Source organism: Pseudomonas sp. fls2-241-R2A-110 (assembly GCF_030209165.1).
GTDB lineage: Bacteria > Pseudomonadota > Gammaproteobacteria > Pseudomonadales > Pseudomonadaceae > Aquipseudomonas.
Genome location: NZ_JARVSN010000039.1, coordinates 1 through 56,615 on the forward strand (window position 1 = coordinate 1; position 56,615 = coordinate 56,615).

The following is a 56,615-nucleotide window of genomic DNA, read 5'->3' on the forward strand; positions in this document are numbered from 1 at the left end:
CCGAACGTCAGGGGCAAAAGCGCTTGGTTACTTGGCGCTTCTCCAAGTGACCCGCCGTCAGGGCGGAACCCTAAGCCGCCGTTACCGCAGCAACGGATATGTACCCAAAGCCAACCCCAACCTCAAAACTTTCTAACGTAAACAGCATTAGCCGCTGGGTGCTATCAAGCAGACAAACAATTGTCAGACACCCGCCGAAAACCGGTCACGGCTGTTGGTCAGGTGCAGCCACATGGCGGCGCGCGCCGCGTCCGGGTCCTGACGCTTGATGGCGTTTAGAATCGCCTCATGTTCAAGATTCGCGAGCTGCCCCAGCTTGCTCAAATCCGCCGCACCACGCTCGGCCGCATTGACCCGGGTACGCGGAATCATCGCACTGCCCAAGTGCTGCATGATTTCAGTGAAGCACACGTTACCCGTGGCTTCGGCAATCAACAGGTGAAAACGCTTGTCAGCTTCAACACAGCTGTCGTTGTTAGCGAGCAGACTCTGATAGTCATCAAGCGCTTCGCGCATTTGCGCCAGTTGCTGATCGGTGCGACGCATCGCCGCCAGCGCCGCGGCCTGGGTTTCCAGGCCCATGCGCAACTCCAGAATGCTACGCACCCCGAGGGCCGTATCGACATTCAGTCGCAACCCCTGCTCCGGTGCGCGTTCCAGCACAAAGGTGCCAATACCGTGACGGGTTTCCACCAGGCCCGAGGCCTGCAACTTCGAGATTGCCTCACGCACCACGGTACGACTGACCCCGTGCTCCTGAACAATCGTGTTCTCCGACGGCAGCTTGTCCCCCGGCAGCATCTGGCCGAGCAAGATGCTCTGGGTCAGTTTGGCCACCAGGTCGTGAGCCAGATTGTGGGTGCGCTTGCGGGCAGGCGCGTCGAGGTCTTCTTGCATGGTGATCGTCCGATGGCGGGGCTATCGGAATCGTAGCACTGAGCCCCACTGGAATCTCAAGAAAAGCTCGCTCAACTTGTATGACAACACTCAAGAAAGGCCACATTTCAAAGTCAACAACAGGCCACCCCAAAGGAAAAAAATATAGATAACTGCGCCTATAGCGCTATTTCGTTGGATCTAAGCGCTTGCGCACCGAAAAAACCTAGTTGTATGATGTCTATCAACACGCAGCACCCTAGCCTCACCCCGCATAAAAATAATCAGTGGGAGAAAACCAAGTGACTAGATCCATATCCGGGATGCACGACGGCGCCGATTCGGTCCTGAAATCCGCCATCTCGAAAGTGAAACGCCATGTCCTGCCGCTCTTCGTCATCATGTTCATCGTCAATTACATTGACCGCGTGAACATCGGCTTCGTCCGCGCCCACATGGAGCAAGACCTGGGCATAGGCGCTGCCGCCTACGGCCTCGGTGCCGGTCTGTTCTTCATCGGTTACGCGCTGTTCGAAGTCCCCTCCAACATGCTTCTGCAAAAAGTCGGCGCACGCATCTGGCTGACCCGGATCATGCTGACCTGGGGCCTGGTAGCCGCCTGCATGGCCTTCATCCAGAACGAAACCCACTTCTACATCCTGCGATTCCTGCTCGGCGTGGCCGAAGCCGGGTTCTTTCCGGGGGTGATTTATTACTTCACCCGCTGGTTGCCAGGCGTTGAGCGCGGCAAGGCGATTGCCATCTTTCTCAGCGGTTCGGCCATCGCTTCGCTGATCTCCGGCCCGCTGTCCGGGTTGCTCCTGCAAGTCAGTGGATTTGGCCTGCACGGCTGGCAGTGGATGTATTTCATCGAGGGGATGTTTTCGGTCGGGCTGTGCGTGTTCGTCTGGTTCTGGCTCGACTCCAAACCCCATGACGCCAAATGGATGACCCGCGCCGAACAAGACGCTCTGGTCAAGGCCATCGATGACGAACAACTGGCCCGCGAAGCCGCGACGCCGATCAAACCGTCGTTGGGCACGCTGCTCAAGGATCGCCAGATCATCCTGTTCTGCCTGATCTACTTCTTTATCCAGCTGACCATTTATGCCGCAACCTTCTGGCTGCCGAGCATCATCAAGAAAATGGGTGACCTGAGCGACGTTCAGGTCGGGCTGTTCAACTCGATTCCGTGGTTATTGTCGATCGTCGGCATGTACGCCTTTGCCTCGCTGTCGGCCAAATGGAAGCACCAGCAAGCCTGGGTCGCTGCCGCACTGCTGATCGCCGCCGCCGGGATGTTCATGTCCACCACGGGCGGGCCGATCTTCGCGTTTGTCGCCATCTGCTTTGCTGCGCTGGGTTTCAAATCGGCGTCCTCACTGTTCTGGCCAATACCCCAGGCCTACCTGGATGCACGGATCGCTGCCGGTGTAATCGCGTTGATCAACTCGGTGGGCAACCTCGGCGGTTTCGTCGCCCCCACCACTTTCGGCCTGCTCGAAGAACACACCGGCTCGATTCAGGGCGGGCTGTACGGCTTGGCTGCCACGTCGATCATCGCGGCAATCATCGTCTTCGCCGCACGCAACAAACCCAAAACGGCGCCCGCCGTTGCGCTGGGCAAACCAACGCCCAACCACGCCTGAATCGCGATTTACAAGGACATGACAATGAACGCACAAGACACCGCAAAAGCCCCGATCATCACCAGCATGCAAGTGGTGCCGGTGGCCGGTCATGACGGCATGCTGCTCAACCTGAGCGGCGCCCACGGGCCGTTTTTCACCCGCAACATCGTGATCCTCAAGGACAACGCCGGCCACACCGGTGTCGGCGAAGTGCCGGGGGGCGAGCGTATTCGCCAAACGCTGGAAGATGCGCGCTCGCTGGTGGTTGGCAGCCCGATTGGTACGTACCAGAAGATCCTCAATCAGGTTCGCCAGACCTTCGCCGATCGCGATGCCGGCGGGCGTGGCCTGCAAACTTTCGACCTGCGCATCACCATTCACGCGGTCACCGGCCTTGAGGCCGCCCTGCTCGACTTGCTCGGCCAGCACCTCGACGTGCCGGTCGCCGCCCTGCTCGGCGAAGGCCAGCAGCGCGATGAAGTAAAGATGCTCGGGTATCTGTTTTATGTGGGCGATCGCAACCAGACCGACCTGGCTTATCGCAGCGAACCGGATGCCGACAACGACTGGTTCCGCGTGCGTCATGAGAAAGCCATGACCGCCGACGCGGTGGTGCGCCTGGCCGAAGCCGCGCACGCTCGCTACGGCTTCAAGGACTTCAAACTCAAGGGCGGCGTACTCAGCGGCGATGAAGAAATCGAAGCCGTCACCGCGCTGGCTGAACGCTTTCCCGAGGCGCGCATTACGCTCGATCCGAATGGCGCCTGGTCACTCAAGGAAGCCATTCGCCTGTGCCGCGACCAGCATCGCGTGCTCGCTTATGCCGAGGACCCGTGCGGCGCTGAAAACGGCTATTCGGGGCGCGAAGTCATGGCTGAGTTCCGCCGCGCCACTGGCCTTAAAACCGCGACAAACATGATCGCCACCGACTGGCGGGAAATGGGCCACGCGATCCAGTTGCAATCGGTGGACATCCCGTTGGCCGACCCGCACTTCTGGACGATGCAGGGCTCGGTGCGCGTGGCGCAGATGTGCCACGAATGGGGCCTGACCTGGGGCTCGCACTCCAACAACCACTTCGACATTTCCCTGGCAATGTTCACCCACGTCGCGGCGGCCGCGCCAGGTGAAATCACCGCCATCGACACACACTGGATCTGGCAGGACGGCCAGCGCCTGACCAAGGCACCGCTGCAAATCGTCGGCGGTTGCGTGCAGGTGCCGAAAAAACCGGGGCTGGGGGTTGAACTGGACCTGGACCAATTGGCCAAGGCCCATGAGTTGTACAAAGGCATGGGCCTGGGCGCGCGCGATGACAGCGTGGCCATGCAGTTTCTGATTCCAGGATGGAAGTTCGATAACAAGCGGCCGTGCCTGGTGCGCTAGACCCTCGCAGCACCGAAACCCCCCTGTGGGAGTGAGCCTGCTCGCGATGAGGCCATAACATTCAACATCATCGTTGACTGTTACACCGCCATCGCGAGCAGGCTCACTCCTACAGGGGCAATGGTATTCGTCAGTTCGTCCTGGCCGCTTGCTGCAGCCATTCCTTGAACGCCGTCATCGCCGCTGTTTCCGCCCGCGACTGCAAGCGGGTCAGCCAGTAGCTGCCGGTGGTGATGCCAATAGCGAACGGTTGCTCGATCGCCCCTGTCGCCAATTGCCGGGCAAACATCAGCGGCGGCGCCAAGGCCACACCTGCACCCTGTAGCGCGGCCTCCATCATGGCGAGCGAGGAGTCGAAGACGATGCTCCTGGGTGGTGGCGTATGCGGCGGCAACCCGGCAGCCAGAAACCACTCGGGCCACTCGTCCGTGCGATAGGAACGCAACAGCGTCTGCTTGAGTACGTCGACCGGCTCTCGCAACTGCTCGGCGATTTGCGCAACGCAAAGCACCGACAATGGCGCTTCCATCAGCTTTGACGCCTCGATCCCGTGCCACGCTCCGGCGCCAAATCGAATCGCGTAATCCAGCCCTTCAGCCGCCACGTCCACCCGGTTGTTGTGGGTCGACAGGCGCAAATCGATGAACGGATGTTTCGCCTGAAAATCCGCCAGTCGCGGCAACAGCCACCCCACCGCGAACGTCCCAACGGCGCCTACGGTGACCACTTCCCGAAAATGCCCGCCTTCGAAACACCCAAGGGTGTCGGCAATTCTGTCGAAAGACTCGCGCAGCACCGGCAGCAAAGTCTCCCCCTCACTGGTCAGCATCAAGCCACGGGGCAAGCGCTTGAACAGTGTCACGTTAAGCTGGGCCTCAAGGCTTTTGACTTGATGGCTCACTGCCGCGGGCGTGACGTAAAGCTCCACCGCCGCCCGGGTAAAACTCAAATGGCGCGCGGAAGCCTCGAAGGCGCGTAATGCATTCAGCGGCAGATGAGGTCGAATCATGCCTACTCCCAAATTTTTCTAATGGCTAACCCGAAATATCATCGTTTGTCGATTGCGGGTCGACTGCCTAGATTTACCCCGCCCGTTAACGGTACGGTGTTGCAAAACCGTTTGCAGTGCAGCGGTTAACGTCATGACAACTCATGGAGAGTGGTTCACATCATGCTCAAAATCAATCGACCAAGACTCGCGTCCTGCAGCGTTCTCACACTATTGCTGGGGGCCGGCCACTGTATCGCCGCGACTCAGTCCGACGCTCAACTCGATGCCTTGGTGAAAGCGGCCATCGGGCCCATCATGCAGCAACAGAATATCCCCGGGGTTTCGATCGCGATTACCCAGAACGGCCAGCAGCATTACTTTAACTACGGCGTGGCCTCGAAAGAGGACGGCAAACCGGTCAGCAAAGACACCCTGTTCGAAATCGGCTCGGTGAGCAAAACCTTCGCCACCACGCTGGTTGCCTACGCCCAGGTCAGCGGCAAACTGTCCTTGTCTGACCGGGCCAGCCAGATCTGGCCCGAGTTGCGCGGCAGCGCGTTCGACACCATCAGCGTGTTGCAACTCGGCACTTACACGGCTGGCGGACTGCCGCTGCAGTTCCCTGACGAAGCCGATCATCCAGACAAAATGCTCGCCTACTTCCAACAATGGAAACCTGTTTACGCCCCGGGCACCCACCGCCTGTATTCGAACCCCAGCCTTGGGCTGTCCGGTTATCTGGCGGCCAAAGGCATGGGCAAGCCGTACGATGAATTGATGGAAAAAACCTTGCTGCCGCAACTGGGGCTCAAGCACACCTTCCTCAACGTGCCGCAAGATCAAATGGGGCTTTACGCCCAGGGTTACAGTAAGGATGACAAACCGGTGCGGGTCAGCCCGGGGGCGCTGGATTCGCAGGCGTACGGGGTGAAAACCAGCGCTGCGGACTTGCTTCGTTATGTCGAAGCAAACCTGAAACCGGCGACGCTGGAAAAACCGTTGCAGCAAGCAATCGCCCTCACTCACAGCGGTTACTACACCGTGGGCGAGATGACTCAGGGCTTGGGTTGGGAGTTCTACCCCTATCCGGCCAGCCTCGATACTTTGCTCACCGGCAACTCGACGGAAATGGCGATGCAGGCGCAAGAAGTCCAGTGGCTGAACCCGCCGCAACCTGCGCAAGACACGGCATGGTTCAACAAGACAGGGTCTACGGGTGGTTTCGGCGCTTACATCGCGTTCGTGCCGTCGAAAGACATCGGTATCGTGATTCTGGCGAACAAAAATTACCCGAACCCGGAGCGCATCAGATTGGCGCACAAAATAGTGAGCGCCCTCACTGAGTAATCAAACGCGCCCCGCCCCATTTTTCGCGCAATAAAAATGGGCGACCCTTTAAGGTCGCCCATTGTTTGTAACGACGTCAGCTCAATGCCGAGTCGGCGAATGATCGTCAGGCGTCTCGTGTCCCGGATCAAGATTGTCCCGAGCCTGATTTACCAACAACTGCGCTATCCCCGCCAACTGCTGAATCGCTCCCAACATTGCCCGGTTCGAGCCGTCCAGCTTGTGGGCAAAATTCGCAATCACGGCATTCAGTGAAGCGAGTGTTTCGCTGGCCTGATGCAAGAGCGTGAGCGTGTCGACGCCAGGGGCAATCGTGAGAATCTGGTTGATCGGGACGGAACGCCTTGGCTTGCGCACACGAATGTTGGTGTCGCGCCCGCTCGTTTCGCCGAGCCGGACGAGCTTGAGGCGACTGGCGTCGGTGGGGCGTTGCACATCATTTTTGTCGAACTTCTTCATAGACGAGGCTCCTTTCTGGCCATTGGTGTTTTCGTCCCTGGATCCCTCAGTGTTGCGGACTCCCACGTCCGACCGCGATATGTGCGGTGGCTGACGAAGGCTAACGGCGCGTTCTGACAGAATCCAGTTCACGCATTCCGACAGGACTTGCAGGAAATTTCCGAGACCAATGAAACCAATACGCCTATGCGCGCGACACCCGGTTTTTTTGTAGTCACAGTGCAAAAATGGGCGACACGTCTTGCAGGAAATCTCTGATGCCTGTGAAGGCCATGAGATTGTCGACGAATGCGACAACGGTAAGGATGCGCTCAACAAGGCGTCCGGGTTCAAGCCGGACGCCATTGTGTTCAATCATCGGGCATTTCAGGCGGCTTGGTGGGTTTGCCCGGTTTACCCGGTTTTGTACCCTTGGCGCCCTTGGCAGCCGGCTCGGCTGCAACGGGGGTCGCGACCGCTGGCGCGGCGGCTTCTTTCTCGGCCGCTGGCAAGGCGTCGATGGTGTCGAAAATCTTCTTCAAATCGACCGATTTTGAGTCTTCCCCAGAGCTCTCGAACTTCTTCTCGCCGTCCTTGCCCACCAGGATGACTTTGGGCAACGCCCCCGCACCGAGCTTCAGCGAGCGGATCAGGGCCATGGTGTCCTGTTGACCGAGATCCTTGCCATCGAGCTGGCCGAACATGTTCAACACCGTGTACACCCTGATGTTGCGCTGGGCGACACCGTCCTTGTTGGCCGGATCGTTCAGCGACTTTTTCAGCCCTACCCACACCGGGTCGACGGTGCTGGGAGCAATGACAATCAATGCCCGGGACCTGCCCTTATCAATATCCAGAGGTGAGCCATCATCGGCGGCGAGCAAGGGGCCGGCTAAAGCCAGCAGTGTAGTCAGGACCAAAGACCTGATGAGCATGCGCATCTCCTTTTGATATCCACGCTCTAATGATCGCGCATCGCGGTGATCGTTCCGGGTGACGCACCGCAAATGTGTTTCGCCTTGACCCAAGCTTAGGTCAGGCCGGTCATTGCGCAACAGGCTGGGCTAATCTCATGGTTCAAGAAGACCCGCCTGAACCGCCGTGAGGACCACGCCATGAGCGCTCAGTTGAATCACACCATCGTCTGGTGTCGTGACAAACAGACCTCCGCAAACTATCTGACGGAAATGCTTGGGCTGCCCCGCGCGCAACCGTTCGGGCCGATGCTGATCGTCAAGCTCGACAATGGCGTGTCACTGGATTTCTACAACAACGACCCGCCGATCGCGTCCCAACACTACGCTTTTTTAATCGGCGACGAGGATTTCGATGCGGCGTTCGCACGCCTGCAAGCACGCCAGCAAACCTGGTGGGCGGATCCCGGCAAACAGCGACCAAACGAAATCAATGACTACGGCGGCGGGAGACGGGTGTATTTCGATGACCCGGACGGGCATCTGCTGGAGATTTTCACCCGTGAGTGATGTAAGCAGCCTTGCTCAAGTAAAACACTGCCGCACGCGCAGAAATTCCTCCAACTCCTTGATCGGCAGTGGCCGGCTGAAAAGATAGCCTTGCACCTGATCGCAACCGTTCGCGCGCAGGAATGCCAGTTGCTCAGGGGTCTCCACCCCTTCGGCGATCACTTGCAGATTGAGACTGTGCGCCAACTCAATGATCGTCCTGGCAATAGCGGCGTCTTGGGGGTGGCTGGTCACTTCACGGATGAAGGCGATATCGATCTTAAGTTTGTCGATCGGGAATCGTCGCAGGTACGCAAGGCTTGAATAGCCGGTGCCAAAATCGTCGATCGAGACCTTCACCCCCAGATTTTGCAGGGTCTGCAAACTGGCAATGGTGTGCGAGGTGTTTTCCATCAACGAACTTTCTGTCAGCTCGATTTCAAGCCAGTGCGGATCGATCCGATGGTCGATCAGCGCCTGCCGGATGCTGTCGATCAGATCACCTTCGATGATCTGCTGGCCGGAGACGTTGACCGCTACCTGGAGAGGCCCCTTCCCTGCGCTTCGCCATTCGGCGATTTGCTTGCACACACAGGTAATCACCCAATTGCCGACCTCGCTAATCAGCCCGAGGTTTTCCAGCATCGGCACGAACACCGCCGGAGAGACATTGGATTGCCCCGGACGTGGCCAGCGCAACAAGGCCTCCAGTCCGCACACCTGGCCGTCGACCAAGCCAATCTTGGGTTGGTAAAACAGCTCAAACGCCTGCTGTTGCACGGCCTCACGCAAGGCGATTTCCATCTCTTGCCGCGCCGATGCATCCACATTCATTTGTGCCGTGTAGAAACGAAAAGTGTCCCGACCGACCTTCTTCGCCTGGTGCATGGCGGTGTTCGCGTGTTTGATCAACCCGTGTGCGTCGTCCCCATCATTTGGGTACAGCGCTATGCCGATACTGGCGGTCATCGCCGTCGACTGCCCGTCGAGCAGAAAAGGCTCGCGCAGCGTCTCGCGTATGCGCTCGACAGTTTGCAGGGGATCTGCCTGGCCCTCGCGAATCATCAGGATCAACGCAAATTCGTCACCGTCCATGCGCCCCACTGTGTCGCTGACATTAAGGCAGTTGGTCAGTCGCTGCCCCAGCTCTGCCAGCATTTGATCACCCAACAGGTGGCCCCAGGTTTCGTTCACGCTACTGAAATCGTCCAGGTCGACGGTCACCACCGCCAGCTGCCAATGACTGAGCGACGCCTGGGTAAGGCCCATTTGCAACGTGGTGAAAAACAGGTTGCGATTGGGCAGCCCGGTCAACGTATCGTAATGGGCCATTTTCAGCATGCGCTGATCGGTTTCCTTACGCGCAGTGATGTCTCGCGCAATGCCGACGATGATCCAGTCATCCCCGGTTTTGTAAGCCTGGCGGTGAACTTCTACCGGAAGGAAACTGCCGTCCTTGCAGCGGATACGCGTTTCCGTGGCTTCGCTGGGGCCTCTGCCGGCGATGATCTGATCATATAAAGCCTCCAGCTGTTCGATGGAGTCTTCGCCGAGATCGGCCGGTGTCTTGCACAAGAGCTCTTGCGGGGTGTAGCCAAACACTTGGCAGGCATGTCGGTTGAACTCGATCAGACGCATGGTGCTGCGGTTGATCAGGAAGATAGCGTCACCCGACACGTCCATGGCCGAACGAAAACGTTCAAGGTCGATGGTGCGCTGTTGCAGTTGCTCTTCCAGCATCAGGCTGTGGTTTTTCAGGTAATCGCCAAAGGTCTTGAGCCTTAAGAGGTTGCGCACCCGCAGCCACAACTCGGCACTTTCCACGGGTTTACTGAGGAAATCTTCGGCGCCTGCTTCCAGGCCGGAAATACGCGCACTGTGCTCACCGAGAGCGGACAGCATGATGATCGGGATGTTTGACGTGGCCTTGTTCGTCTTGAGCTGGCGGGCAACTTCGAAACCGTCCATGCCCGGCATCATGATATCGAGCAGGATCAAGTCCGGCGGTTGTTGCGCGACCGCCAGAAGAGCTTCTTCGCCCGAGTGGGCTGTTAACGTCTGATACCCCTGATGCTGTAATAGCACCTGCAACAATTTGCAGACATGGGGTTCATCGTCAACGATCAATAAAGTAGCGCAAGTGTCCGACATGTAGAGAGCTCAAGTAGAGGGCTGTTGAGGCAGATTGTTTTGCAGCAACGTGTCGATGACCCGGTAGAGCTCTTTGTAGCGCAGAGGTTTGATGATGTAAGCGTTACACCCCGCCAGACGGGTTTTTTCTTCATCTTCTTTCATGGCCATGGCGGTGAGCGCAATTACCGGAATTGCTGCTGTCAGCGCATCGCTCTTGAGCAATGAGGTGGCCTTGAGGCCATCAATTCCCGGTAACTGGATGTCCATGAGAATCAGCGCCGGCTGAAGCTCGCGTGCCAGCTTCAGGCCGGTTTCTGCATCCGCCGCGCATATGACGCTGTGGCCGGCACTGGTGAGCAGCAGCCGGGCCAGGCGCATGTTGGCGGCGTTGTCTTCGACGATCAGGATTTCAGCCACGGCGCCTCCACATTGATTGAACGACGGATAGGCAACCACGCCACAAATCGGGCGCCTGCTCCTTCAAGACTGGCAACCGCGACACTGCCGCCATGGAGCTCGGTCAATTGCTTGACCATCGCCAACCCCAGGCCTGTGCCCTCGAATTTACGTGCCAGACTGCTGTCGATCTGGCTGAATGCCTTGAACAACTTGTCCATATTGCTCTGGGCGATACCAATGCCGGTATCGCTGACACTCAACTCCAGAAACTGCTCGAAACCGCTGTCCGGGATCGGGAAACCCTGCACGGGCCAATCCCCTTCGAGCGTCCCGACATGTGCACGCGTCACCTGGCGCACCGCCAATGTCACCACTCCTCCTGGCGCGCTGAATTTCACGGCATTGGCCAGCAGGTTGTAGATGATCTGTTTGGTCTTGCGCAAATCAAGTTCAAAGCTGCCGAATTCGGTATCGGCGTCGAGTTTCAACTGGATGCGTTGCAGTGCGGCTTTCTCACGCACGATCAGCAGGCTGTTGCTCAGCAAACCTTGGAGTTCAACGGGCTCCAGCTCCAGCTTCATCATCCCGGCTTCGACCTTGGACAGGTCAAGGATGTCATTGATCAGCGACAGCAAGTGTTGGCCGCTGTTGAAAATGTCGCCTATGTATTCGCGCTGGGTCTCGGTCATGTCTCCGACCATGCCGTCCCTGAGTGCTTCGGAAAAGCCGATGACGGCGTTCAACGGCGTGCGCAGTTCATGGGACATGGTGGCGAGGAACTCGGACTTCATGTGGCTGGCATGTTCGAGCTCGATATTCTTTTCTTCCAGCGTACGCTCGAAACGCTTGCGCTCAGTCACATCACGGGCAGCCGCGAACACACCTTGCAACTTGCGGTCACGGTCGTGAAAGGTCGCCGCGTTATAGGACACAACGGTTTCGGTGCCGTTGTAAGCGCGCACAGTGAGTTCGTAATCGCTGACTTTGTTTTCACTGAGCACGCGTTTGATTGCCGCATCGGCGCGCGCCGGATCGGTGAAAAAGTTTTTGCAGGGTGCGCCAATCAATTCGTCCCGGGTACGGCCGGTGAGCGCCATCATTTGTTTGTTGACGTCGGAAATGATGCCCTGCGGATCCGTCATCATCAGGGCATCGATGTTCGACTCGATCAACGAGCGCGTATAAAACTGCTGATCGCGCAAACGCTGATCCAGCAGGGCCTGGGCCGCTTCCTCCTGTTTGCGCGCGGTGTTATCGGTGCCGATCAGCAAGTAACCGATAATGGTTTCCGTGCTGTCGCGCAACGAGGTGACCGACACCATCGCCGAGAGGCGACTGCCGTCCTTGCGAATGTAGGTCAACTCATAAATATCTTCGATACCGCGGGAAGCCTTGAATACCAGTGCTTCGAAGCCTGGCGTGATCGGTGTCTTCAGTTCAAGGCTCAGGGCGGCTGCGCGGGTGATCAATTCGGCAGGGTCGGAGATATCGGCCGGCGTGATCCGGTTGACCACGTCTTCAGACTGATAACCGAGCATGCGCTCGGCGCCGACATTGAAGATTTGGATAACGCCTTTTTCGTCGGTGGCGATACTGGAAAAGTAGGCACTGTTAAAGATTGCGTCTTGAAGGGCGCCGGTCTTGAGCAAGGTTTTCTGCCGGCGAAACTCGACAATCTTCTCAGCGCGAGACAGAGGCTCGGGGTGCGGATGGTCTACTGGCGGCGTGTCCAATGATTCGTTTCCCGTTAACTCGCGAACCTGACCGTGATGACGGTGCCGTAAAGCGTGCTTACGGGAATCGCCCGAATGAGCGACCAGAGGTTTTTACACGATAGCAGAGGCTCTGCAGTGAGGGTAAGCCGGGAAGCTTTCGTTAGACTTTCAGACCATCAAGATTTGATGATGGGGTGCACACTAGAACGCCAGTTTGTAGCCGATCAGCAACAGCATCGTGGCCAGGCAAGGGCGCAGTATTTCATCGGAGATTCGACCCGTGAGGTGACTACCGATATAAATCCCCGGCAGCGAACCGAGCAACAAGAAGCCCAGCACGTGCCAATCCATGTTGCCCATGCTCGCATGGCCCAGACCGGCGACCAGGGTCAGCGGCACGGCATGTGCGATCTCCGTTCCGACGAGACGTCGGGTCGGCAGCAGTGGATAGAGGATGAACAGCGCAACGGTGCCCAAGGCGCCGGCGCCGATGGAGGTCAGCGCGACCATGGTGCCCAGGACCAGGCCGGTAACGACCGTCAGTGCATTGAGGCGCTTACCGCTGGGGTTGTAGTGGCCGCCTGCACGTTTGTGGGCGAAGTCGAGCAGGCGTTTCTTGAAGAGAATCGCCAACGCCGTGGCAAACAACACAAAGCCCAGCGCCTGCTTGATGACCGCGTTCATCGCCTCGGGCGATGTCTGCAATTGGCTGAGGAACCACAGCGTCAGCGCCACCGCAGGCACACTGCCGAGCGTCAGCCAGCCAGTAATCGCCCAGTCAATGTTGTTGTTTTTGCGATGAACCAGCACGCCGCTGGATTTGGTAATGGCCGCGTACAGCAGGTCCGTGCCCACCGCCGTCGCCGGATTGATCCCGAACCACAGCAGGATCGGGGTCATCAACGAACCGCCGCCCACGCCGGTCATGCCGACGATGAAGCCCACGACCAATCCTGCAATTACCAACCCGAAGTTAACGAAATCCATTAACACGCCCACAAAAAACGCATGAGAAATCTGGCCCGCAGCATAGCGATTTTTCTTATAACCAGTTATATCGATGCGAACTATCCTTATTCCACAACACACCATGTGTCATGTGTACTCAATTCCCTGTGGGAGCGGGCTTGCTCGCGAAAGCGGACTGTCAGCCAACATTTTTGTTGAGTGTTCGACCGCATTCGCGAGCAAGCCCGCTCCCACAAGGGAATCTGTTGTGTCAGTTAGTGCGGTGGGATTGATCTACTGCACCGGCAAGAAATTCAAGAACAGCAAACTCTGGGCGTAATTCAGGCCGATCCGTCGGTAGCGCTCGTCCAGCATCTGCGTCAGCAGGTCCAGCCGCGCGACGATCTTGCCGAATTCCACGGCAAAACTGAGGTTGCTGCCCTCTTCCGAAATTTCATTGGAAAACAGCAAGGGCTCGCCGTTTTTGTTTTGTCGATGGCTCAAGATCCAGGTGGCTTTCTCGATATTGCGTGCGGCGTTGTTGACGAACATCGGGTTGATCGCATCGGTCACGTAAAACTCGACACGGTTGCCATGAGCGGTGACCAGCATGCTGCCGATGGCGTAGATGAAAGCGCCGACCCGGTCGCCGAGAAATTCCGGGCTCATGGCATAACTCAGCGCCGCCAGGTCTTTCTTGCCGCCCAGGGTTGGCAGTGGCTGCTGTTGTTCAATGGCCAGGCGCACTTGCTTGCCAGCCGTTCTGGCATCGAGAAAGCCGGACTTTTTCAACTCATCAGGGTTGCGCAAATACAACTTGCTCATCAGCAAGTAGAGGCTGTCGAGGTTGTCGCGCATCGTCAGGGTCGCCATGCGGTCGACACTGGTCTGAAGAAACTCTTGGGGGGTGCCTTCGCGGAACTGAGTGACGATGTCCCTGCCCTGCTGCTGGCTGCAACCAGTGGCAAAGAGCATCGACAGGCCCGCCAGCAGCAGGCAATGACGACGGCTCAGTGAGGCAGAAAGGGCAAAAACCTGGGCCATGGGCAGTTGGACTTGGGCATTGGCCGATGGTGGGAATCACCGCAGGCTGGCCATGGATAGAGCCGTCAATGCGCAAAAAGTGCAGTGCCGATGGTCCATAAACGTTGGTTGCCGAGAGAACCCCCGCCTAATTAGTCATACTTTATAATTGCAACATAACGTATATCAGCTATAAATCCTTCCTTGCTTGGCATTGAAAATCGAAAATTAGTATTACTACTTTGCTAAAAATAACAAAAAGGAAGATCAACCATGTTGAAATCCCGTTACCCACTCTGCGGCCTCGGACTGTCCCTGATGATTGCCACCCTCTCCACCCAGGCTGCCGGCCTGTCCAGCGAACACAAAGCCTTCGGCAAGACCCGTGACGGCAGCCCCGTCGAGCAATACATTTTGCGCAACAGCCACGGCATGCAGGCCACGGTGATTACCTACGGCGGGATTTTGCAGTCGTTGAAGGTGCCGGACAAAAACGGCAAATTCGACGATGTGGTACTGGGGTTTGACGACGTTCAGGGCTATCAGGGCGGTACGGCGTACTTTGGTGCGACCATCGGGCGCTTTGGCAATCGCCTGGCCAATGGGGCCTTCGAACTGGACGGCAAGCGCTATCAGGTGCCGCTCAACGATGGCTCAAACTCGCTGCACGGCGGCCCGCAGGGTTTCGACAAGCACGTGTGGAAAGCCCAACCGAGCAAAGGCAAGGATTCGGTGGGCGTGACCCTGACGCATGTGTCGGCGGACGGAGAAATGGGTTTTCCCGGCACCCTCAAAACCGAGGTCACTTACAGCCTCACCGAGAACAATGAGCTGCGCATCGAGTACAAGGCCTCCACCGATAAACCAACGGTGCTGAACCTGACGAACCACAGCTACTTCAACCTCGCCGGTGCCGGCAACGGTGATGTACTCAAACAACTCGTGACCCTGCACGCGACCCATTACACACCGGTCAACGGCAAGCTGATTCCCACTGGCGAACTGGCCCCGGTCAGTGGCACGCCGATGGACTTCACCCAGCCAACCGCCATTGGCAAAAACATCAAGGCCGATCACCCGCAGTTGAAGTTCGCCGAACCGAAACAGGGTGGTTTCGATTTCAACTGGGCGCTGGACGCCAAGGGTGACGTCAGCCAACTCGCCGCCGATGTCAGGGATCCGCAATCGGGCCGCCGCTTGCAGCTTTACACCTCGGAACCGGGCGTGCAGTTCTACACCAGCAACTTCCTCGACGGCACGGTCAAGGGCAAGGCTGGCAAAGTCTATGCGCATTGGGGCGCGTTTACCCTGGAGACCCAGCATTACCCGGACTCGCCGAACCAGCCGAATTTCCCGTCCACACGACTCGACCCGGGCAAGGCCTATACCCAAAATACCGTGCTGAAATTTTCGGCCAACTGACCATCCCACGACACGCAATCCTGCCGCCGCCACAAGCCTGAGGGCACCGTGATCGATCGATCCCGGCCCGAAGGCTCGGCAGCGGCTGCCTGCGTTACGGAACCACTTGAGGATTTTGCTGCCAATCAAAGAGTATGCTTCGATTCAAAATAAGGAGATTTTCATGCGTACCCTCGAATTGGCCGGCGTCAACGTACCGGTCATCGGCCAAGGCACCTGGCGCATGGGAGAAGATCCCTCGCAACACACCAAGGAAGTCGCCGCTTTGCGCCTGGGCATCGAGTTGGGCATGACCCTGATCGATACCGCTGAAATGTACGCCGAAGGTGGCGCGGAAAAAGTGGTGGGTGAAGCCATCGAGGGAATGCGCGACAAGGTCTTCCTGGTCAGCAAGGTCTACCCGCACAACGCCAGCCGTAAAGGCATCCCGCAGGCCTGCGAACGCAGCTTGCGACGCTTGAATACCGACTATATCGATCTGTACCTGCTGCACTGGCGTGGCCAGTATCCGCTTGAGGAAACCGTCGACGCCTTCGAACGCCTGCGTGAAGAAGGCAAGATCGGTCGTTGGGGCGTGTCCAATTTCGACGTGGATGACCTTCAAGAGCTGGCCTCACCCGCCTGCGCGACCAATCAAGTGCTCTACAACCTGGAAGAGCGCGGTATCGAATTTGATCTGCTGCCCTGGTGCCAGCAGCATCATCAACCATTGATGGCCTACTGCCCTATCGGTCAGGGCGGGCAACTGCTGGCCCAGCCGACACTCAAACAGATTGCCGCCCGTCACGGGGTGAGCCCCGCCCAGGTTGCACTGGCATGGATACTGCGCACGCCTGATGTGATCGCCATCCCCAAAGCGGTCAGAACCGAACATGTGCAACTGAATGCGCAGGCCGCGCAACTGCGGCTCGAAGACGAGGACTTGAAGGCGCTGGACCAAGCGTTTCACGCGCCACAACGCAAACAGCGGTTGGCCATGGTCTAAGCCATCGCGGTGTTGTCAGAGGACTTCTGCATGAGAAGCACCGATCAGCTCGATGCTTTTAATTTGCCACGGTTCGTTCAGGCTCAGGACCCCGTGTTTGATCGGGTTCAGGAGGAACTGCGTAACGGTCAAAAACGTCGTCACTGGATGTGGTTTATCTTCCCGCAGTTAGCCGGCCTGGGTGGCAGCGAGATGTCACGGCATTTCGCGATCCGCTCCCGCGAAGAGGCGCTTGCCTACCTTGAACACCCACAACTGGGAACGCGCCTGCGCACCTGCACGCAACTGGTCCTGGACATTAAAAATCGCTCGATAGCCGAGATTTTCGGTCATCCCGACAACCTGAAATTCCATTCCTCGATGACGCTGTTTGCCCAGTTTTCGCCCAAGGGCAGCGTGTTCCATCAGGCGCTGGATCAGTACTTTCATGGAGTACCGGATGCCTGGACGGTGTCGCTACTGGACCTAAAACAGGCCCATTTGCCCACCCACCAGGGTTGAGAAGTCGTCGTCGACAAAGGGCAGGATCGCATCCGCCACCGGCTGCAGTTGGCGGGTGACGTAATGGTCGTAGTCAATCGGGGCACTGCGGATCTCCAGCGGTTCGGGCCCGGCAACGGTGATCACGTAGTTGATCCAGCCGCCGTTCTGGTATTGCCGGGGGCGACCCTGCCGGTCGTTGTAGTCGTCGGCGATACGCGCCGCGCGGACGTGAGGCGGCACATTGCGCTCATAGTCATCGAGGGTGCGGCGCAGGCGTTTGCGGTAGATCAGGCGGTCGTCGAATTCGCCGGACAGGGTCTTGCGCACATAATCGCGCACGTAATCCTGATAAGGCTGGCGATGGAAGATCCTCGAGTACAACTCCTGCTGGAACTGCCGGGCCAGCGGTGACCAGTCGGTGCGTACGGTTTCCAGGCCTTTGTAGACCATTTCGTCAGTGCCATCGGCACGAATGACCAGCCCGGCATACCGCTTCTTGCTGCCCTCTTCGGCCCCACGAATGGTCGGCATCAAAAACCGCGTGTAGTGAGTCTCGAACTGCAATTCCAGAGCGCTTTGCAGCCCGTATTCCTGCTGCACATGCTCGCGCCACCATTGGTTGACATGGTCCACCAGCGCACGACCGATCTGCGCGGCCTCTTCCTGGCCGTGGGCACGACGCAGCCAGACGAACGTCGAGTCTGTATCGCCGTAGATCACCGTGTGGCCCTGGGCTTCGATCAACTGGCGGGTGCGCAGCATGATCTCGTGACCGCGCAAGGTGATGGACGACGCCAATCGCGTGTCGAAGAAACGGCAGCCGCTGGAGCCGAGTACGCCGTAGAAAGCGTTCATGATGATTTTCAAGGCTTGCGACAGCGGCGCGTTGTGTTCGCGCTTGGCGGTCTCGCGACCTTCGGCTACCCGGGCGACGATGGCGGGCAGGCAATGCCGGGTTCTGGAAAAACGCGCACCGCGAAAGCCCGGCACGGACTCACTGTCGTCAGGGTGTTGCAAACCTTCGATCAGCCCCACCGGGTCGATCAGGAAAGTGCGGATGATCGAGGGATAGAGGCTTTTGTAGTCGAGCACCAGCACCGACTCATACAGGCCCGGTTGCGAATCCATGACGAATCCACCGGGGCTGGCCTGCGCGGGCTTGGTCCCGAGGTTGGGTGCGACGAAGCCCTGACGGTGCATCAGCGGCATGTACAAGTGAGTGAACGCTGCGACCGAGCCACCGCTGCGATCGGCCGGCAAACCGGTGACGCTGGCACGCTCCAGCAGAAAGGTCAGCAGTTCGGTCTTGGCGAAAATCCGCGTCACCAGCTCGCAGTCCTTGAGGTTGTACTTGGCCAGGGCCGGTTTGTCCTCGGCGAACATGCGGTTGATTTCGTCCATGCGCTGGTACGGCGTGCTGATCGCCTTGCCCTCGCCGAGCAGGGTTTGCGCGACGTTTTCCAAGCTGAACGAGGGGAAACTCCAGGTTGCCGAACGCAGCGACTCGATGCCGTCGATGATCAGCCGTCCGGCGGCAGCGGCGAAGTAATGGTTGCGACTGCCGTGTTCGCGCCATTGCATCTCTTCGCCACCCCGCCCCAGTTTCAGCGGCACGCCCAACTGCCGGGCGTGTTGGTGCAGCACGCGCAAGTCGAACTGCACGACGTTCCAGCCGATGATCGCGTCGGGATCATGGCGGGCGAACCATTCGTTGAGTTTTTTCAGCAGCAGGGTTCGCGAGTCGCAGTATTCGAGCTGGAAATCCACTTCGCTGTCGTCGCCATTGGGCGGGCCAAGCATGTAGACCTGACGCTCGCCGCAGCCTTCCAGCGCAATGGAATACAACTCGCCCTGGGCAGTGGTTTCGATGTCCAGGGACACCAGCTTGAGAGTCGGTCGGTAGCCGGGCTCGGGCTTCATTTGTGCGTCGAGCAGCAGGCCATCGGCGTCTGGCGTGCCACCGAACAGCACAGGCGCCGTGATGAAACGCTCCATCATGTAGCGTTCCGGTGGGCGCACGTCGGCTTCGAACATCTCGACGCCTGCTTTACGCAGCGCGGTTTCCAGGCGCATCAACTGGCCGTGCTGCTGGCAATAGAGGCCGAGCACTGGACGGTGCTCGAAATCCAGAAGGGCCAACGGTTTTAGCTCGACGTTTTTTTCGCCGCGCAACACCGTTTCGGCCTGCTCGCGCTGTGCCGCCGGAATGAACGCCACCGACGGTTGATGAGGCAGGCGAATTCGCTGGGGGCCGGCATCGGTCGCCAGCCAGAACTCGACTTGCGTACCGGTCGGTGTATCGCGCCAATGCCGGGTCAGGACGAAGCCCTGCTGTAAATCCACCACTGCAACCTCAAGATTTGATTCAGGTGGCGATTCTACGCGTCATTGCGGTTGATGGCCTTCTCTGCGAGGTGGATACAGGTTCGCTCACACAGGATTGAGTTCAGCCTATGGATTCGTGAACAACGATGGAATATTCAGGTTTACCAAAGAAAAACCGCTGAATGGCGTTTTTTGAGCGTTTTCTGCCGCTTTGTGGCTTGCCCTCAGCGCTTGGGTCTACGATTCTTCAAGAACAACGACAACACCTGAGAAACCGCCATGAAAACCGTCGCCCAACTGCTGAAGTTAAAGGCTGAACAGAATCACGAAGTCCACACCATTGCGCCACATCAAATGGTCCTGGAAGCGCTGATGGTCATGGCCGCGAAAAACGTCGGCGCATTGCCCGTCGTAAAAAATGGCGAAGTCGTGGGCATCATCAGCGAGCGTGACTATGCACGCAAACTCGTGCTCAAGGGCCGCTCCTCGGTGGGTACACCGGTCGAAGACATCATGGTGTCGCCGGTGATCACGGTGGACACCCACCAAACCGTCGAAACCTGCATGGGCATCATGTCCGACAAACGCCTGCGGCACTTGCCGGTGGTGGAAAACGGCGTGTTGATCGGTTTGCTGTCGATCGGCGACCTGGTCAAGGAAGCCATTGCCGAACAGGCTGAGCTGATCCGCCAACTGGAGCAGTACATTCGCGGCGACTGATTGAAGAAACACCGTACTGGCTGTGGGAGCGAACCTGCTCGCTCCCACATTGATTGTTGATGTTCCTCAGTTCGGCCAATGCCGGGCAAAGACCGGTGCCAACGTCGGGTGCCGGTCGATTCGCGTCAGCCACGCGTAGAAGCCCGGTCGGGCATGGCGCAGATGCTCCCGACTGCCCGCCCACCGCGTCACCACCGCTGCCAGCACATCCAGTGCGCCAGGCGTCTCGTCGTCCAGATACAACTCGCCGGAAAACTGATCGGCAAATACCTCCCAACACCAGTGCAACCGCCGGCGGGCACCGGCCATGAGATTTTCCCTGGACGCCGCATCCGCCTCGATCAACCAGCGCTCGGGGTAGTCGATGATGCCGATGGCCGCGTAGCAATTGCTGACGATGTACGCCAGGCCACGGATCGCCTGATCACGCTCGGCCGGGTCGCTCGACAGCAGGTTCGATTGGGGGAACGCCAGCCCCAGGTGAATCAGGATCGCCGCGCTTTCGGTGAGAATGCTGCCGTCGGGCAGTTGCAGGGTCGGAATCTGCTTGAGCGGGTTGAGCTTCTCCAGGGCTTTGGCGGCCTCCGGTGACGACTCGACATCGATGAAGCGATAAGGGATTTCACAGAGTTCAAGTGCAGCCTCGATCGCGGCGGCGCCGGAGTTCTGGTGTCCGTAGAGCTGATACATGGTGCTGCCTCCTGGCGGGACAAGGTTACAGTCAGTAGAGGCGCGGTTTGCCGGCTCGTTCCCTGCCGTTGAGTGAATCAGGGCGTTGGCTGCCTTGGCCCGGGGTCTGGCGAAGGCATGTGCCAGCTAACCAGTGTAGAAGCGCCGCTCGCCCCTGCCGAGACGACCCGACGACTGAACCATCACGCCCGCGCAGGGACCCCGCAGGTCCTATCATTGCCGTCAATGGTCACCATCACCTCAATGAAGTTCTCATAAAAAATCCGCGGCGTAACATCGGCTCCATACAAAACAACGACCCCCTGGAGCACACCACCATGAAACGCCAACTCTTCCTCAGCATCGCTTTCTCGGTTTTTGCAGTTAACGCTTTCGCCGCTACTTCGACTCACCCGGTTGTCGCTGAAGGCGGCTCCGATCGTCTGATTGAAAGTCGCGTGGCTGAGGGTGGTTCGGATCGTCTGATCGAAAAACGCGTTGCCGAAGGTGGTTCCGACCGTCTGATCGAAAAACGCGTTGCTGAAGGTGGTTCGGATCGACTGATCGAGAATCGTGTTGCAGAAGGCGGTTCGGATCGTTTGATCGAAAAACGTGTTGCCGAAGGTGGTTCCGACCGTTTGATCGAGAATCGTGTTGCAGAAGGCGGTTCGGATCGTTTGATCGAGAACCGCGTCGCCGAAGGTGGCTCGGATCGTTTGATCGAAAGCCGCGCTGCATAAATGCGTCGTTTCACTGCAGGACTCAATGAAAACCCGGCCTCATCCGCCGGGTTTTTTATGCCTGTTTATCAGCGCTCGGTCACTTGCCCGCACGGTCCATGCAGCGCTGGTAACGCTCATCGACCCGCTTGGCAAACCACGCTGTCGTCAGCTTGCGAGTGATTTTCGGGCTTTGCAGCTCAATCCCCGGCAATACCGCACGCGGCAATGGTCGACCTTCAGCCTTTTCGGCCAGCTCGAAAACCCGCGCATAGAGTTGAGTGTCCTCAAACCCAAGGTTCTTGCCCTCCTCCAATTGATTTCGAATGGTCGTATTGCGCATACCCAATTGCTTGCCCAGGGTGCGCACCGCCAACTCCGTGGTGCCCGGCATGATCGCGTCGTAACGCACCAGATCGCCATCCAGGTCCAGTGGAATGCCAGAGGCGCGACTCACCGCGTTCTGAAACGCCGCATTGCGGCTGGCGTACCAACCGGCGTTGAAATCGGCAAAGCGATACAGCGGCTGTTTGTAGCTCACCGGATACCCGAGCAAATGGGCGATGCCGAAATACATACCGCCGCGACGAGTGAACACTTCATGACGGATCGTGCTGTTCATCGGGTACGGATACTCCTTCGCGTGTTGCTCGGCGAAGTCGATGCTGACCTGCATCGGACCTGCGGTGTGCACCGGATTGAACCCGCCGAACAGGGTCCGCCCCATGGGCACCATGCCAATGAAGTCGTCGAAGATGGCGCTGAGTTCTTGTTCGCTGCGCGCCGCATTCAGCCGCTCGCTGTAGCTTTTGCCGTTGGAGGAACGGACCTGCAGGGCACCGCTCACCAACAGGCTGGGGATGTGCGCGCTGGCGGCACGGCGGTCAATCTCGTCGCGGGCGATCTTGCCCAGGCCCGGCACAGGTGGATCGACCTGAAACGTCGACTCCTGCTCGGTGACCGCGAGCACCGAACACAGGTTCTGGGTCGATGGATAGATGTTTTGCGCGGCAAACGCTGCGTAGATATCCGTGGCCCAGCCCTGGCGATCAACCGTTTTCGCCGGCAGCAGGCGCACGATCTCGGCCTTGACCTCGGCAGGCTTGCGGGCAGGCGGTTCCTGCGGGCGCTGGGTGCCACAGCCCGCCAGCACCAGCAGAGCCGCGAGACTCATGATCAATCGATTGGCTTGCATGTTGCTCCATCAAATCCATTGAGCGGGGATCACCATACGATCAATGGCATGGTGCAGGCTATGACTCTTGCCGTTCCTCGCTGTTCCCGTTGGGTATACGCGACCTGACCAACCCACCGGGCTGAACCATACTTGAACCTCACACCGAAGAGGACAGGCTCATGAACCGTAGCGATGTACTGATCGTCGGTGCCGGCCCGACCGGGCTGGTACTGGCGCTGTGGCTGAGCAAACTGGGGATTCGGGTGCGGATTCTCGACAAGACGTCAGCGCCTGGCACCACGTCGCGGGCGCTGGCGGTGCAGGCGCGGACGCTCGAACTTTACCGTCAGCTCGACCTCAGCGATGCCGTGGTCCGTAACGGCCATCGCGTCGGCGCGGCGAATTTCTGGGTCAAGGGCGAGCCCGTGGCGCGTTTGCCGCTGACGCGCATCGGTGAGGGGCTGACGCCTTACGCCTTTCTCGAGATATTCCCTCAAGACGAGCACGAACGGTTGCTGATCGAACGCCTTGAAAAGTTCGGCGTCGAGGTCGAACGCAACACTGAACTTGAGAGTTTCGAAGACACCGGCGATGGCATCAGCGTCAGGCTGCGCTTGCCCGACGGTCAACAGGAAGTCTGCCAGGCGTGTTATCTGGCCGGGTGCGATGGCGCCCGATCAATGGTGCGCAAGACCCTCGACACTGGTTTTCCCGGCGGCACTTACCAGCAGATTTTCTACGTTGCCGATGTGCAGGCCCGTGGGCCGACGTTCAATGGCGAACTGCACGTAGACCTCGACGAAGCTGACTTTCTCGCGGTGTTTCCGCTGGCCGGTGAAGGTCGCGCCCGTTTGATCGGCACCGTGCGTGATGAACGCGCCGACCGGGTTGAAAGCCTGCAGTTTGAAGACGTCAGCAGCCGGGCCATCGAACATATGAAAGTGCAGATCGATCAGGTGAACTGGTTCTCGACCTATCGGGTGCATCATCGGGTGGCGGAGCACTTTCGCAGCGGTCGCACGTTTCTTTTGGGAGACGCCGCGCATGTCCATAGCCCGGCGGGTGGTCAGGGCATGAACACCGGAATCGGCGATGCCATCAACCTGGCCTGGAAACTGGCAGCGGTATTGAGTGGTGGCGCGACGGCCAACCTGCTCGACACTTACGAAACCGAGCGCATTGCCTTTGCCCGCAAACTGGTGACCACCACCGATCGGGTATTCACGTTCGTCACCGCCGAGGGCCGCCTGGCCGATTTGTTGCGCACACGCCTGGCACCGTTCGTGATCCCCAAAATGGCCTCGTTCGAAACGTCCCGCGAATTTCTGTTTCGCACGGTGTCGCAAATCACCCTCAATTATCGCGGGACGCCCTTGAGCACGGGCGTCGCCGGTCACGTTCATGGCGGCGATCGCCTGCCCTGGGCTCACGACGGTGAGGGCGACAATTTCGAATCATTGAAGTGTCCTACCTGGCAGGTGCATGTCTACGGCGACACCAGCGACGAGATGATTGACTGGTGCATCGAGCATCACCTGCCGCTGCACGTATTCGATTGGCGCCCGGCGTTTGAAGCCGCAGGTCTGGGGCGCAACGGGTTTTACCTGTTGCGCCCGGACACGTATGTGGCGATTGCCGAAACCTGTGCTGACCCGAAGGTGATCGAGCGGTATTTCAAGCACCACGGGATCCGGCCGTTTTTTGGCAGCGCCTGAGTCCACTCCATTACACAGTTGTTTTGCGCTGGGAATTAGATCCCGGCCAGGGCCAGGTCCATCGCAAAGTAGGTAAAGATCAGGTCCGCACCGGCCCGCTTGATTGCCCCCAGGCTTTCACGCACCACCCGAACCTCATCGATCGCCCCGGCCTGCGCGGCGAATTTGATCATCGCGTACTCGCCGCTGACCTGATACGCCGACAGCGGCAACCGCGACACTTCACGGATGTCGCGGATGATGTCCAGGTAGGCGCCAGCCGGTTTGACCATCAGCGCGTCGGCGCCTTCCTGCTCGTCCATCAGCGATTCGCGCACCGCTTCGCGGCGGTTCATCGGGTTCATCTGGTAGCTTTTGCGGTCGCCTTTAAGGGCGCTGCCGCCGGCTTCACGGAACGGGCCATAAAGCGCCGAAGCAAATTTGGTCGAATAGGCCACGATCGCGGTCTGGGTGAAACCGGCTTCATCCAGCGCCCGGCGAATCGCCTGGACCTGGCCGTCCATGGCCGCTGACGGCGCGATCACATCCGCACCGGCACGTGCCGCGGCTACCGCTTGTCTGCCGAGGTTGATCAGGGTCTGGTCGTTGTCGACCTCGTGGTTGTGCAGCACGCCACAATGGCCGTGATCGGTGTACTCGCAGAAACAGGTGTCGGACATCACGATCATCTCCGGCACAGCGTCCTTGGCAATGCGCGACATGCGTGACACCAGCCCGTTATCGTTCCAGGTGTCGCTGCCGCTGCTGTCCAGGTGATGCGACACGCCGAAGGTCATCACCGACTTGATCCCGGCCCGGGCATAGCGCTCGATCTCGCCGGCCAGTTTCGACTCGGGGATTCGCATCACCCCGGGCATGCTTTTGATCGGCACGAAATCGTCGATTTCTTCCTCGACGAAAATCGGCAACACCAGGTCGTTCAAGCTGAACTCGGTTTCCTGGAACAGGCTGCGCAGGCTCGCATTGCGGCGCAGACGGCGTGGACGTGCTTCGGGGAACTGACTGGACATGGGGTTTCCTGAACAAGACAAAAGTCGTAGGGGGCGAAGCTTATGCCTTGCGAGGTGTGGGGTACACACCTGAGGCGCGGAACAAACCATTACCGGTCCAGCAATAATCCAGCATCCACCACAGAACCTTGTGGGAGCGAGCTTGCTCGCGATAGCGGTGTTTCATCCAAAATCACTGTGGCTGATAGTCCGCTATCGCGAGCAAGCTCGCTCCCACAGGTTTAGATTCTCAGCGTGCCGGCAATACAGGTCACCACAGCACCACCGATCCAGACTTCATCGCCCACCTGCTCGACCTGAATGCGCCCGGCGCGTCCCATCGTCAGCCCCTGACTGACCACATAGGACGCCGGCGCCAGGCCCTCTGCGAGCAGCCATTGGGCAATCCCGGCATTCAGGCTTCCCGTCGCCGGGTCTTCCGGCATGCCGTCACCGGAAATGAAGGCCCGCACTTCGAACTGTGCGTCGTCGCCATCGCGTTCGGGATGCCATGGTGCAATGACGCCAACTGCGAGGCCGAGCATTTGCGAATGATCCGGCTGCAAGTCCAGCACCCGCTGGCGATCTTCGACCATCACCGCCAACCAGCCGGCACCGTTATCGACCCACTGCGCCCGGACAATCACGCCAGGCTCCAGTCGCAGCCCGCGACGCACGCGCTCGACCACATCGGCCTCCACCGGCCCGGTCCTGATCAACGGTGGCGCGAGAAAAGCCAGCTCCGCGCCCTGCCTGCGGATCCGCACCAGACCGACGCCACATTCCTGAATGATCTCCTCACCCTTGGGCACGCCACCGGCCTCAAGCCACGCGTGGCAAGTGCCCAGTGTCGGATGACCGGCGAACGGCAGCTCGTTGAGGGTGGTAAAGATCCTCACGCGATAATCCGCACGAGGGTCGCGCGGTGCGAGGATGAATGTGGTTTCGCTGAGGTTGGTCCAGCTCGCGAACGCCGCCATGCGCTCATCACTGAGCTCATCGGCACCGAACACCACCGCCAACGGATTGCCCTTGAGCGCGATACGGCTGAAGACATCTACCTGCTTGAAATCGAATGAGCTCATTGCCTGCCTTGGTCTTGAGAAAGTCGAAGCGGTTTACTTGGGGATTTCCAGCCCGCGCATCACCGCCGGCCGCGCCAGGAAGCGCTCCAGGACCCGGGTGACATTCGGGAAGTCCTTGATGCCCACCAGATCCCCCGCTTCATAGAAGCCAATCAGGTTGCGCACCCACGGAAAGGTCGCGATGTCGGCGATGGTGTAGCGTTCGCCCATGATCCAGTCGCGTCCTTGCAGGCGTTCATCGAGCACCTTCAACAGGCGTTTGCTTTCATCGACGTAACGATCACGCGGACGCTTGTCCTCGTAGTCCTTGCCGGCGAACTTGTTGAAAAAACCGAGCTGACCGAACATCGGCCCGATGCCGCCCATCTGAAACATCAGCCATTGGATCGTCTCGTACCGCGCCGCCGATTCCTGCGCCAGCAGTTGCCCGCTTTTATCGGCGAGGTAAATCAGAATGGCACCGGACTCGAACAACGGCAGGGGTTTGTCCCCCGGACCATGGGGATCGAGGATCGCCGGGATCTTGTTGTTAGGGTTCAGTGACAGGAATTCGGGGGACATCTGGTCGTTGGTGTCGAAGCCCACGCGATGGGGCTCGTAGGGCAGGCCGATCTCTTCGAGCATGATCGAGACCTTGACGCCATTGGGAGTTGGCAGGGAATAAAGCTGAATCCACTCGGGGTATTGCGCCGGCCATTTTCGGGTGATGGGGAACGAAGACAGATCGGTCATGGGGGGCCTCCATCGGCAAAGAAAGGGTTGAGCATAATCCAGGTTGATCGCCTGACGGTTGCGATCTTTTTGACCTTATCAAGTCGGCTGATGAACAAGATCGAAAGATTGCAGCTTTAATGTCGCCGCACCCCCTGTACTGTATCCAAAAATTCGCAACATCTTGTCGATAACCTACTCTGCAACCCGTTCGAGGTTACCGGTACATTGCTGCGCACCCGCCGGAATCGAACCAAACAAGCTTCAGAGGACTCTGAAGTTTGGCTTTACGGACACAGGACCGGCTCAACGACAGGGAAAACACCCGATGCTGGGAGCTCGTGTGTAAAGGTTTGTCAGCCTTAACCGAACACGTTGAAGATCACCTATTCAAATGATGAACCCTTTGAAATTCGCTGGCCGCTTCAAACAATGCGCCTACGTCGTCCTGACGGCGGTGCTGGCGGCGGGCACGTTGTTTTTTGCACTGGAGTCCAGTGAAAGCCGCGCCCAACCTGCGGCTGACGGCACCCAGACCCTTGTCTTCCTGCGTCATGCGGAAAAACCCGAAGGCGGTCTCGGCCAGCTCAACTGCCAGGGCCTGAACCGCGCAATCAATCTGGCCACCCTGCTGCCGGAAAAATTCGGCAAGGCCAATTACGTGTTTGCCGCCGACCCGACCCGCAATGTCGAGGAAGGCGAACAGGACAACTCCTACAGCTACATCCGCCCACTGTTGACCATCAGCCCCACCGCCATAAAGCTTGGCTTGCCGGTGAACATCAATTTTTCGGCCAACGACGTTAGCGATCTGGCGGGTGAATTGCTCCACGACAAGTACCACAACTCGGTGATCTACACGGCTTGGTCCCACGGCTACCTGCCCGAGCTGATCAACAAGGTCGCGGAGGAAGCCGTCGGCAAGGAACAGATAATCACCGAAGACTGGGAATCCAACGACTATGACTCGGTGGTGGTGCTTACGCTGACCTGGCACAACGGCAAGGCCAGTTTGCAGAGCCGCAGCTACAAGCAAGGCCTTGATAACGGGCCCACGTCGTGTCCGACGTGAGCTGATCGAGGTTTATAGCGTCTGCCGGGGCAAAAACACCTGTTACTTTCGGTTGATAAGCCGCGCTCGCAGGTACTCAAGCACCGCCCCCCGCTCCCCGGCAAACTCGATCCGCGCGCCCTTCTTCTCCCGCTGGAACGCATACATCGGGTCGTAATACTCACGGAGCAACCCTTCAATCCAGCCCCGGTGCAAATCAATCGCGCCGCTGCTCGCCTGCTCCGCCAGCGCGTCTTCCATCAGGATCAACATCCGCCGATGCCGTTCGCCGCCCAGGCGCTTCTGCACATTGTTCAGGCTTTCCAGCAATCGCTCGGAAAATAGCGCAAAACCTTCCTCGCCATGTACCGCGACGAACTCGGCACACAAATCCACCACGTAATCGCGCAAGATCCGTTCGACTCGCCCTTCCAGGCTGTCTTCCAGCCAGACCATCGGATACTGCTGCATGCTCTGATAAAGCGGCAACGGCAAGGCGCAACTGCCGATCGCGCGGCTCTCGTCTTCCAGCACAAACTGCTCGATGCCGTGGGCGCGCTTTTTCAGCACGTCCACCGCCAGGCGGTTTTCAAAGTCGATATTGGACGGTTGGCCGGTGGCGCGCTTGCCAAAACTGGAGCCGCGATGATTGGCGTGGCCTTCAAGGTCCAGCGCGTTGCTCAACTGCCAAAGCACCTCGGTCTTGCCGGTGCCGGTCATGCCACCCAGCAACACGAAATCGCACTGGGCCACGGCCTGTTCGACCGTGTCGAGCAAGAAGGTGCGCATCGCTTTGTAGCCGCCACCCACTCGCGGATAGTCGATGCCGGCTTCGTCCTTGAGCCACTGCTGGGTAATCTGCGAGCGTAAGCCGCCGCGAAAACAATACAAATAGCCTTCTGGATGCGCCCGGGCAAAGCCGGCCCAGGCCTCGACGCGTTCTGCCTTGATCTGGCCAGACACCAACTGATGCCCCAGCGTGATTGCCGCTTGCTGGCCGTGTTGCTTGTAGCAGGTGCCGACCCGTTGGCGCTCGTTGTCGTTCATCAGCGGCAAGTTGACGACACCGGGGAACGATCCCTTGAAGAACTCGACCGGCGCACGAACATCCATCAGCGGTCGGTCGTTGAGGAAAATGTCGCGGTAGTCGGTGAAGTCCTGTGACATCAAATCACCTCGACCGCGTGGGTCTGTCGCTCGACCAGTTCACCGATTGGCTCAAGGATAAGACCCAATTCGGCGGCCACTTTGAGGAATTGCTCGTTGCCTTCGGGCGTGACGGCAACCAACAGGCCACCGCTGGTCTGCGGATCACACAGCACCCGTTTGTGCAGCTCCTGCAGACGCCCAAGCTTGCTGGCGTAGCTGTCGAAGTTGCGCAGCGTGCCGCCCGGCACACAGCCCTGCTCAAGGTAATACTCGACACCCGGCAGACGTGGCACACGGTCATATTCGATGCGCGCGGTCAGGTGGCTGCCGTCCGCCATTTCCACAAGGTGCCCGAGCAAGCCAAAACCGGTGACATCGGTCATTGCGGTCACGCCATCGAGCTTGCCGAAACGGCTGCCGGGCTTGTTCAGCGTGCACATCCAGTCGCGGGCCAGGCCGATGTCGGCATGGCGCAACTTGCCCTTTTTCTCGGCGGTGGTGAGGATGCCGATGCCCAACGGTTTGGTGAGGTAAAGCAGGCATCCGGCGGTGGCGGTGTCGTTGCGTTTCATGTGGCGTTTTTGCACCAGGCCGGTCACGGCGAGGCCGAAGATCGGTTCCGGCGCGTCGATGGAATGCCCGCCGGCCAATGGAATGCCGGCCTCGTCGCATATCGAGCGCCCGCCGCGAATCACTTCACGCGCGATCTCCGGCGCCAGCTTGTCGACCGGCCAGCCCAGGATCGCAATCGCCATCAGTGGATCGCCGCCCATGGCGTAGATATCGCTGATGGCGTTGGTCGCCGCGATACGACCGAAATCGAACGGGTCATCGACGATTGGCATAAAGAAGTCGGTGGTGGAGACAACGCCACGTTCTTCATCGATGGCGTACACCGCGGCATCATCGCGCGAGGCGTTGCCGACCCAGAGGTTCGGGTCAAGGTTCTGCGCCCCGCTTCCCGCCAGAATCACCTCCAGCACCTGCGGCGAAATCTTGCAGCCACATCCTGCGCCGTGGCTGTACTGGGTCAGACGAATCGGTTCACTCATGGGGCAGTACCTCTGAAGTCAATGCAGGCGAGTCTAGCATTGTGGAGGATCAGCCAACGTCTACGCACAGGTAAGGGACTCATCATCGGATCGCCGCCCGGAGCAAGCCCCTCCACCTTTTGATGGGTGTCAGGGCAACAAAATCACCTTGTCGCCACTGCCCTGGTTCACCTCGGCATACCGATCCAGCCCTTGCGCCAACGGCGATTCAAGCAAGCCCTGGGGCAATGGCAGCAACCCCTGATCAAAGAACTTGCCGAACTGATCCAGCATCGCCGCACACGCCTGAACGCCGTACAGCAACGAATTGATCCCCACCACCGAACCGCCCTTGCGATACAGCGCCAACGCCGGCAGCTGCACCATGCCGTCCACCGGCGCCGCGATGATTGCGATGCGCCCGAACGCGGCCAGCGCAGGCACCGAGGCCGGCAACCAGAAGCCCGTGGTGTCGAAAATCACATCGGCACCGCCGGCATACACGGCGTTGACCTGTGCCCCTAACTCCTCTGGCTTGTCCAGCTGCAGCGTCTGATAACCCTCAGCCTGCAGATCCTTGACCTGCTCAGGTCGCCGCGCCGCTGCCAGCACCTGAGCGCCACGCACCTTGGCCAGCGCCAGCGCGGCACTGCCCACTGCCCCGCCACCGATCACCAATAGCCGCGTTTGCGCCGTTACCAGACTGCGCTCCAGTGCATCCCACGCCGTGGTGTAAGGCACACCGAGGCTGGCGGCCTGGGCGAAGCTCAGATGAGTAGGTTTGAGCGCCACGCCATTGGCCGGCAACTTGACGAATTGTGCATGGGAGCCGTCGGCAAAAAAACCCAGCTCGCGACCGGTGCCCCAGACTTCCTGACCGATCAGGGCCTCGGGCCCTTCAACCACCACACCGGCGAAATCGCGCCCGGGAATGCGCGGCAAGGTGGTGTAGGGGAAGCGCCCGAGCACGTTCTTCACATCGCTGGGGTTCAGGCCTGCCGCCTTGATCTGGACCAGCACTTCATCGGCGCCGGGAACGGGGGTTGGAACATCAACATAGCGCAAGGCCGAGAGGTCGCCAGTCTTGTCGAATTGCAGTGCTTTCATGGGAGTGTCCATCGCTTCAAGGAAGGGGTTCAGGAGATCCAGCCGCTGACCAGTTGCCGGCCCATGGGCCACAACTTTTCACCTGCAAGCATGCCCAGCAGGCCCACCAGCGCAATGGCCGGTGGTGCTGGGGAACGAAAATCCAGGGCGCCGTACACCAGGCCGACGCCCAGACCGATGACCAGCGAGATGAGGTAGCTCATGGCAGACTCCGTGGGCAAAAAAGATATGCCTGAAGTCTAGAGCGAGGTGACGGCGGGCACCGGCCAAGTGCTTCTGAATATCGGCCAAAGTGTCTTCACACCTGACGTTGACTCGCCGAAAACTGCGAAGGAACGACACCCAGTTCCCGGCGGAACATGTCGCTGAAGCTGCTCGGCGAATAGCCCAGTTCCCGGGCAATCGTGCTGACCGCCACGCCCTGGATCAATTCTGCCGCCGCCGTCGCCAGTTGCACCTGTCGCCGCCATTGCGCGAAGCCCATGCCCAGGCCGTCCTTGAACAGTCGCGCAAGGGTACGCACGCTGGCCCCGGCATTTTCCGCGTGCTGCTCGAAGGGGATGTCCAGCGAGGGCGCGGCCATGACCGCCTGACACAGGTTCATCAAGCGTCGGTCGGACTCATCCGGTAACGGGATTTTCAGCCGCGAACGCCTGGCCCGCCTGAGCTCCAGCAGTGCCAGACCGACCAGCGCTTCGTAATACTCGGGCGCGCCATCATCGCCCTGCTCCACCAGCCCGACGATCAGCTCTCGCAGCAGCCCGCCGACTTCAATCACCTGAACACTGTCGTCCAGCGTGGCGGCCAGCGAGGGGCGCAGGTAGATGTTGCGCATCTGCAGGTCCGAGACCACGCGAATCCCGTGGGGCACGCCTGGCGGCAGCCACACCGCCCGTTGCGGCGGCACCACCAGCGCCTCAAAGGGCGTTTCGACCCACATGACCCCGCTCATCGCGTACAGCAACTGGCCCCAGTCATGCTCGTGCGGCTCGATGTACAAGCCACGCGGGTAAGTGCGCGCCAACGGTTGCACGGGGACATCGGTGTCACTCAGGTCTGGAGGAGCAGCAAGGGCCATGGGCAATGATCATTGGGGAATTCAGGTGTTTGCATGGTAACGAGCCACTGGCATTGTCGCCACTGGCGGCAGCCGTCCGCCAATCCAAGTGAATTTTCCGCTGGCCCGACGATCCTTCTATTACCACAGGGAGGAATACGGGCTTTATGAACAACGCAAAACTTTTCGTCATTGAATACACCCTTCATGGCGTTCCCAAGTCATTCATCATCCGCCTGGACAAAATGGACAACGCGGAAGCTTGGCATTGGGCCAGTTGTGATGCCGGCGTCGGACGAATCCCTCGCTTTGGCCGAGAGAAGGTGCAAAAAACCAGCAAGCCGCTGGCGGAAAAGTTCGGGATCGAAAACGTGACCTGGCGACCGGCTGGCTGAAGCTCGAAAAAGGGGAAAACAGACAAAAAAAAGTGGAGCCAGGGCGGCTCCACTTTACGTTTTACGTTGATGAGTTATTTGCTGTGGGCGCACTTGCAGCCTTTGCTCGCACACGCTTCGCCATGTTCGTGGTGCTTGGCGCACGCTTCACAGCAATAGTGCTTGCCGTGACGCGCGATCGGATGTTCGCCCAGTTTGCATGAGCATTTGGGGCAGTCGCAGATACTGTCACTGCTGATCATGAGCCTGACTCCATGGGTGGTGGTCGTCGGGTGCGCAATCGCTGGCACCGTCCTGACAGTGTAGGAGTTGGCCGGGGTTTCAGCGTCAGGCCTGACGGGTGTTGCTGCGGTACATGAAGAACAAGGCCAGCGCGAGACACGCCATTGCCACCATCCGGCTGCTCGACAGCTCGATCGCCGGGTTGCCCAGCCAGCCGAAGTTGTCGATCAACATCCCCATGCCCAGTTGCCCGAGAATCACCGCGACGGTCGCCACCGCCGTGCCGACGCGCGGCACCGCGCCGACCATGACCATCATGTAGACCACGCCGAACAGCGCGCCGCTGAGCTGCCATTTCGGCACGTCCAGCAGGCTGACGGCATGGGCCGGTTCGAAAAACAGGATCAGCAAACCGGTGACCACCGCACCGACCGCAAAGGTCAGCAAACTGCTGCGCAACACGCCGACGGTTTCGCCCAGACACCCGTTTATCGCCGCCTGGACACTCAACACCGCACCGGCGGCCACGACCACCGCCAACAAAATAATCAGATTCATCATTAACCCCGAGCGATCAGAACAAGTGCCGCGACAATCAGCAGCAAGGCCAGCCAACGTTCACCGTTGACCTTTTTGCGCGTGGTGCCGAACCAGCCGAAGTGGTCGATCAACACGCTTTTGCCGACTTGCCCGGAGAGGATTGCGATCATCGTCATGGCAATGCCGATGTGCGGCGTGGCCAGGGTCAGCACCACCACGTAGATCGGCCCCAGGAAACCGCCGATCAATTGCCAACGCGGCAAAGTGTTCAACGCCGGTCCCTGTTGCTTGCCGCTGAACAACAGCAGCAAAAACAGAATCGCCGAACCCACGCCGAAGATGCTCAACGTCGCCCATAAATGCCCGACCTGAACCCCGAGCGGGCCGAGCAGACCGGCTTCCACGGAAAGCCCCATGCCGGCCAGGATCACCAGCGGCAGCAGCAACAGGCGCAGCCCCGGTTTAGTGGTCGGCGCGGCGACAACGCCAACGTCGTCGATTGAAGAAGTGTGCATGAGGGGGACACCTACCAGTTATCAGATAGAACACGCCCCCCTGTGGGAGCGAGCTTGCTCGCGAAAGCGCCGGAACATCCAACATCAATGTGACTGACAAATCGCTATCGCGAGCAAGCTCGCTCCCACAGGGTTTCTGTTCTCAGTGGAATTGGCGCGCATTATCGGCTGGCGATCCTTTGCAATAAATGGGAGCATCCTGACAACACTTTTGCGCAATACGCACAGCAGGATGAATCATGCACGGCCTCAACGAACTGGGATTCAAGGCACTCCGGCTGTTTGTCGCGGTGCTCGACCATGGCAGTTTTTCCGAAGTCGCCCGCCGCGAAGGCCTGGCGCCCTCTTCGATTTCCCGGCAGATCCAGTTGATGGAACAGGCCTTGAACCAGCAATTGCTCTATCGCCACACGCGCGCCGTCACGCCCACAGAAGCCGGGCGCATGCTGGGCCATCACGCGCGACTGATGCTGGTGCAACTGGAAGAAGCCGAGCAAGCCTTGCAGGAACAGCAAAGCGAACCGAGCGGACTGGTGCGGATCAACGCGCCAGTGGTGTTCGGGCAACGTCATCTCACGCCGTGGCTGGGGCAGTTGTGCGAGCGCTACCCGAAACTGCAACTGGATATCCAGCAGACCGACAGCTACATCGACCCATTACAGGAAGGCGCCGACCTGCTGTTTCGCATCGGCCCGCTGCATGATTCGAGCATGCAGGCGCGCATCCTCGCGCCGCACCGGTTTCAAGTCGCCGCCAGCCCGGCCTATCTGCAACGCCACGGCACGCCACGACATCCCGAGGATCTGGCGGCGCATCAATGCCTGGCCTACAAGGGTGTGACGGGGCAACAGCGCTGGTTTTTCCGCCAGGATCAGCAGGACTGGACGCCCTACTCGGTGAAAGGACCGATCACCGGCAATCACGCCGACACACTCACCCAGGCCGCTGAACAGGGGTTGGGGCTTGTGATGTTTCCGTCGTGGTTGATTGGTGAGGCGGTACGCAACGGCACGCTGGTGCCGGTGCTGGGGGACTATCAAGTATCCAACAGCCTTGAGCCGCAGCAGATTGCGGTGCTGTGGCCCGGTAGTCGGCGCTTGTCGGTGAAGGTCAGGACGGTGATCGATTTCTTTGTGGAATGCTTTGGCGCGGTGCCCTACTGGGACAGACCCTGACACCGATAAGCCCTGTGGGAGTGAGCCTGCTCGCAATAGCGGTCTGTCAGTCAAATCGATGTAGGATTTACCACCGCTATCGCGAGCAGGCTCGCTCCCACAGGTTCCGTTCCTGTACTTCAGATACGGAACTGGCCGACCAGTTTGCCCAGGCGCTGACCGAGGTCGGCGAGGCTGCGCGAGGTCTGGGCGCCGAGTTGGGTTTCGTCGGCGACACTGTCCACCGCCACGGCGATCTGGTGCACGCTGCGGTTGATCTCTTCGGCCACGGCGGTCTGTTCTTCTGCCGCGCTGGCAATCTGTGCGTTCATCGAGTTGATGGTGGCGATCAGCTGGGCCATGGTGTCCAGCGATGCGCCGGCCTCATTGGCCTGGGCCGAGGTGCCATCGCCCGCTTCACTGGAACGACGCATCGCTTCCACCGCCGATTGAGTCCCGGCCTGCAAACGGTCGATCATGCCCTGGATTTCCTGGGTGCTGATCTGCGTACGACTGGCCAGCGCCCGCACTTCGTCGGCCACCACCGCAAAACCACGTCCCGCTTCACCGGCGCGCGCGGCTTCAATCGCGGCGTTCAGCGCCAGCAGGTTGGTCTGCTCGGCAATCGAGCGAATCACTCCCAGCACGCTGACAATCGACGACACGTCTTTTTGCAGACTGTCGAGCGACACGCCGCTGCTGCGAATGTCGTCCACCAACGCATGAATCTTCACAATACTGCCGGCCACCACCCGCTTGGCGGCCTGGCCTTCCTCGTCGGTTTGCTGGGCTGCAACCGCCGCGTTTTGTGCACTCTTCGCCACTTCCTGCGCCGCCGCCGACATTTCGTTGATCGCCGTGGCGACCTGATCAGTCTCGTGACGCTGACGCTCCATGGCCTGATCCGAACGCTGGGCCTGATCGGAGACCTGAGTCACCAGGCCGGTCAGCTGCGAGGTCATTTCGGTGATCTGGCGCACCAGACCGTGGATCTTGTCGACGAAACGGTTGAACGAGCCGGCCAGTTCGCCGAGTTCATCCTGGCTGGTGATGGTCAGGCGACGGGTCAGGTCGCCCTCGCCCGCCGCGATGTCATCGAGGTTGGCTTTCATCAGGTTCAGCGGACGCAGAATGGTGTTGGCCAGCAGCATCCCGGCGGCGGCGATCACCAAAAGCACCACCACGGCGATCCCGACGATGCTCAGCACCACGCCTTCCATCCGTTCCTTGACCTTGGCCTCCACCAAGGCGACTTGCGCTTCGATGCCGTCAAGGTTGACCGAAGTGCCGACCGCCATGTCCCACTTGGGCAGGTAGTCGGTGTAGCCGAGCTTGGGCACCAGCACTTGGGTGTTGCCAGGCAGTGGCGAGCTGTATTGCAGGTAGTGAGTGCCGTCCTTGGCGACTTTGACCAAGTCGCGATTGACGTAGACGCCGTTCGGGTCGCGGTTGTCCTTGAAGCTCTGGCCCACGCCATCGGGACTGTTGGCCTTGAACAGGCGCACGGTGTTGGAGTCGTAGCCGAAGAAGTAGCCTTCCTTGCCGTAGGTGATGCTCGACAGCAGCTTGATCGCCTGGGCCCGCGCCGCGTCATCGCCCTGGGCGGCCGCGTCGTACAACGGTTTGATCGTGGTCATGGCGACCGCGACGTAGCTTTGCAGGGTGGCCTTGGCGTCGCTGAGCAGGCGCCCGCGCGTTTCTTCGACTTCCTTGCGAGCCTGTTCTTGCAGAATGAACAACGTGGTCAGGCTGATGACCAGCGCAAAGAGCAACACCGGGAGGACGGCAAGGGACAGGACTTTAGCCTTGAGGCTCATGCGCATGACGGTTCACTCTTTTGATTTTATTGGCGTGGTTAAAGGCTTTAACGGCACGCCGGACCAAAAGTTGAATCCGCAGGAAAGTAAGCAAGCCCCCTGTGGGAGCGAGCTTGCTCGCGATAGCGGGGTGTCAGCCAACATCAGTGTTGGATGTACCGCCGTCATCGCGAGCAAGCTCGCTCCCACAGGGGTGATGTGACTACAAAATCATCGCGGCGACCCAGCCGAACGCCAGCAGCGGCAAGTTGTAGTGCAGGAAGGTCGGCACCACGGTGTCCCAGATGTGGTGATGCTGGCCATCGATGTTCAGGCCGGAGGTCGGGCCCAGCGTCGAGTCCGAGGCCGGCGAACCCGCGTCGCCCAAGGCGCCGGCCGTGCCGACGATGCACACGATCGCAATCGGGCTGAAGCCCAGCTGCACGCACAACGGCACGAAGATCGCTGCCAGGATCGGCACGGTGGAAAACGACGAGCCGATGCCCATCGTCACCAGCAGGCCAACCAACAACATCAGCAATGCCCCCACGCCTTTGCTGTGATCAATCCACGACGCCGACGCCTCGACCAGCGTTTGCACCTCGCCGGTGGCCTTCATCACTTCGGCAAACCCTGACGCGGCGATCATGATGAAGCCGATCATCGCCATCATTTTCATGCCTTCGGTGAACAGGTCGTCCGTGTCGCGCCACTTGACGATGCCCGAGACCGAGAAGATCAGAAAACCGACCAGCGCACCGATGATCATCGAGTCCAGCAACAACTGAATGATGAACGCCGCCGCGATGGCGACACCGGCGACCATCAGGCTCAGCGGGTTGTACTCCACCGCGACTTGCTCGACTTGCTCGATCTTTTCCAGGTCGTAGACGCGCTTTTTGCGGTAGCTGATAAACGCCGCCGCCAGCCCCACGACCATGCCCAGCGCTGGAATGCCCATGGCGTGGGTGACGTTGATTCCCGTGATGTCCACGCCGCTGCGGGCCACGTTGGCCAGCAGGATTTCATTGAGGAAGATGTTGCCAAAGCCCACCGGCAAAAACATGTACGGCGTGATCAGGCCGAAGGTCATGACGCAGGCGATCAATCGGCGATCCAGTTGCAGCCGGGTCAATACATAAAGAAGCGGCGGCACCAGCAATGGAATAAAGGCGATATGTATCGGCAGGATGTTTTGCGATGCGATCGCGACCACCCAGAGCAGACCGATCAGCAGCCACTTGACCTGGCGGCCACCGCTGGCGTGCTGGCGATCAACCATCGCCAACGCTTTGTCCGCCAGCGCATGGGCCAGGCCGGACTTGGCAATCGCCACCGCAAACGCCCCGAGCAAGGCGTAAGACAACGCCACCGTCGCGCCGCCGCCGAGGCCGCTGTTGAAGGCTTTGAGGGTGGCGTCGATGCCCAGGCCACCGGTCAAACCACCCACCAGCGCGCCGACGATCAGTGCGATCACGACGTGCACGCGGGACAGGCTGAGGATCAGCATGACGCCGACCGCAGCAATTACAGCATTAATCATCGTTACCTCAAGGCAAGCGAAATGAGCTCAGCCGGCAGTCTGCGAAGAGCCGCCAGCGGATCAAGGAATGGGTTTTATTAGAGGGCGCGCACTTTGAAGGAAGCCGCCGCAAGCTGCAACCCTCAAGAAAGTCGATCGTGCGCCGTTATAGTGCAAAGTCTCAGATATTTATCGAATAAAGGACGTCTCCATGTCGATCAGACAACTTTCCATTCAATGGAAAATCACCCTGCTGGCCGGGCTGTGCCTGGCCGGCATCGTGACCCTGCTGGTGGGTCTTTCGCTGTACCGCATGGAGCACAGCTCCGAGATGGTGAAAGCCTCAAGCATGGAGATGCTCACCGAAGCCGCGCAGGCCCGGATTGAGTCCCAGGGAGAAAACCAGGCGCTGGGGATTCGCCAGCAGTTCATGGACGCCTATCAATATGGCCATGGTTTTTCGCGGCAGGTGCTGTTCCTGCGCGATCAGGCCGAGAAGCGTTTTCTGGACGCCTTCGACCTGCGTGAAGACCTGACTCGCCAGGTCAAATCGGCGCTGCAGGCCAACCCGGAATTGCTCGGTCTGTCCTTGGTGTTCGAAGCCAACGCGCTGGATGGCAAGGATGAGCTGTTCGCAGGCCAGGCCGAGCTGGGCAGCAACGACAAGGGTCGCTTTGCCCTGTACTGGTCGCAACCGACGCCGGGCAAGGTCACCTCCATGGCGCTGCCGGAAAGTGACATGGCCGACACCAGCACCGGCCCCAGCGGCGAGCCGGCCAACGCTTGGTTCACCTGCCCGCGCACCACGCTCAAGCCCTGCGTGATCGAACCGTACTTCTATATGATCGACGGCCAGAACGTGCTGATGACCAGCATCGTCTTCCCGCTGATGGTCAACGGCAAAGTCATCGCCTCGCTGTCGGTGGACATCAACCTCAACAGCCTGCAAGCCATGAGCCAGGGTGCCAGTAAAAAACTCTACGACGGCCAGACCAGCGTCAGCATCATCAGCCCGGTCGGCCTGTTGGCCGGTTACAGCCCGGACGCCAGCAAACTCAGCCAGCGCCTGGACGCCGTGGACAAGACCAACGGCGCCGAGCTGATTCGCCTGCTCGCCGCCAGCAGCAAAACCGAAAGCCTGCACAGTGATCATCAACTCAAAGTGCTGTCGCCGTTCCTGCCGATTCCCGGTGGCAAGTCCTGGGGCGTGTTGCTCGACGTGCCGGAAAAAGTCCTGGTCGGCCCCGCCGAGACCCTGAAAAAACAACTCGATGACAGCAACCGCTCCGGCACGCTGGTCGAGCTCAGCCTGGGCGTACTCGCCGCGCTGATCGGCTTGTTGCTGGTGTGGCTGATGGCGCGCAGCGTGACCAGGCCGATCCTCGGCGTGGCGCACATGCTCGAAGACATCGCCAGCGGCGAAGGCGACCTGACCCGGCGCCTGGCCTATGACAAACAGGATGAACTGGGCCAGTTGGCCGGCTGGTTCAACCGTTTCCTCGACAAGCTGCAACCGATCATCGCCGAGGTCAAACGCTCGGTGCAGGACGCGCGCAGCACGGCGGACCAGTCGGCCGCCATCGCCACCCAGACCAGCGCCGGCATGGAGCAGCAATACCGCCAGGTCGACCAAGTGGCAACCGCGTCCCACGAAATGAGCGCTACCGCCCAGGACGTCGCCCGCAGCGCGGCGCAAGCGGCCCAAGCGGCAAAGGAAGCGGATCAGGCGACTCGCCGAGGCTTGACCGTGATCGATCAGACCACCAACAGCATCGACACCCTCGCCGCCGACATGAGCGCGGCGATGGTGCAAGTCGAAGGCCTGGCGGCGAACAGCGAGAAAATCGGTTCGGTGCTGGAAGTGATTCGCGCCATCGCCGAGCAAACCAACCTGCTGGCGCTCAACGCTGCCATCGAAGCGGCCCGGGCCGGTGAAGCCGGACGTGGTTTTGCCGTGGTGGCTGACGAAGTGCGCAACCTGGCGCGGCGCACTCAGGAGTCGGTCGAAGAAACCCGACTGGTGATCGAGCAGTTGCAGAGCGGCACCCAGGACGTGGTCGGCTCGATGAACAACAGCCATCGCCAGGCCCAAGGCAGCGTCGAACAAGTGGGTCAGGCGGTCACCGCGTTGCGCCAGATTGGCGAGGCCGTGACGGTGATCAGCGACATGAACCTGCAGATCGCCTCGGCGGCCGAAGAGCAAAGTGCGGTGGCCGAGGAGATCAACAACAACGTGGCAACGATTCGCGACGTGACCGAATCGCTGTCGGGGCAGGCGAACGAGTCGGCGCGGGTGAGCCAGTCGCTCAACAGCCTCGCGAATCAGCAGCAGGGCTTAATGGATCAATTCCGCGTGTAACCCGGATAAATGATCGTTCCCACGCTCTGCGTGGGAATGCATCCCGTGACGCTCTGCGTCACATCCCAAAGCGGAACGCGGAGCGTCCCTGGCGGCATTCCCACGCAGAGCGTGGGAACGATCATCGGCGAGGGAGTTCGATGATCACCTTCAGCCCACCCCACTCACTCTCCTCCAGCCTCAACACCCCGCCCCACGAATCGACAATGTCGCGCACGATGCCCAATCCCAACCCGTGTCCGTCGGTCTGTTCATCCAGCCGCGTACCCCGGCTGAACACCTGATCACGCTGCTCCACTGGAATGCCCGGGCCATCGTCTTCCACACTCAACAAAAACCCTTCAGCCGTCTCGACCACGTTCAAGCGAACCTCGGCATCCGCCCATTTACAGGCGTTGTCCAGCAGGTTGCCCAGCAACTCCAGCAAATCCTCGCGATCCCACGGCAACTGCAAACCGCTGGGTGCCCGGTAGCTGAGGTCCAGGTGCTCGCCGTGAATCATGCGCAACGTCGCCAGCAAACCCGGCAGCTGCGCATCGCAATCAAACAAGGCCCCCGGCAGCGCATCGCCGGATAACCGTGCGCGATTGAGCTCGCGATTGAGTCGCTGCTGAACCTGTTCCAGTTGCGCCTTGAGGGTCTTGCGCAACTCGGGATGAGCGTCGAGTTTTTCGCTCGACGCCAGGCTCAGCAACACCGCCAGCGGCGTTTTCAACGCGTGCCCCAGGTTGCCCAGGGCGTTGCGCGAGCGCTTGAGGCTGTCCTCGGTGTGCGCGAGCAAATGGTTGATCTGCGCCACCAGCGGCTCCAGCTCCACCGGCACCTGATCGTCGAGTTGCGAGCGCTGGCCCTGTTGCAGCTGGGCGATTTGCTCGCGGGCCTTTTCCAGCGGACGCAAGGCGCGACGCACCGTGATCCGTTGCAGCAGCAGAATCAACAGCAGCCCCGCCAACCCCAGGCCGATCCCGACCTGTTGCATGCGCCGAAAACTTTCGCGCACCGGGGTGTAATCCTGCGCGACGCTGATCGAAATCGACTGACCGAGCCGCCGATAATCCGAACGCAGCACCAGCAACTGCTGGCCTTCGGGCCCCAGTTGCAAGTTGCTGTGCAGGCCCGGGTGGTCAAGGCTCGGCATCTCCTGGTCCCACAAGGAACGGGAGCGCCAGTGTTTGTCGGCAAAATCGATACGGAAGTAATGCCCGGAAAACGGCCGTTGATAGGCCGGCGACAAGTGCCGTTCATCCAGCTGCAAGCCTTGCGGCCCGCGCACCAGCGCCACCAGAAGGTTTTCACTGTCGTCACGCAGACCGGCTTCGAGGTAGCGCTGCAAGCCCATTTCAAACAGCCACAGGCTGGTCTGCGCCAGCACCAGGCCGACGACCACCATCACGCTGATCAGGCCCAGGCTCAAGCGGCGCTGGATCGACCTCACCGGGCTTGCCCGCCGAACAGGTAACCCTGGCCGCGACGGGTTTCGATGACGCTGCGCCCCAGCTTGCGTCGCAGGTGATTGACGTGCACTTCGAGCACGTTGGAATCGCGCTCGGTTTCACCGTCGTAGAGGTGTTCGGCGAGGTGGCTTTTGGAAAGGATTTGTTCGGGGTGCAACATGAAATAACGCAGCAGACGAAATTCAGAGGCGGTCAGCTGGATGTCGGCGCCGTCGCGGGTCACGCATTGACGGCCTTCGTCCAGATGCCAACCGGCGGCCTTGAGCGTTGGCTGATTGGCCTGGCCGTGGGAGCGGCGCAATAACGCCTGGACGCGCAGGTGCAGTTCTTCGGGGTGGAACGGCTTGGTCAGATAATCGTCGGCGCCGGCCTTGAGGCCTTCGATGCGTTCGGCCCAGGAATCGCGAGCCGTGAGGATCAGCACTGGCGTCATCAGGCCGCCTGCGCGCCATTGCGCCAGCACCTCAAGCCCCGGCAAACCTGGCAAGCCAAGGTCGAGGATGATCAGGTCATACGGTTCACTGCTGCCCTGATACACCGCGTCGCGGCCATCGGCCAGCCAATCCACGGCGTAGCCCTGACGGTTGAGCCCGGCCATCAATTCGTCAGCCAGGGGCACATGGTCTTCCACCAGCAACAATCGCATCGGTCAGTCTTCCTTGTCTTTGAGCAAGCGGCCGGTGGCGGCTTCGATGTCCAGTTCGCGGACCACGCCTTGGGCGGTCAGCAACTCGACTTCATAAATGTAGACGTCGTGTTTTTCTTCAAGCTCGGCTTCCAGCAGTTTTGCCCCCGGATAGCGGTCCAGCGCCTGTTGCAGCAGTTGCTCCAGCGGCAGAATGACGCCGCGCTGACGCAGGCGCAGGGCTTCGTCCTGATCCAGGTCACGCGCCATGGCCACCGAGCAAAACGCCAGCAACAGCAGCGCCATGCGTGAAAATGAAAGCACCTTCATTACGTATCCTGATGATCCTTGAGCAGCTGGCCGCTGACCGCGTCTAATTCCATGTCCCACTCAATGCCTTGTGGGTCACGCAGCTCAATCTGATAGATGTACTTGCCGTACTCTTCTTCCAGCTCGGTTTGAGTGATTTTGGCGCCGGGGTGTTTGGCCAGAGCGGTGGCGTTGAGCTTCTCGAAAGACACAATGGTACCAGCGTCGCGTAAACGCAGGGCTTCGTCGGGGCCCAGGTCACGAGCGTGGACGAGGCTGGCGGTCATGGCGATGAGGGATGCGGTGAACAGGGCAGTCAGGATTTTCATAGGGGGGGCTCCGTATTTTCTTATGTGTTGGCTACGCGGGGCACCTTAGCGAGCTGAACTTAACTGAAACTGAATTGCCATCATTGAAGTGGCACCTCGACATCAACTACCTGCACAAAAACCTGTGGGAGCGAGCTTGCTCGCGATGGGGGGCACATCCAGCATTGATGTTGGCTGACAGACCGCCATCGCGAGCAAGCTCGCTCCCACAGTTAATTTGTGGCGTTGCCTGACCTGTTTATAATCCGCCCGCTTGCCAATTATCGAGACCGGTATGACCGCCATCCACATCAAGTTCCCTGCCCTGACCCTCAAGGCCGGCCCGCGAGCCTTTGCGCGCATCCGTAAAAACGGTTTGAGCGCCGCCGATGTCGGCACGCTGCCCGGAGCCGCTGGTGGGCCGAAAGCGTTGGGGATTCAAGGTCTGGACCTGGCGTTGTTCGGCGAATGGTTGCCGGCCGCACCTCGAGAACGCTCGCTGATTGGCGCCTCGGTGGGTTCCTGGCGCTTCGCCAGCGCCTGCCTGCCGGATGCCGCCGAAGGCATTCGACGCCTTGGTCATCTCTACACCGGGCAAGATTTCGCCAAAGGCGTGACCATGGCGCAGATCAGCCAAAGCTCCCGGCGCATGCTCGATGAATTGCTCGACGGCCGCGATGCGTCGATCTTGAACAACGCCCATTACCGATTGAACATCATGGTGGTCAAAAGCCACGGCCGGCTCGCGGACGATCATCGCGGCCGGCTCGGGCTGGCGTTGGGATCGGTGATCGCCGACAACCTGCGCGGTCGCGCGCGGCTGTCGCGGCATTTCGAGCGGTTGATCATCCACGACCCGCGCCTGATGCCCCCGGTCAATGCGTTGAACGACTTCCCGTCGCGCTTCGTCGCGCTCACTGCCGGCAACCTGCGCCAGGCCCTGCTCGCCTCGGGCTCAATCCCGATGGTCATGGAAGGCGTGCGTGATCTGCCGGGTGCCGGCGCCGGGACGTTCCGCGATGGCGGTCTGCTGGACTATCACCTCGACCTGCCCTACAGCGGCAACGACATCGTGCTGTACCCGCACTTCACCGACCGGGTGATCCCCGGCTGGTTCGACAAGACGCTGCCGTGGCGCCGCGCCTGCCCTGCGCGTTTGCAGGATGTTCTGCTGCTGGCGCCGTCGAAGGACTACCTGGCGCGCCTGCCCTACGGCAAGCTGCCGGACCGCAACGATTTCAAACGCTTCATGGGCGATGCACCGAGCCGACAGAAATACTGGCGAGCGGCGATGGATGAAAGCCGCCGTCTGGGCGACGAGTTCCTCGAACTGGCTGCCAACGGTCGCCTCGGCGAGCGCTTGCTGACCCTTTAGTCAGTGTTTTGCCCAGAGCTCTGGTAAACTCGCCGCCTGCCCACATCGCCGCGGCGATCGCCACCTGACAGAGCTGAAAATCACTGTGGAAATCTTCAAAGAGTTTACGTTCGAATCCGCCCACCGCCTGCCTCACGTGCCGGAAGGCCATAAGTGCGGTCGCTTGCATGGTCACTCGTTCAAAGTGGCGATCCACTTGAGCGGCGACCTCGATCCGCACACCGGCTGGATCCGCGACTTCTCGGAAATCAAGGCGATCTTCAAGCCGCTCTACGAGCGCCTGGACCACAACTACCTGAACGACATTCCCGGCCTGGAAAACCCGACCAGCGAAGTGCTGGCCAAATTCATCTGGAATGAATTGAAGCCCCTGCTGCCGGAACTCAGCGCGATCCGAATCCATGAGACATGCACCAGCGGCTGCATCTATCACGGCGAGTAAACCGACCTGAAACAACACATCCCCCTGTGGGAGCGGGCTTGCCCGCGATAGCGGTGTCAGTCACATCACACTGAATGTCAGACCTATCGCGAGCAGGCTCCCCCCCACAAGGGGCGAATGCGTTTCGTCAGTGATACAGAGAACAGCCTTCGTGGCTGTTTTTTTTGCCTATGCTTTTTGGCTTGCACCTGCCAAGAGGACCCGCGCATGACTGACTGGCCACTGCCCCAGACCTATCGCTTCAACGGACACTGCGTTCGCTACGCCGTACGGGGCGACGGCCCGCCGCTGGTGTTCGTGCATGGCACGCCGTTCTCTTCCTGTGTGTGGCACCGGATCGCGCCGCATTTCATCACCACGCACCGGGTGTACTACTTCGACCTGCTGGGCTATGGCCAATCCGCAAAAATCGATGGCGATGTTTCACTGGGGGTGCAAAACGTCTTGCTGGCGCAGTTGCTCGATCACTGGGGGCTGGAACGGCCGGATGTGGTGGCCCACGATTTCGGCGGCGCCACTGCGCTTCGCGCGCACTTGCTCAATGGCAAGGACTATCGCAGCCTGACGCTGGTCGACCCGGTGGCGTTGACGCCGTGGGGTTCGCCGTTCGTCCAGCATGTGCGCCAGCATGAAGCGGCGTTCAGCGGCCTGCCCGATTACATCCAGCGCGCCATTGTGCCGGCCTATATTCGCGGGGCGATCAAGCGCGACATCAGCGATGAAGAACTTGCGCCCTATGTGCAGCCGTGGCTGGGCGATCCGGGGCAAGCGGCGTTCTATCGGCAAATTGCTCAAATGGATGAGCGTTATACCCGTGAGGCCGAAGCGCTGTACCCGACGGTCCGCTGCCCGGTGCAAATCCTGTGGGGCGAAGACGATCAGTGGATCCCCATCGAGCGTGGACGGGCGCTGCAGCAGATGATTGCCGGAGCACAATTCCACCCGATTCCCAATGCCGGGCATTTGGTGCAGGAGGATGCGCCGGAGGCGATTGTTGCGGCGTTGCTGCGCTTTTTGCCCCTGATCCAGTCCCCCTGAAGAAACCGAATCCCCTGTGGGAGCGAGCTTGCTCGCGATGGCGGCGTGCCAGGCAACTTAGATGCCGACTGGTACACCGCCATCGCGAGCAAGCTCGCTCCCACATGGGGTCTGTACTCCTGCAGACTCACCGCTTTTGTGCCATCCCCGCACCAAACTTGCCGGCTCGACTATAAATAACTGCATCCCTCGGCACGTCTCTCATCCAGCAAGGAATGCCGCATGACGCAGAACGATCCGGGCAACGACTGCCCCCTCGGCGAAGTGACAATTTGCCGTGGGTCGCGCCGCTGGCAGGGATTGCCGCTGCCGCGTTAACGTATGTGTTATTCACCAGCGTCCCGGGTGCCCGGGTCGCTGAAGCGCCATGACAAGATCTATAAAAGGATTCGCCTGATGCACATCATCAACGCCCGGCTGCGCAACCAGGATGGCCTGCATGAGTTGCACCTGGAAAACGGCCTGATCCGCAGCATCGCCCGTCAGACCGAAGCACCGACCCTGGGCCCCGATGACCTGGACGCCGGCGGCAACCTGGTGGTGCCGCCCTTCGTCGAGCCGCACATTCACCTCGATGCCACCCTCACCGCCGGCGAACCGCGCTGGAACATGAGCGGCACCCTGTTCGAAGGCATCGAGTGCTGGGGCGAGCGCAAGGTGACCATCACCGAGGAAGACACCAAGACACGCGCCACTAAAACCATCCAGACCCTCGCCGCCCACGGCATCCAGCACGTGCGCACCCACGTCGACGTCACCGACCCGCAGCTCACGGCGCTCAAGGCGATGCTCGAAGTGCGCGAGCAAAGCCGTCACTTGATCGACATGCAAATCGTCGCGTTCCCCCAGGAAGGCATCGAGTCGTACCGCAACGGCCGGGAATTGATGGAAGAAGCGATCCGCATGGGCGCCGATGTGGTCGGCGGCATTCCGCATTTCGAGTACACCCGGGATCAAGGCGTCAGCTCCGTGAAATTCCTGATGGACCTGGCCGAGCGCACCGGCTGCCTGGTGGATGTGCATTGCGACGAAACCGACGACCCGCATTCGCGCTTTCTGGAAGTGCTGGCTGAAGAAGCCCGCAGTCGTGACATGGGCTCGCGGGTGACCGCCAGCCACACCACGGCGATGGGCTCTTACGACAACGCCTACTGCGCCAAACTGTTTCGCCTGCTTGGGCATTCGGGCATCAGTTTTGTCTCCTGCCCCACCGAAAGCATTCACCTGCAAGGCCGCTATGACAATTTCCCGAAACGCCGCGGCGTAACGCGGGTCAACGAGTTGCTCGAAGCGGGGATGAACGTGTGTTTCGGCCAGGACTCGATTGTCGATCCGTGGTATCCGCTGGGCAACGGCAACATTTTGCGGGTGCTCGAAGCGGGTCTGCACATCTGCCACATGCTCGGTTACCGCAACCTGCAAAGTGCGCTGGATCTGGTCACCGACAACAGCGCCAAAGCCATGAACCTGGGCGATCGGTATGGGCTGGAACAGGGCCGGCCGGCGAATCTGTTGATCCTGTCGGCGGACAGCGACTACGAGGTGATTCGCAGCCAGGGCTTGCCGCTGTATTCGGTCAGGGAGGGCAAGGTGTTGATGAAGCGGACGATGCCGGCGGTGGAATGGCCGGGGCAACTCTAAAATTGCATTGATTGTGAAGGCCCCATCGCGAGCAAGCTCGCTCCCACATTGGGATTTGTGAATGACACAGATTTAATGTGGGAGCGACGCTGCGACGATTCGACTTGCCCGCGATGACGGCCGACAATTCAATCCATCAACCGAGCCGTACCAAACAGCCTGACCCGACTCAATTCCCCGTCCGCTTCCTCCAACAAAATCGGCGCCGTACCGCCCGGCATGACGACTTTCACCTCACCTGCCGCCACCCAGCCAACACGCCAAGCCGCACATGCCACCGCACTGGCGCTGGTGCCCGACGACGCCGTCGGCCCTTCTCCGCGTTCAAATACCCGCACGGCGACTTGCCCTTCAGACGCAAACATCGCCCACTGCAAATTTACGCCGGCAGGACACGGAGCCCCTGCCCCCGCCGGCATGGCGTAAGCAATTCGCGTCAGACCTTCGCACAGCCCGGGCTCGCGCATCTGTTCATTGCTCGGCAATGCGTCGGAGGTCTCCAAAAGTGTCACGCAATGAGGATTGCCAATGCGCACGAACTGGCTTCGAGACCATGCTGGATCAAGCGCCGACAACGGCTGCACATGGCTGACGTCGCGACCGTTCAACAGCGCGCCTTCAACCCGCTCAGCTCCCACCGCGTCCGGGCCGAACGAAGGTTTTCCCAGATCCAGCCAGAACCCTTTCACCCCCTCGACTTCGGCCGGCTTCACCGAAGTGCCCACGGGTGAAACCGCATCAGCCTTGTCGTGATGAACCCTGAGCAAACTCGCCTCTTCCTTGGGCAGTAATCCTTGCTCACTCAGGGCCTGAGAAAAAATCGTCAGCCCGTTGCCGCTGCGCTCGGCCAGGGTGCCGTCGGTGTTGACGATCAACAGATCAAACGGCGGCGACGATTGAAACGGCCCCACCAGCAGACCGTCGCAGCGATGGTCTTTGCTGCCCGGCGGTTGAGTGCCGGGACCCCAGGCGCAGAACGCCTCGATCGCCGCCAACGCCCAGTTTTCGCGGGTTTGCGCGGCGTCGCCGGCGAGTTGAGGCAGATCGATACCGCGTTCACGCACGGCGTCAGGCGCCATCACCGCATAGATATTGCCTCGAGCATCGTAGAACGGCGTCATGGATCGGTCCTGAAGTCAGCCTGTAGAGAGCCTGTACTTTAAGCGTCAGCCTGGAAAATCACATCCGCCAGTCATGAAAACCCTTCGAGGTCGCGGTGCGCTGCCTGATATGCAAGGATGTTGTCCTGCATTCTGTCAGCAACCCGCAACGCCAAGGATTTTTCATGACTGCCCTCAACACGCCAGCGCCCGTCATCCCCGGACGCCTGGAGCAGATGTCCACCCGCATCGCCTTCTTCATCGCAGGTCTGGGCATTGCCGCGTGGGCGCCGTTGGTGCCTTACGCCAAGGCACGGGCCGGGCTGGATGAAGGCACCCTCGGTTTGCTGCTGTTGTGCCTGGGGGTCGGGTCGATTCTGGCGATGCCGATGGCGGGCCTCCTTTCCACGCGTTTCGGCTGCCGTCGGGTCGCGACCGGAGGAACGTTGTTGATCTGCGCGGCGCTGCCGTTATTGGCGACGGTGTCGTCGGTGCCTGCGTTGATCGCCACGCTGTTCATGTTCGGCGCGGGCCTGGGCACGGTGGATTCGACGGTGAACCTGCAGGCAGTGATCGTCGAACGAGCCAGTGGCAAGCACATGATGTCGGGGTTTCACGGGATGTTCAGCCTCGGCGGGATCGTCGGCGCGGCGGGTGTCAGCGCCCTGCTCGGCCTCGGCCTGTCACCACTGAGTGCCATGTTGGTGGTGATTGTCGTGCTGGTGCTGGCCTTGCTCAAAGCCGCGCCGCACCTGTTGCCTTACGGCAGCGAAAGCTCGGGACCGGCGTTTGCCGTGCCCCATGGCATCGTGCTGTTTATCGGCGGTATGTGTTTCATCGTCTTCCTGGCCGAAGGCGCAGCGCTCGACTGGAGCGCCGTGTTTCTCACGCAGGAACGCGGGATCGACACGGCCTATGCCGGGCTGGGTTACGCAGCGTTCGCCCTGACCATGACGGTCGGGCGCTTGACCGGTGACCGGATTGTCCGGCGCCTGGGCTCGACACGGGTGATTGTGTTCGGTGGGCTGACCGCGGCGGTGGGCCTGGCATTGGCCACATTCGCTCCGGCGTGGGAAGCGGCGCTGGTGGGTTATGCGTTGCTGGGCGCCGGATGCTCGAACATCGTGCCGGTGCTGTACACCGCCGTGGGCAAACAGACAGTGATGCCCGAACACATCGCCGTGCCGGCCATCACCACGCTGGGCTACGCGGGGATTCTCGCCGGCCCGGCGGTGATCGGGTTTATCGCCCATGGCAGCAGTTTGAGTTTTGCCTTCGGGTTGATGGCGCTGTTGCTGGTGGCCGTGGCCATTGGCGGCAAGGTGTTGAAAGCCTGATAACGCTATCGCCAGCAGGCTGGCTCCCACAGGGGATCTTCAGTGAACACAAATTCTGTGTGTAGCAGAGATCAATGTGGGAGCCAGCCTGCTGGCTCCCACAGAGGATCTTCAGTGAACACAAATTCTGTGTTTAGCAGAGATAAATGTGGGAGCCAGCCTGCTGGCGATGAAGTCACCTCGGTCCATCAGAACCCGACACTAGCCTGCACAAAGAACGTACGCGGCGCCCCGACATACATCCCTGAGTTGTTGTCGCTGGAGCGAGTGAAGTATTGCTTGTCGAAGATGTTCTTCACTCCCGCGCCGAGTTTCAGGTTCGACAGCTGCGCGCCGAAGTCATAGCCACCGCGTACGTTCCAGGTCACGTAACCCGGGATGTCACCGAACTGCCCGTCCGCTGTGCCTTCAGTGATGTAGTTGCCATTGAAACTGCCATCGGCGTTGACGCCCGTGCCTGGCGAACGCTGCTTGGACTGGGCAAACGCATCGAGGTTGTAGGTCCAGCGATTGATGTCATAACGCAGCCCGGCGGTGGCCACCTGACGCGAATAGAACGGCAGGTCACGGCCCTTGAAGCCTGGAATCTCACCTTCATACGTCGCACGGGTGTAGGTGAAACCGGCGTTGGCGGTCAGGCCGTCGAGCATCGGATTGAGCGCAGCCAGGTCGTAATGCACGGAGGCTTCGAGGCCCTGGTGCTTGGTCGCGCCGAGGTTGGTCCAGCCCACGTCATTGCTGATGTATTGCAACTCGTCATCGAAGTCGATGTAGAACAGCGTCACTTCCCCGCCCCACACGTCATCGTTGTAGCGCGTGCCAACCTCATAGGTCTTGGCCTTCTCCGGGCTCAGGCCGTTGGCGGTGCTGTCACCCACGCCACCCTGGCCGAGCTGGAAATATTGCAGGCTGCCGAACGACGTTTCGTAGTTGGCGAACAGCTTCCAGGCATCGGACACGTGATACATCACGCTCAGGGCCGGCAACGGTTCGTTGCTTTCGATGCTGCGGTTCTTTTCCGGTACGCGTTTGCCAGCAGTGTCGAGCACGGCGCGGTCGTGCCAGTCGGTGCTGATGTGCTCAAAGCGAATGCCCGGGGTCACGGTCCATTTGCCGATGTCGATCTTGTCATCGATGTAGACCGAATTGGCCTCGGTGCCGCCGGTACGGTCCTGGAACACATGGCCGTCAGAGGTCGGTGTCAGCACCGGCTGATTGTTGACCAGCGCCACGCGGCTCGATTCCTCGTGCATCGCTTCTTTCAGGTAGCGATAACCGACGCTGGCTTCCTGAGTGGTCGGCCCCAGGTCGAACACATGGGACACCCGCGGCTCGATGCCGTAGGTGTAGTAAGTGCGCGGGTAAGAGCTGAGGGTTTTCTGGTCGCGAGCGGCGATATTGCTGCCGCGAAAGCTGTCAGTGTAATAGGTCAGCACTTCGGCCTGGGTGCTGTCGTTGATCTGCCGCGCCCACTTGAACGACACGTCCTTGCGCCGACCGCTGAAGTTGTCGTGGTCGCGGTCGGACTGGAACGGATCGGCATCGTACTGCTTCTGGGTCAGGCCGCCGGGCATGTCCGCGCTGGCATCGTAGTAGTGAACGTTGAGGCTGAAATCATCGACATCAGTTGGCGCCCAATGCGTCTTGAGAATCACGTCGTCGATGTCGTTGCCGTTGTTGCTTTCGCGATAGCCGTTGCCGTTCACACCGGAATACAACAGCGCCACGCCCATGCCGTTGTCCGCCGTGCCGCCGACAAATGCAGTGTCGATGTGTTTCCAGCCACCGTGTTGGGAGGTTTCAAGCGTAGTGCCGATTTCGGCAGTAGCTTTCTCGGGGATCGCGCGGGTCACGAAGTTGATCACTCCTCCGACGTTTTGCGGCCCGTAACGTACGGAACCGGCGCCGCGAACCACGTCGATGCTGTCGAGGTTGCCGGAGGAAATCGGTGCCATCGACAGTTGCGGCTGGCCATAGGGCGCGAACGCGGCCGGCACGCCGTCGATCAGCACGGTGGAGCGTGGCGACAGGCGTGACGTCAGGCCGCGCACGCCGACGTTCAGGGAAATATCACTGCCGCCCGTGCCGTTGGCGTCCTGCACTTGCACGCCGGGCACACGCTTCAACACGTCGCCGACGTTCATGGCGCCCTGCTCGACCATCGCTTCGCGGCGGATCACCGTCCGGGCGCCGGGATGGTTTTGCACCACCGCGGCATCGGCGTCGCCAAGCCAGTCGCCGACCACTTTGATGTCAGTCACACCCAGTTCGATCGGACCGGCAGGCGCAGAAGTCGGCGCGGGTGTCAGGGTCACCGAGCCTTCATCGATCTGATAGTGCAGGCCACTGCCTTGCAGCAATTGGCGCAAGGCCTGCTCCGGTGAGAGGTCACCGTCCACCGCTGGGGCTTGTTTGCCGGCCACCAGATCAGGGCTGAAAAAAACCTGCAACGACGTTTGTTGTCCCAACTCACTCAGGGCCTGGCCCAACGGCTGCGCCGGGATATGGATGCCATCAGCGGCAAATGCCTGGGGTAGCCCGGCACTGACGGCCAGGGCCAGGGAAAGGCGCAGCCAAGGTGAATTGTTGTTTTTAGCGGTGGTTTTCTTCACGTCGAACATTGTCCTGTAGATCGCAAACATGTGCGGCTGTTAATGCAAACCAGTTGCAGTTGAACAAGAAGACGATGAACTCAAAAAAAACCTGAATCGGTTTGGAAATTAATTGGAAATTATTTCCTGGCTGCCGTCATCGAGGGTGCGCACGGCCACCGGCAGGATGCTCGGCAAGGCCTTGAGCAGCGCGTCGGTGTTGTCGGATTTGAACACGCTGGTCAGGCGCAAATGGCCCACATTGTCGTTGGCGACCGTGAGGGGTTTGTCGCGGTAGCGCGAGACTTCGGCGGCGACTTCGCTGAGGCTGGCGTTGTTGAACACCAGTTTGCCGCTGCGCCAGGCCGTCAGTTCTGCCGGGTTGACCGCGTAGGCAGCGGCCACTTGGCCCTGGGCATTGATTTGCGTGCCGAGGCCCGCGGTCAGGCTGACGACATCCGGCCCTTGTCCCTGAACCTTGACCGTGCCCTGCTCCACCGCCACCCGGGTTTGCGAGAGGTCGCGGCGCACATCGAAACGCGTGCCGGTGACCGTGACCTTGCCACTCCCCGCCTCGACCACGAACGGCCGGCTGCTGTCGTGCTCGACGCTGAACATCGCTTCGCCTTCAGTCAGCTCGACGCCGCGTCGGTCTTGTTCGTAGCGCACCTGAACGCGGCTGCGGCTGTTCAAGTCGATCACCGACCCATCGGGCAACGCCACATGGCGACGCTCGCCCAATGCTGTGGAAAATTCAGCCGTGTACGCCGCCGGGTGATTCAAACCGCTGAACAATCCCAAACCCAGCGCCACCGCCGCCACACTCGCCGCTACTGCATAACGCGCCAACAGCGAGCGCCTGCGATGGGTTGGCGGCGTTTCACACAAGGCTTGCAGACGCTTGGCCGGCACGAGATCAGCCGCCGTCCACAAACCTTCAAGCAACTGGAATTCATCGCGATGCTGAGGGTGTTCGTCCAGCCAGGCTTCGAAACGCCGGTATTCCTTGAGATCCATCGCCGGTTCCTGCAAACGCACAAACCAGCGCGCCGCATCATCTCGAACCGTTGTTTGCCCGCACGCACAATCACGAGTATCCATCATGGAAGTTCCTGTTTGGCTGGGGGTGAGCAGGCGTGGCCGATCATGGCTGCAATCCGTCGAGGCGGTCGCGCAGATGCCGCAGGGTGCGGATCATATACTTTTCCACCATGTTCTTGGACAGACCCAGGCGTTCGGCGATTTCAGCCTGGGTCAGGCCTTCGATCTTCTGCCAGACAAACACTTTGCGGCAATTGAGCGGCAGCTCGGTGAGCGCCTGTTCGATGGAGTCCGCCAACTGGATCGCCTGCATGAACTGCTCCGGGTCGCCTGACGACGACACACTGTGATCAATCGCCTGCGACTCCATGGCGCCCCGCCGGTCCTCACGTCGATAACCATCGACCGCAATGTTGCGCGCGGTCTGGTGCAAATACGCCCGGGGTTGTTCCACTGCCGCTGAATCGGACTCAAGCACCCGCACAAAGGTGTCGTGGGCCAGATCCTCGGCCTGCTGACGATTTCTCAGGCGACGGGTCCAGGTGCCAACCAACTCTTCGTAATGCTCGAAAAAGCTGTGCCTGCGAGGCAGCTTGGGGATCATTGTAGTGTGCTGTGGAGACGAGGCGTGAATAGTAATGCTTCCTATTAAGGAGAAGCAATGGATTCCATCTCGCCCGCGTCGCCGTCAGTCAGCCAAACCAACGACCCCCATTGCAGGGGCCGTCGTCAATCAATAAATCAGTGCGCGATACACACCGATTTCAACTCGGTATACGCCTCGATCACCGCGCGACCGAACTCGCGCCCCATGCCCGATTGCTTCACCCCACCAAACGGCATCGCCGGGTCGAGCAGCACGTGGGCGTTGACCCACACGGTGCCGGCTTCGATGCGTGGTACCAGGTTCATGGCTTTGCCCAGATCGTTGGTCCACAGGCTGGCGGCCAGGCCGTAACGGTTGTCGTTGGCCAGGGCGATCACGGCGTCTTCGTCGTCGAACGGCATCACCCCCAGCACCGGCCCAAACACTTCTTCGCGGGCCACGGCCATGCTGTGGTCGATGTCGGCCAGAATGGTCGGCTGCACGTAGAAGCCCTCGCCTTCCAGCAACTCACCGCCCGCCACCACGCGCGCGCCTTCGCGGCGCGCCAGTTCGATGTGCTTGAGCACGCTTTGCTGTTGCTTGCGCGACACCAGCGGGTTGATCGCTGCATTGCAATTCATGCCCGCGCCAATCGGCATTGCCGAGACGGCTGCCGCCAGCGCCTCGACGAACTGATCGTGAATCGAGCGATGCACATAGAAGCGCGACGCCGCCGCGCAGACCTGGCCGTTGTTCAGCAGGCCGCCGAGGATTGCGCCCTGCACTGCTTTCTCGACGTCGGCATCGGCGAGCACGATCATCGGGTTTTTGCCGCCCAGTTCCAGCGAGAAGCGCGTCATGTTTTCCATGCACGCCACGCCAACGCTTTTGCCCACCGCCGTGGAGCCGGTGAACGACACTTTGCTCACCAGTGGATGCGCGGTCAGCACGCCGCCGACCGAAGCACCGCCACCGGTGACAACGTTGAATACGCCGGCCGGAATGCCCGCTTCAAGCGCCAGCTCAGCCAGGCGCATTGCCGTCAGCGGCGTTTCCATGGCCGGTTTGATGATCACCGTGCAACCGGTGGCCAAGGCAGGCATCAGTTTCCAGGCAGCGATCAGCAGCGGGAAGTTCCACGGCACGATGCCGACCACCACGCCCACCGGCTCACGCTTGGTGAACGCGGTGAACTTGGCGCCTGGTGGCAGCGGGATCGACACGTCGAAAGTCTGCCCTTCGATCTTGGTCGCCCAACCGGACATGTAGCGCATGAACTCCACGGTCGCATTCAAATCCAGCGCGCGGGCCATGTTGATCGACTTGCCCTGGCTCAGGGTTTCCAGCTGCGCCAGCTCTTCGGCATGCGCCTCGACCAGCGCGGTGAAGTTCAGCAGGATGCGTTCGCGGTCCGCCGGACGCAGGCCCGACCACACACCGGACTTGAACGCCTTGTGCGATGACTGCACGGCTTGCTCGACCACATCCAGCGGCGCATCCAGGGTTTCGCACAGGGTTTG

The 56,615-nt window shown here is 60.1% G+C and carries 52 protein-coding genes and 2 pseudogenes (1 of these 54 running past the window's edge); 20 read left to right on the plus strand and 34 right to left on the minus strand.

The features are described 5' to 3' along the window. Positions 1-183 precede the first annotated feature (183 nt). A complete protein-coding gene (locus tag QRN31_RS28250) occupies positions 184-897 on the minus strand; it encodes a FadR/GntR family transcriptional regulator (RefSeq protein ID WP_285435977.1) in 714 nt (237 codons plus the stop codon). 281 nt (positions 898-1,178) lie between these two features. Here QRN31_RS28250 and QRN31_RS28255 point away from each other — a divergent pair, with 281 nt between their 5' ends. Together QRN31_RS28255 and gudD are read left to right on the plus strand one after the other, a co-directional pair. Beyond that, positions 1,179-2,525, plus strand: a complete 1,347-nt coding sequence (locus tag QRN31_RS28255; protein WP_285435978.1) for an MFS transporter — start codon at positions 1,179-1,181, stop codon at positions 2,523-2,525. 24 nt (positions 2,526-2,549) lie between these two features. After that, entirely contained in the window at positions 2,550-3,893 is a 1,344-nt protein-coding gene (gene gudD / locus QRN31_RS28260; protein ID WP_285435979.1) for a glucarate dehydratase, read from the plus strand. 130 nt (positions 3,894-4,023) lie between these two features. On the opposite strand, the gene QRN31_RS28265 is transcribed toward gudD, so the two are convergent. Then, positions 4,024-4,902, minus strand: coding sequence for a LysR family transcriptional regulator (locus QRN31_RS28265; protein ID WP_285435980.1), 879 nt, complete (start codon positions 4,900-4,902; stop codon positions 4,024-4,026). 162 nt (positions 4,903-5,064) lie between these two features. Here QRN31_RS28265 and ampC point away from each other — a divergent pair, with 162 nt between their 5' ends. Then, positions 5,065-6,231, plus strand: a complete 1,167-nt coding sequence (gene ampC / locus QRN31_RS28270; protein ID WP_285435981.1) for a class C beta-lactamase — start codon at positions 5,065-5,067, stop codon at positions 6,229-6,231. An 81-nt stretch (positions 6,232-6,312) separates the two neighbouring features. Here the strand turns inward: ampC and QRN31_RS28275 are convergent, their stop codons facing one another. Both QRN31_RS28275 and QRN31_RS28280 read right to left on the minus strand, forming a co-directional pair. Further along, positions 6,313-6,690, minus strand: coding sequence for a DUF6124 family protein (locus tag QRN31_RS28275; RefSeq protein WP_285435982.1), 378 nt, complete (start codon positions 6,688-6,690; stop codon positions 6,313-6,315). A gap of 350 nt (positions 6,691-7,040) precedes the next feature. After that, on the minus strand, positions 7,041-7,604 hold the full coding sequence (locus QRN31_RS28280) for a DUF4174 domain-containing protein (protein WP_285435983.1): 564 nt from the start codon (positions 7,602-7,604) through the stop codon (positions 7,041-7,043). A 180-nt stretch (positions 7,605-7,784) separates the two neighbouring features. On the opposite strand from QRN31_RS28280, the gene QRN31_RS28285 reads away from it, so the two are divergent. Further along, positions 7,785-8,153, plus strand: a complete 369-nt coding sequence (locus QRN31_RS28285) for a VOC family protein (RefSeq protein ID WP_222587722.1) — start codon at positions 7,785-7,787, stop codon at positions 8,151-8,153. Between the two features lie 15 nt (positions 8,154-8,168). Here QRN31_RS28285 and QRN31_RS28290 read toward each other — a convergent pair whose 3' ends face one another. From QRN31_RS28290 to QRN31_RS28310, 5 genes are all read right to left on the minus strand, one after another. Further along, positions 8,169-10,283, minus strand: a complete 2,115-nt coding sequence (locus QRN31_RS28290) for a putative bifunctional diguanylate cyclase/phosphodiesterase (protein WP_285435984.1) — start codon at positions 10,281-10,283, stop codon at positions 8,169-8,171. A gap of 9 nt (positions 10,284-10,292) precedes the next feature. Next, entirely contained in the window at positions 10,293-10,682 is a 390-nt protein-coding gene (locus QRN31_RS28295) for a response regulator (protein ID WP_285435985.1), read from the minus strand. Continuing rightward, positions 10,667-12,397, minus strand: a complete 1,731-nt coding sequence (locus tag QRN31_RS28300; protein ID WP_285435986.1) for a PAS domain-containing sensor histidine kinase — start codon at positions 12,395-12,397, stop codon at positions 10,667-10,669. The genes QRN31_RS28295 and QRN31_RS28300 overlap by 16 nt, the downstream gene beginning before the upstream one ends. Positions 12,398-12,580: 183 nt before the next feature. Beyond that, complete coding sequence (locus QRN31_RS28305; protein WP_285435987.1) at positions 12,581-13,366, minus strand: sulfite exporter TauE/SafE family protein; 786 nt, start codon at positions 13,364-13,366, stop codon at positions 12,581-12,583. Between the two features lie 255 nt (positions 13,367-13,621). Then, positions 13,622-14,371 (minus strand): hypothetical protein, encoded by a 750-nt coding sequence (locus tag QRN31_RS28310; protein ID WP_285435988.1) that lies wholly within the window; start codon positions 14,369-14,371, stop codon positions 13,622-13,624. 252 nt (positions 14,372-14,623) lie between these two features. Between QRN31_RS28310 and QRN31_RS28315 the strand changes: the two genes are divergently transcribed. The 3 genes from QRN31_RS28315 to QRN31_RS28325 all read left to right on the plus strand — a co-directional run bounded on the left by QRN31_RS28315 (position 14,624) and on the right by QRN31_RS28325 (position 17,258). Continuing rightward, complete coding sequence (locus tag QRN31_RS28315; protein WP_285435989.1) at positions 14,624-15,772, plus strand: aldose epimerase family protein; 1,149 nt, start codon at positions 14,624-14,626, stop codon at positions 15,770-15,772. A gap of 163 nt (positions 15,773-15,935) precedes the next feature. Further along, a complete protein-coding gene (locus QRN31_RS28320) occupies positions 15,936-16,757 on the plus strand; it encodes an aldo/keto reductase (RefSeq protein WP_285435990.1) in 822 nt (273 codons plus the stop codon). A gap of 30 nt (positions 16,758-16,787) precedes the next feature. Further along, positions 16,788-17,258 carry a DUF1810 domain-containing protein gene (locus QRN31_RS28325; protein ID WP_285435991.1) on the plus strand — a complete coding sequence of 157 codons (471 nt, stop codon included), beginning with the start codon at positions 16,788-16,790 and terminating at the stop codon, positions 17,256-17,258. On the opposite strand, the gene QRN31_RS28330 is transcribed toward QRN31_RS28325, so the two are convergent. Next, positions 17,223-19,583 carry a DNA polymerase II gene (locus QRN31_RS28330; RefSeq protein ID WP_285435992.1) on the minus strand — a complete coding sequence of 787 codons (2,361 nt, stop codon included), beginning with the start codon at positions 19,581-19,583 and terminating at the stop codon, positions 17,223-17,225. The two genes, QRN31_RS28325 and QRN31_RS28330, sit on opposite strands and share 36 nt — an antisense overlap. Positions 19,584-19,844: 261 nt before the next feature. Between QRN31_RS28330 and QRN31_RS28335 the strand changes: the two genes are divergently transcribed. After that, positions 19,845-20,285, plus strand: coding sequence for a CBS domain-containing protein (locus QRN31_RS28335; protein WP_090186012.1), 441 nt, complete (start codon positions 19,845-19,847; stop codon positions 20,283-20,285). A gap of 66 nt (positions 20,286-20,351) precedes the next feature. Here QRN31_RS28335 and QRN31_RS28340 read toward each other — a convergent pair whose 3' ends face one another. Beyond that, positions 20,352-20,975, minus strand: coding sequence for a glutathione S-transferase (locus QRN31_RS28340; protein ID WP_285435993.1), 624 nt, complete (start codon positions 20,973-20,975; stop codon positions 20,352-20,354). Positions 20,976-21,292: 317 nt separating this feature from the next. On the opposite strand from QRN31_RS28340, the gene QRN31_RS28345 reads away from it, so the two are divergent. After that, complete coding sequence (locus QRN31_RS28345; protein ID WP_285435994.1) at positions 21,293-21,694, plus strand: hypothetical protein; 402 nt, start codon at positions 21,293-21,295, stop codon at positions 21,692-21,694. Positions 21,695-21,773: 79 nt separating this feature from the next. On the opposite strand, the gene QRN31_RS28350 is transcribed toward QRN31_RS28345, so the two are convergent. After that, positions 21,774-22,868 carry a DUF1615 domain-containing protein gene (locus tag QRN31_RS28350; protein WP_285435995.1) on the minus strand — a complete coding sequence of 365 codons (1,095 nt, stop codon included), beginning with the start codon at positions 22,866-22,868 and terminating at the stop codon, positions 21,774-21,776. A 161-nt stretch (positions 22,869-23,029) separates the two neighbouring features. On the opposite strand from QRN31_RS28350, the gene QRN31_RS28355 reads away from it, so the two are divergent. Then, entirely contained in the window at positions 23,030-24,565 is a 1,536-nt protein-coding gene (locus QRN31_RS28355) for an FAD-dependent oxidoreductase (RefSeq protein WP_285435996.1), read from the plus strand. Between the two features lie 35 nt (positions 24,566-24,600). Here QRN31_RS28355 and hemB read toward each other — a convergent pair whose 3' ends face one another. The 3 genes from hemB to QRN31_RS28370 form a co-directional block, all read right to left on the minus strand. After that, positions 24,601-25,575, minus strand: a complete 975-nt coding sequence (hemB, locus tag QRN31_RS28360) for a porphobilinogen synthase (protein WP_285435997.1) — start codon at positions 25,573-25,575, stop codon at positions 24,601-24,603. A gap of 221 nt (positions 25,576-25,796) precedes the next feature. After that, positions 25,797-26,639: a PhzF family phenazine biosynthesis protein gene (locus QRN31_RS28365; protein WP_285435998.1), complete on the minus strand. Its 843-nt coding sequence runs from the start codon at positions 26,637-26,639 to the stop codon at positions 25,797-25,799. 33 nt (positions 26,640-26,672) lie between these two features. Then, positions 26,673-27,371: a glutathione binding-like protein gene (locus QRN31_RS28370; protein ID WP_285435999.1), complete on the minus strand. Its 699-nt coding sequence runs from the start codon at positions 27,369-27,371 to the stop codon at positions 26,673-26,675. A 373-nt stretch (positions 27,372-27,744) separates the two neighbouring features. On the opposite strand from QRN31_RS28370, the gene QRN31_RS28375 reads away from it, so the two are divergent. Further along, on the plus strand, positions 27,745-28,422 hold the full coding sequence (locus tag QRN31_RS28375) for a histidine phosphatase family protein (RefSeq protein WP_285436001.1): 678 nt from the start codon (positions 27,745-27,747) through the stop codon (positions 28,420-28,422). 42 nt (positions 28,423-28,464) lie between these two features. On the opposite strand, the gene mnmH is transcribed toward QRN31_RS28375, so the two are convergent. The 5 genes from mnmH to QRN31_RS28400 all read right to left on the minus strand — a co-directional run bounded on the left by mnmH (position 28,465) and on the right by QRN31_RS28400 (position 32,766). Next, positions 28,465-29,568, minus strand: coding sequence for a tRNA 2-selenouridine(34) synthase MnmH (gene mnmH / locus QRN31_RS28380; RefSeq protein WP_285436003.1), 1,104 nt, complete (start codon positions 29,566-29,568; stop codon positions 28,465-28,467). After that, positions 29,568-30,602, minus strand: coding sequence for a selenide, water dikinase SelD (gene selD, locus QRN31_RS28385; RefSeq protein ID WP_285436005.1), 1,035 nt, complete (start codon positions 30,600-30,602; stop codon positions 29,568-29,570). Before selD ends, mnmH begins: the two co-directional genes overlap by 1 nt. Positions 30,603-30,731: 129 nt before the next feature. After that, positions 30,732-31,688 carry a quinone oxidoreductase family protein gene (locus tag QRN31_RS28390; RefSeq protein WP_285436007.1) on the minus strand — a complete coding sequence of 319 codons (957 nt, stop codon included), beginning with the start codon at positions 31,686-31,688 and terminating at the stop codon, positions 30,732-30,734. 29 nt (positions 31,689-31,717) lie between these two features. Next, on the minus strand, positions 31,718-31,891 hold the full coding sequence (locus tag QRN31_RS28395) for a DUF1427 family protein (protein WP_090186053.1): 174 nt from the start codon (positions 31,889-31,891) through the stop codon (positions 31,718-31,720). A 95-nt stretch (positions 31,892-31,986) separates the two neighbouring features. After that, positions 31,987-32,766, minus strand: a complete 780-nt coding sequence (locus QRN31_RS28400; protein ID WP_285436008.1) for an AraC family transcriptional regulator — start codon at positions 32,764-32,766, stop codon at positions 31,987-31,989. Positions 32,767-32,912: 146 nt separating this feature from the next. On the opposite strand from QRN31_RS28400, the gene QRN31_RS28405 reads away from it, so the two are divergent. Further along, entirely contained in the window at positions 32,913-33,140 is a 228-nt protein-coding gene (locus QRN31_RS28405) for a DUF6555 family protein (RefSeq protein ID WP_090186063.1), read from the plus strand. Between the two features lie 74 nt (positions 33,141-33,214). On the opposite strand, the gene QRN31_RS28410 is transcribed toward QRN31_RS28405, so the two are convergent. From QRN31_RS28410 to QRN31_RS28420, 3 genes are all read right to left on the minus strand, one after another. Beyond that, positions 33,215-33,382 carry a metallothionein gene (locus QRN31_RS28410; RefSeq protein ID WP_285436009.1) on the minus strand — a complete coding sequence of 56 codons (168 nt, stop codon included), beginning with the start codon at positions 33,380-33,382 and terminating at the stop codon, positions 33,215-33,217. 85 nt (positions 33,383-33,467) lie between these two features. Beyond that, on the minus strand, positions 33,468-33,920 hold the full coding sequence (locus tag QRN31_RS28415; RefSeq protein WP_285436011.1) for a DMT family transporter: 453 nt from the start codon (positions 33,918-33,920) through the stop codon (positions 33,468-33,470). Between the two features lie 2 nt (positions 33,921-33,922). Then, complete coding sequence (locus QRN31_RS28420; RefSeq protein WP_285436012.1) at positions 33,923-34,417, minus strand: DMT family transporter; 495 nt, start codon at positions 34,415-34,417, stop codon at positions 33,923-33,925. 239 nt (positions 34,418-34,656) lie between these two features. Between QRN31_RS28420 and QRN31_RS28425 the strand changes: the two genes are divergently transcribed. Then, positions 34,657-35,592: a LysR family transcriptional regulator gene (locus QRN31_RS28425; RefSeq protein WP_285436013.1), complete on the plus strand. Its 936-nt coding sequence runs from the start codon at positions 34,657-34,659 to the stop codon at positions 35,590-35,592. Between the two features lie 119 nt (positions 35,593-35,711). On the opposite strand, the gene ctpM is transcribed toward QRN31_RS28425, so the two are convergent. Both ctpM and QRN31_RS28435 read right to left on the minus strand, forming a co-directional pair. After that, complete coding sequence (ctpM, locus tag QRN31_RS28430) at positions 35,712-37,394, minus strand: methyl-accepting chemotaxis protein CtpM (protein ID WP_285436014.1); 1,683 nt, start codon at positions 37,392-37,394, stop codon at positions 35,712-35,714. Positions 37,395-37,590: 196 nt separating this feature from the next. Next, positions 37,591-38,907 carry a Na+/H+ antiporter family protein gene (locus QRN31_RS28435; RefSeq protein WP_285436185.1) on the minus strand — a complete coding sequence of 439 codons (1,317 nt, stop codon included), beginning with the start codon at positions 38,905-38,907 and terminating at the stop codon, positions 37,591-37,593. Positions 38,908-39,319: 412 nt separating this feature from the next. Between QRN31_RS28435 and QRN31_RS31725 the strand changes: the two are divergent. Both QRN31_RS31725 and QRN31_RS31730 read left to right on the plus strand, forming a co-directional pair. Continuing rightward, positions 39,320-40,390: pseudogene (locus QRN31_RS31725) on the plus strand (cache domain-containing protein); the annotation flags it as partial. A gap of 303 nt (positions 40,391-40,693) precedes the next feature. Then, positions 40,694-41,248, plus strand: a pseudogene (locus tag QRN31_RS31730) (methyl-accepting chemotaxis protein); the annotation flags it as partial. Between the two features lie 121 nt (positions 41,249-41,369). Here the strand turns inward: QRN31_RS31730 and QRN31_RS28445 are convergent. Genes QRN31_RS28445 through QRN31_RS28460 form a run of 4 tightly spaced genes read right to left on the minus strand, consistent with a single transcriptional unit; the run spans position 41,370 to position 43,965 of the window. Further along, positions 41,370-42,683: a sensor histidine kinase gene (locus QRN31_RS28445; protein ID WP_285436018.1), complete on the minus strand. Its 1,314-nt coding sequence runs from the start codon at positions 42,681-42,683 to the stop codon at positions 41,370-41,372. Next, complete coding sequence (locus QRN31_RS28450; RefSeq protein WP_285436019.1) at positions 42,680-43,348, minus strand: response regulator transcription factor; 669 nt, start codon at positions 43,346-43,348, stop codon at positions 42,680-42,682. The genes QRN31_RS28445 and QRN31_RS28450 overlap by 4 nt, the downstream gene beginning before the upstream one ends. A gap of 3 nt (positions 43,349-43,351) precedes the next feature. Further along, a complete protein-coding gene (locus QRN31_RS28455; protein WP_285436021.1) occupies positions 43,352-43,657 on the minus strand; it encodes a PepSY domain-containing protein in 306 nt (101 codons plus the stop codon). Then, a complete protein-coding gene (locus QRN31_RS28460; protein WP_285436022.1) occupies positions 43,657-43,965 on the minus strand; it encodes a PepSY domain-containing protein in 309 nt (102 codons plus the stop codon). Before QRN31_RS28460 ends, QRN31_RS28455 begins: the two co-directional genes overlap by 1 nt. Before the next feature lie 274 nt (positions 43,966-44,239). Here QRN31_RS28460 and QRN31_RS28465 point away from each other — a divergent pair, with 274 nt between their 5' ends. The 4 genes from QRN31_RS28465 (at position 44,240) to codA (ending at position 48,440) form a co-directional block, all read left to right on the plus strand. Next, positions 44,240-45,319: a patatin-like phospholipase domain-containing protein gene (locus QRN31_RS28465; protein WP_285436023.1), complete on the plus strand. Its 1,080-nt coding sequence runs from the start codon at positions 44,240-44,242 to the stop codon at positions 45,317-45,319. Between the two features lie 85 nt (positions 45,320-45,404). Beyond that, positions 45,405-45,761 carry a 6-carboxytetrahydropterin synthase QueD gene (queD, locus tag QRN31_RS28470; RefSeq protein ID WP_081744008.1) on the plus strand — a complete coding sequence of 119 codons (357 nt, stop codon included), beginning with the start codon at positions 45,405-45,407 and terminating at the stop codon, positions 45,759-45,761. Positions 45,762-45,968: 207 nt separating this feature from the next. Next, positions 45,969-46,799, plus strand: a complete 831-nt coding sequence (locus QRN31_RS28475) for an alpha/beta fold hydrolase (protein ID WP_285436026.1) — start codon at positions 45,969-45,971, stop codon at positions 46,797-46,799. A gap of 396 nt (positions 46,800-47,195) precedes the next feature. Beyond that, a complete protein-coding gene (gene codA, locus QRN31_RS28480; RefSeq protein ID WP_285436027.1) occupies positions 47,196-48,440 on the plus strand; it encodes a cytosine deaminase in 1,245 nt (414 codons plus the stop codon). A 128-nt stretch (positions 48,441-48,568) separates the two neighbouring features. On the opposite strand, the gene QRN31_RS28485 is transcribed toward codA, so the two are convergent. After that, on the minus strand, positions 48,569-49,561 hold the full coding sequence (locus QRN31_RS28485; protein ID WP_285436028.1) for a diaminopimelate epimerase: 993 nt from the start codon (positions 49,559-49,561) through the stop codon (positions 48,569-48,571). Between the two features lie 164 nt (positions 49,562-49,725). Here QRN31_RS28485 and QRN31_RS28490 point away from each other — a divergent pair, with 164 nt between their 5' ends. Continuing rightward, positions 49,726-50,877 carry an MFS transporter gene (locus QRN31_RS28490; RefSeq protein WP_285436030.1) on the plus strand — a complete coding sequence of 384 codons (1,152 nt, stop codon included), beginning with the start codon at positions 49,726-49,728 and terminating at the stop codon, positions 50,875-50,877. Between the two features lie 188 nt (positions 50,878-51,065). Here the strand turns inward: QRN31_RS28490 and QRN31_RS28495 are convergent, their stop codons facing one another. The 4 genes from QRN31_RS28495 to QRN31_RS28510 form a co-directional block, all read right to left on the minus strand. After that, positions 51,066-53,489 carry a TonB-dependent siderophore receptor gene (locus QRN31_RS28495; RefSeq protein ID WP_285436032.1) on the minus strand — a complete coding sequence of 808 codons (2,424 nt, stop codon included), beginning with the start codon at positions 53,487-53,489 and terminating at the stop codon, positions 51,066-51,068. A 108-nt stretch (positions 53,490-53,597) separates the two neighbouring features. Then, positions 53,598-54,572, minus strand: coding sequence for a FecR family protein (locus QRN31_RS28500; RefSeq protein ID WP_285436033.1), 975 nt, complete (start codon positions 54,570-54,572; stop codon positions 53,598-53,600). Between the two features lie 40 nt (positions 54,573-54,612). Continuing rightward, positions 54,613-55,113, minus strand: coding sequence for a sigma-70 family RNA polymerase sigma factor (locus tag QRN31_RS28505; protein WP_285436034.1), 501 nt, complete (start codon positions 55,111-55,113; stop codon positions 54,613-54,615). A gap of 137 nt (positions 55,114-55,250) precedes the next feature. Beyond that, on the minus strand, positions 55,251-56,615 hold the 3' portion of the coding sequence (locus QRN31_RS28510) for an aldehyde dehydrogenase family protein (RefSeq protein WP_285436035.1). Its footprint extends 126 nt past the window's final position; the window shows 1,365 of its 1,491 coding nt (coding positions 127-1,491); its start codon lies off the right edge, out of view; the stop codon is at positions 55,251-55,253.

Coding starts and splice junctions, on each gene's coding strand:
- QRN31_RS28455 (WP_285436021.1), bottom strand. CDS start 43,657: ATGAAGGTGCTTTCATTTTCACGCATGGCGCTGCTGTTGCTGGCGTTT.
- QRN31_RS28265 (WP_285435980.1), bottom strand. CDS start 4,902: ATGATTCGACCTCATCTGCCGCTGAATGCATTACGCGCCTTCGAGGCT.
- QRN31_RS28460 (WP_285436022.1), bottom strand. CDS start 43,965: ATGAAAATCCTGACTGCCCTGTTCACCGCATCCCTCATCGCCATGACC.
- QRN31_RS28350 (WP_285435995.1), bottom strand. CDS start 22,868: ATGCAAGCCAATCGATTGATCATGAGTCTCGCGGCTCTGCTGGTGCTG.
- QRN31_RS28370 (WP_285435999.1), bottom strand. CDS start 27,371: ATGACCGATCTGTCTTCGTTCCCCATCACCCGAAAATGGCCGGCGCAA.
- QRN31_RS28425 (WP_285436013.1), top strand. CDS start 34,657: ATGCACGGCCTCAACGAACTGGGATTCAAGGCACTCCGGCTGTTTGTC.
- codA (WP_285436027.1), top strand. CDS start 47,196: ATGCACATCATCAACGCCCGGCTGCGCAACCAGGATGGCCTGCATGAG.
- QRN31_RS28290 (WP_285435984.1), bottom strand. CDS start 10,283: ATGTCGGACACTTGCGCTACTTTATTGATCGTTGACGATGAACCCCAT.
- QRN31_RS28315 (WP_285435989.1), top strand. CDS start 14,624: ATGTTGAAATCCCGTTACCCACTCTGCGGCCTCGGACTGTCCCTGATG.
- QRN31_RS28280 (WP_285435983.1), bottom strand. CDS start 7,604: ATGCTCATCAGGTCTTTGGTCCTGACTACACTGCTGGCTTTAGCCGGC.
- QRN31_RS28390 (WP_285436007.1), bottom strand. CDS start 31,688: ATGAAAGCACTGCAATTCGACAAGACTGGCGACCTCTCGGCCTTGCGC.
- QRN31_RS28420 (WP_285436012.1), bottom strand. CDS start 34,417: ATGCACACTTCTTCAATCGACGACGTTGGCGTTGTCGCCGCGCCGACC.
- QRN31_RS28320 (WP_285435990.1), top strand. CDS start 15,936: ATGCGTACCCTCGAATTGGCCGGCGTCAACGTACCGGTCATCGGCCAA.
- QRN31_RS28415 (WP_285436011.1), bottom strand. CDS start 33,920: ATGAATCTGATTATTTTGTTGGCGGTGGTCGTGGCCGCCGGTGCGGTG.
- selD (WP_285436005.1), bottom strand. CDS start 30,602: ATGAGTGAACCGATTCGTCTGACCCAGTACAGCCACGGCGCAGGATGT.
- gudD (WP_285435979.1), top strand. CDS start 2,550: ATGAACGCACAAGACACCGCAAAAGCCCCGATCATCACCAGCATGCAA.
- QRN31_RS28505 (WP_285436034.1), bottom strand. CDS start 55,113: ATGATCCCCAAGCTGCCTCGCAGGCACAGCTTTTTCGAGCATTACGAA.
- QRN31_RS28335 (WP_090186012.1), top strand. CDS start 19,845: ATGAAAACCGTCGCCCAACTGCTGAAGTTAAAGGCTGAACAGAATCAC.
- QRN31_RS28275 (WP_285435982.1), bottom strand. CDS start 6,690: ATGAAGAAGTTCGACAAAAATGATGTGCAACGCCCCACCGACGCCAGT.
- QRN31_RS28490 (WP_285436030.1), top strand. CDS start 49,726: ATGACTGCCCTCAACACGCCAGCGCCCGTCATCCCCGGACGCCTGGAG.
- QRN31_RS28375 (WP_285436001.1), top strand. CDS start 27,745: ATGATGAACCCTTTGAAATTCGCTGGCCGCTTCAAACAATGCGCCTAC.
- QRN31_RS28250 (WP_285435977.1), bottom strand. CDS start 897: ATGCAAGAAGACCTCGACGCGCCTGCCCGCAAGCGCACCCACAATCTG.
- QRN31_RS28405 (WP_090186063.1), top strand. CDS start 32,913: ATGAACAACGCAAAACTTTTCGTCATTGAATACACCCTTCATGGCGTT.
- hemB (WP_285435997.1), bottom strand. CDS start 25,575: ATGTCCAGTCAGTTCCCCGAAGCACGTCCACGCCGTCTGCGCCGCAAT.
- QRN31_RS28465 (WP_285436023.1), top strand. CDS start 44,240: ATGACCGCCATCCACATCAAGTTCCCTGCCCTGACCCTCAAGGCCGGC.
- QRN31_RS28395 (WP_090186053.1), bottom strand. CDS start 31,891: ATGAGCTACCTCATCTCGCTGGTCATCGGTCTGGGCGTCGGCCTGGTG.
- ampC (WP_285435981.1), top strand. CDS start 5,065: ATGCTCAAAATCAATCGACCAAGACTCGCGTCCTGCAGCGTTCTCACA.
- QRN31_RS28400 (WP_285436008.1), bottom strand. CDS start 32,766: ATGGCCCTTGCTGCTCCTCCAGACCTGAGTGACACCGATGTCCCCGTG.
- QRN31_RS28305 (WP_285435987.1), bottom strand. CDS start 13,366: ATGGATTTCGTTAACTTCGGGTTGGTAATTGCAGGATTGGTCGTGGGC.
- QRN31_RS28310 (WP_285435988.1), bottom strand. CDS start 14,371: ATGGCCCAGGTTTTTGCCCTTTCTGCCTCACTGAGCCGTCGTCATTGC.
- QRN31_RS28340 (WP_285435993.1), bottom strand. CDS start 20,975: ATGTATCAGCTCTACGGACACCAGAACTCCGGCGCCGCCGCGATCGAG.
- QRN31_RS28500 (WP_285436033.1), bottom strand. CDS start 54,572: ATGATGGATACTCGTGATTGTGCGTGCGGGCAAACAACGGTTCGAGAT.
- ctpM (WP_285436014.1), bottom strand. CDS start 37,394: ATGCGCATGAGCCTCAAGGCTAAAGTCCTGTCCCTTGCCGTCCTCCCG.
- QRN31_RS28475 (WP_285436026.1), top strand. CDS start 45,969: ATGACTGACTGGCCACTGCCCCAGACCTATCGCTTCAACGGACACTGC.
- QRN31_RS28365 (WP_285435998.1), bottom strand. CDS start 26,639: ATGAGCTCATTCGATTTCAAGCAGGTAGATGTCTTCAGCCGTATCGCG.
- QRN31_RS28345 (WP_285435994.1), top strand. CDS start 21,293: ATGAAACGCCAACTCTTCCTCAGCATCGCTTTCTCGGTTTTTGCAGTT.
- QRN31_RS28450 (WP_285436019.1), bottom strand. CDS start 43,348: ATGCGATTGTTGCTGGTGGAAGACCATGTGCCCCTGGCTGACGAATTG.
- QRN31_RS28485 (WP_285436028.1), bottom strand. CDS start 49,561: ATGACGCCGTTCTACGATGCTCGAGGCAATATCTATGCGGTGATGGCG.
- QRN31_RS28285 (WP_222587722.1), top strand. CDS start 7,785: ATGAGCGCTCAGTTGAATCACACCATCGTCTGGTGTCGTGACAAACAG.
- QRN31_RS28355 (WP_285435996.1), top strand. CDS start 23,030: ATGAACCGTAGCGATGTACTGATCGTCGGTGCCGGCCCGACCGGGCTG.
- QRN31_RS28325 (WP_285435991.1), top strand. CDS start 16,788: ATGAGAAGCACCGATCAGCTCGATGCTTTTAATTTGCCACGGTTCGTT.
- QRN31_RS28410 (WP_285436009.1), bottom strand. CDS start 33,382: ATGATCAGCAGTGACAGTATCTGCGACTGCCCCAAATGCTCATGCAAA.
- mnmH (WP_285436003.1), bottom strand. CDS start 29,568: ATGTCACAGGACTTCACCGACTACCGCGACATTTTCCTCAACGACCGA.